Source organism: Trichococcus alkaliphilus (genome assembly GCF_003008695.1).
GTDB lineage: Bacteria > Bacillota > Bacilli > Lactobacillales > Aerococcaceae > Trichococcus > Trichococcus alkaliphilus.
Genome location: NZ_PXZT01000006.1, coordinates 1 through 57,671 on the forward strand (window position 1 = coordinate 1; position 57,671 = coordinate 57,671).

Below are 57,671 nucleotides of genomic sequence, written 5' to 3' on the forward strand. Positions count from 1 at the left end.
AGGAGGAGAAAAGATGAGGAAAGTATTGCACAAGGTCAAATCGCAATGGGTCGTGCTTGGAGTAATGGGTGCGACGGTTGTTTCATTAGGAACAGCGAATATTCAAAAAGTCTCGGCTGCAGAAACAGAAAATACAGGAACCATTGAAACTATTGAACAAACAGGAAGTCCCTTGGTACCGGATGAGCCAATCACGATTTCAACAGAAGAGCCTAATGTTGAAGAGCTCCCATACGCTACAGCAGAAGTTGCTGACAGCAATCTTGAACAAGGGGAAACAAGCCTTACCGTGCTCAACTCGGCAGTGACAACCACGCCTGCAAATGAAGAAATCATCGCAGTTGAAACAGAAGATGTTACTGCACCGGTGATTGACGTTTCTTCAATCAGCTTAGTGAAAACGACTGTAACGCAAGGTAATACCGTCAATATTTCCGTAAACATAACGGACGATGCGGGAATAGCTTCAGCCTCACTAACCTACGTTTCACCAATCACAGAAAAAACAAAAACAATCGCGCTTTATAAAAATGAAATCAGCGGCTTATTCGAAGGGGCGTTCACGGTTTCCGACTCCACAGAATTAGGCGTTTGGAAATGCAGCAACATAGAAGCCTACGATACCCAAGGAAATTCAGTCTTATTATCCGGCTCTGATGCTGATCTTTCTAGAGCAGTTTTCACTGTCAATGAAACACCGGCAACAACTGATACAAAATCAGTAACGGAAGCTACCTCTGTTGACATGCTCCAAGCATCGGCTGCCTCAGAAGAAGTAACTGCACTTTCTGCTGCAGTAATCTCTCCTTTGGAAGTGCAGGAACCACCGGTTGTCAATCTGGCAACTGAAGGAACCGTCAGCACATCTGTTCCTTTCGATAATATCGCGTACGCTACCAATGCGCAGACGGGAAATACAGCCGAGTATGCGCGTGGCGCGTCCGGCTTGCAGTGGGTCCAGGTGGATCTGGGAGCTTCCTATGACCTCCGCGAAATCAAATTATGGCATTATTTTGGGGAAGGCAGAATCTACAAAGATGTTGTAGCCCAGCTTTCGAATGACGCTACTTTTTCTAGCGGAGCCGTGACCGTCTTCAACAATGACAAGGACGGCAGCGCCGGTTTGGGCGTAGGCGCGGACAGCGAATACAGCGAAACGAGCGCCGGCAAGACGATTGTTTTCGACACTTTGAATGCCCGTTACGCAAGGTTCTACTCCAACGGGAGCACCGTGAATGGCGCGAATCACTATGTCGAAATCGAAGTCTATGGTGTTGAACCACAAACAGTATCCACAACAAATCTGATACCGGAAGGCACACTCAGCAGTTCTGTCCCATTCGACAACCTCACCTACGCTGCCAATACGCAGGCAGATAATACAGCTGAATATGCGCGAGGAACCTCTGGACTGCAGTGGGTGCAGGCGGATTTGGGCGCATCTTATGACATCAATGAAATCAATTTATGGCATTATTTTGGGGATGGCAGAAGCTACCACGATGTGGTCGTGCAGCTTTCGAATGACGCAACCTTCTCCAATGGTGCCGTGACCATCTTCAACAACGACAAAGACGGCAGTGCCGGATTGGGCGTCGGAACGGACGGTGAATACAGCGAAACGAGCGCCGGTAAGAAGATCCTCTTCGATACCGTCACTGCCCGTTATGCAAGGTTCTACTCCAATGGGAGCACGGTGAATGGCGCGAACCACTATGTTGAAATCGAAGTCTTCGGTGCTGAGCCGCAAGCAGCACCAACCGTTAACCTTGCGCCGGCAGGAACAATCACCAGTTCTGTCCCATTTGACAATAGCCCGTTAGCCACCGATTTACAAGCAGACAGTACAACAGCTTATGCGCGAGGCACTTCCGGCCTACAGTGGATGCAAGTGGATCTGGGCGCTTCCTACGACCTCGACGCTATCAAATTGTGGCATTATTTTGGTGACGGCAGAAGCTACCACGATGTGGTCGTGCAACTTTCGGATGACGCAACCTTCGCGAGCGGAACTTTGACCGTCTTCAATAACGACAAGGACGGCAGCTCCAACTTGGGAGTGGGTACGGACCGCGAATACAGCGAAACGAGTGCCGGCAAGACAATCAGCTTCAACACCATAAGCGCCCGCTATGCTAGATTCTACTCCAACGGGAGCACGGTGAACGGTGCGAATCACTACGTCGAAATCGAAGTCTATGGCAACGCATCAACAAAAACGGAGTACAAAACAGAGGCTGTGATCCAAAATGTAGTCCACTACACAACAATCGAGCTATTGGATAATACGCTCCTGACTGGCGAAACGCAACTGATCCAAACCGGTTTGGACGGGTATGACACGTTAACGTATGAAGTAATTTACACAAACGGAGTAGAAACAAGCCGTGCGGAAATAAGCCGTGAAACGACGGATGTTGTGAATGAAATCATAAGAAAGGGAACAAAGGTTGTTGAGACAAAAACGGAAACAGCAACCGAAAATAATGTAGCTTATACGATAGTGGAACAACAAGATGACACGATTCCGGCAGGCGAAAGAAAAATCGTTCAAAAAGGCTCCAATGGTTATGACACGGTATCCTATGCGGTAACGTATACCAATGGGGTAGAAACAAACCGATTGGAAACAAGCCGTCAAACGATCCAGTTAGTGGATGAAATCGTGAAAGTCGGCACACAAGTCATAGAAACGAAATCAGAAATAGCTACGGAAAATGTAGTGAATGCTAAGACAATCGAAATATCAGACAGCACCTTACCGATTGGCGAAAGGAAAGTAATCCAGTCCGGCAGAAATGGTTATGACAAGGTAACCTATACAGTGACGTATACCAATGGAAGCGAAACAAGCCGTACGGAAGTGAATCGCAAAACCATAACAGTCCTGAATGAAGTCGTGAAAGTCGGCACGCAAGTTGTTGAAACGAAGAACCAAGTGGTAACTGAAAATGAAGTGGCCTATCAAACTGTGGAACAATTGGATAACACCCTTCAACGCGGGAAACGCGAAGTCATTCAAACAGGTTCCAACGGCTTTGATAAAGTGACATATGCAATCACTTATACAAACGGATTGGAAACCGGACGCATCAAATTGGCTAGTGTGACGACTGCCACGGTGAATGAAGTGGTCAAAGTCGGTACAAAAGTCGTCGAAAAGAAGGTTGAAACGGTTGAGGTGACAAATGGAACAGCGCCTGAAATCATCGAAATAACGGACAGCACTTTGTTGGCCGGAGAAAGAATCGTCATCCAAAAAGGCGAAAGTGGCTATGATCTGATTACGTTTGAAGTCATCTATACAAACGGAGCGGAAACGGGACGCACCGAAGTCAACAGAGAGACCATCGCCTCCGTGAACGAATTCGTCAAAGTCGGTACGAAAATCGTCGGAACGAAGATGGAAACGGTAACCGAAAATATTGTCGGCTACACAACTACAGTCCAAGATGATGATACGCTGCCAACCGGTGAAACGGAGTATGCTTTGGTAGGGGCCAATGGCTATGATACGGTAACGTATGAAGTCACCTATATCAATGGTCTGGCCGCAAGCCGCAAAGAAATTAGCCGCGTAACAACATCGCCGGTGAATGAAACGATTAGAGTCGGTACACAAGTCATCGAAAATAAGACTGAAACAGCCACCGAAAATGAATTGGCGTTCACAACAATTGAACTTGAGGATGACACCATTCCAGCGGGGACGAGAGAAATCCTCCAAGCAGGTTCGACCGGATATGATGTGGTGACGTATGACGTGACTTACACGAACGGTTTTCCGACCAATTATCGGGAATTGAGCCGCGAAACAGTGGCTTCAGTGAACGAAATAGTCAAAGTCGGCACACAAGTCATTGAAACGGTTAACGAAGTAACAAATGAAAATATCATCGGCTATACAACCTTAGTTGAAGAAGATGTCACTTTGTCAGCTGATGAGAGTGTCGTTTTCCAGACAGGTGCTAACGGATTTGACGCAGTGACGTATGAAGTCACCTACACAAACGGCGTGGAAACCAGCCGCGTAGAGGTAAGCCGTCAGACGACAGCACCACTGAATCAAATCGTCAAAGTCGGTACAAAAATTTCTGTAACCAATATTTCCGTGACATCAGAAGATGCAGATTCCATCATATTGAACGGCAGCACGTTGCAGATGGCAGCCAGTATCTCGCCAGATGATGCGACTGCGACAGAAGTGACTTGGTCTATCGAAGCGGGTACAGGTACAGCAACCATAGACAACACAGGATTGTTGACTGCGATGAGTGCGGGAACAGTAACGGTTAAGGCGATCGCCAATGATGGGTCGGGCATTGTGGGCAGCCAGATCATAGAAATAGCGGCGCCAATATCAATTATTAGGTACAATGGCTCTAATTCAGATGTAGTGATTCCAGAATTGCTTGATGGAAGTTTGGCACAATCTAGCTACGGTTATATAAATAACTACGGCTATACCTACTATAGTAGATATAACGAGTATGATGTATTAGGCGAACTAGCATATGGAAATAAAGGGATTGTAACAAGTGTAGATTACTATACATTTGGTTGGAAACAACTGACAAGTGTTGTGATTCCAGATAGTGTGACAAGTATAGGTCAAGGGGCATTTACTGGTAACCAACTAACAAGTGTAACCATTCCTATTAGCTTGATCAGCATAGGGGATAATGCATTTAGCCAAAATCAATTAACAAGCATAGATATCCCCAATAGTGTAGTCAGTATTGGAAGTAGTGCATTTTATGGTAATCAGCTGAATAGTGTAAATTTACCCGATAGATTAGTAAGTATAGGTGGAAATGCATTTGGCAACAATCAATTAACAAGCATAGATATCCCCAATAGTGTAATAAGTATCGGGGAGAGTGCATTTTCCATTAACCAACTAACCAGCGTAACCATTCCGGACAGCATAACTTCTATTCAAGATGGTGTATTTTCTAATAATCAGTTGGTAAGTGTGGATATACCAGACGGGGTTACCAGCATTGGAGCTTATGCATTTCGTTATAATCAATTGGTAAGTGTGGGTATACCAGATGGAGTTACCAGCATAGGCGCTTATGCATTTTATAACAATCAGTTGGTAAGTATGGATATGCCAGATGGAGTTACCAACATTGGAGATTATGCATTTTATGAAAATCAGTTGGTCAGTATAGATATACCGAATGGGGTTGCAAGCATTGGAGCAGGTGCGTTTTATAATAATCATTTGATAAGTGTGAACATGCCGGAAGGCTTGACGAACATAGGTGAATCTGCGTTCGGTAGCAAATATGGCACGAATCAATTAACAAGTGTGACTATTCCTAGTACTGTGACAAAGATTGGGGCATACGCATTTAATAACAACAGGCTGACAAGTATAGTGATCCCTAATGGCGTAATTAATATAGCTCCATATGCATTTAACGGAAATCAACTGACCAGTGTGATAATACCGGAGAGCGTAACAAGCATTGGGTCATACGCATTTAATGGCAATAGATTGACTGATGTGACCATTCCATCTGGTGTCACAAGCATAGGAGATTTTGCATTTTATGGTAATCAAATAACAAAAGTGGCTATTCCAAACAGTGTGAAAACTATTGGAAAAAATGCATTCTATGCTAATGGATTGAAGAATGTGGATATTCCGGATGGTGTGACCAGTATTGGCGAGTACGCATTTAGCTCGAATCAACTAACTAATGTGGTCATTCCAACAACTATAAAAATTATAGGTGATTTTGCATTTTATGCTAATCAACTGAAAGAAGTTTTCGTTCCAGTTGGAGTAACCAGAATTGAAGATTATGCATTTGGAGCTAACCGATTAACAAGAGTAGTTATTCCAGGTAGTGTGACTAGTATTGGAAACGGCGCATTTAGTGGTAACCAACTTACAAGCATTTCGATACCGAAAAGTGTGACAGTAATTGGTAATGATGCGTTCAGTTACAATCAATTTACAAGTATCGTTATTCCAGATAGTGTAAAAGTTATCGGATCAACTGCATTTATGGGCAACCAAGTTTCCTGCATAACGCTAGGGGCAGGAGTACAAATTGGAGAGAATGCATTAACATACGATAACAAGTTCCGCGAGGCTTACAAAATTGGAGGAGCCGGAACCTATATTCTTACTTCAAATGGGGAGTGGAAGAAAGTAGAGGTTACAAAAGAAACTGAAACAGCAACCGAAAACTTGGTTGATTATGTAACGAATATTGAAGAGGATTTAACCTTGGCAACCGATGAAAGCACAATCTATCAAGTAGGTGTAGCCGGTTATGATACAGTCACATATGAAGTGATGTACAGCGAAGGTACTGAAATCAGTCGAGTTGAAGTAAATCGTCAAACCACCTCAGCTGTGACACAAATCATCAAAGTAGGGAAAAAAGTTGAAGTAAGCAACATAACTGTAACTGCAGCAGGAGAAAAATCAGTAATCTTGAACGGTGACACTCTGCAAATGAGTGCTGCTGTTTTACCGGAAGATGCGAATATGCAGTCAGTCATCTGGTCGGTAGAAAATGGAACAGGTGCGGCAGCTATAGACCGTAATGGGCTATTGACTGCTGCTAGCGCAGGAACAGTGACTGTTAAAGCGACAGCTAACGATGGCTCCAATGTGGTAGGAAGCAAGGTCATAGAAATTGCAGTACCATTAACCGTGATCAAGTACAATGGATCTGACTCAGCTGTAGTTATTCCAGAAATTTTTGATGGGAGTCAGGCAGAATATAAATATGGCTATATTGAAGGCTATGGCTACACAAACTATTACACTTACATCTCTTTCGATCTATTGGGTGCCTTAGAAAATGGACATAAGGGTATAGTAACGGGTATTGATAACTCTGCGTTTGGATGGAAACAACTGACAAGCGTAGTGATACCAGATAGTGTAACAAATATAGGTAAATATGCATTTAACGGCAATCAACTGACCAGTGTGGTAATACCGGAGAATGTAACGAGTATTGGGGAGTATGCATTTAATTCAAATCAATTTATAAAAGTGGTGATTCCGGACAGTGTGACGAGCATAGGAGTCAGCGCATTCAGCAATAACCAACTCACTAATATTGTGATTCCAAAAAATGTTACTGCTATCGGCGATAATGCGTTCAGTTACAATCAACTAAAAAGTATCATTATTCCAGACAGTGTAAAAACCATCGGATCAATTGCATTTTATGGCAATCAGATTTCCTGCATAACGCTTGGTGGAGGAGTGCAAATAGGGGAAACGGTTCTGAACTATGATAACAAGTTCCGTGAAGTCTATAATGTTGGAGGAGCTGGCACCTATATCCTTACTCAAAATGGAGAGTGGATTAAAGTTGAGGCAACAATAGAAGCTGAAACGGTTGCCGAAAACATAGTCGATTATGTAACTATCATTGAAGAGGATTTATCTTTAGCAGCCGATGAAAGCACAATCTACCAAGCGGGTATAGCCGGTTATGACACGGTAATGTATGAAGTAATATACAACGAGGGTGCAGAAATCGGTCGAGTGGAAGTAAGTCGTCAAACGACTGCGCCGGTAAAACAAATCATCAAAGTAGGGAATAGAGTTGAAGTAACCAGCATAACTGTAACCGCAGCAGGAGAAAAGTCAGTAATCTTGAACGGTGATACACTTCAAATGAGTGCTGCCGTTTTGCCTGAAGATGCGAATATGCTGTCGGTAATCTGGTCGATAGAAAACGGAACAGGTGCGGCAACTATAGACCGTGACGGGTTGTTGACTGCTACTAACGCAGGAACAGTGACTGTTAATGCGACAGCTAACGATGGCTCCAATTTCGTGGGAAGCAAGGTTATAGAAATTGCAGTACCATTAACAGTGATCAATTATAATGGATCTGATTTAGATGTAGTAATCCCGGAAATCTTCGATGGAAGTCAGGTAGAATCTACCTACGGATATATAGATGGTCGCGGCTATACAAACTATTACACTTACAATGGTTTCGGTCTATGGGGTGGTTTAGAATATGAGCATAAGGGGATTGTGACAAGTGTAGACAACTCTGCATTTGCTTGGAAGCAACTGACAAGTATAGTGATTCCAGATAGCGTAACAAGCATTGGAAATGCTGCATTTTATTATAACCAACTCACAAGCGTAAATTTACCTGTTAACTTAATAAGCATAGGTGAAAATGCCTTCGGCTCCAATCAGTTAACAAGCTTAGACATCCCGGATAGTGTAACAAGTATCGGAAATAGTGCCTTTTACGGTAATCAACTGACAGATGTAGTTATTCCTTCTAATGTAGCAAGTATTGGGAGTGGCGTTTTTTCTGGCAACCAATTAACGAGTGTAACCATTGCAGATGGCATAACAAGTATCGGGGATGCGGCATTTTCCAATAACCAATTAACAAATTTAACCATTCCCGATAGTGTAACGAGCATAGGCGGTTCTTCGTTTAGCAACAACCAATTAACAAGCATAATTATTCCAGAAGGAGTAACAAACATTGGTGATTCTGCATTTAGTAATAACCAATTAATGAGTGTAACTATTCCGACAAGCGTAACAAGTATCGGAAACAATGCATTCCAAAGTAATCACCTTCTAAGCGTAGTTATCCCAGTAGGTGTGACAAGCATCGGCTCATATGCATTTTATGATAATCAATTGACAATCGTTGAAATCCCAGAAGGGGTAACAAATATTGGTTCGTATGCATTCGGCGCTAATCCATACTGGGACGCTACGAATGGTTACGGCAATCAACTGACGAATGTGATCATACCCTCTAGCGTAACGAATATTGGAGACAATGCATTTATCAGAAACAAACTAACCGGTATAGTGATTCCGGAAGGCGTATTGACTATTGGCTCATATGCATTCTACAACAACCAGTTAACGAGTGTGGTCATTCCAACAAGCGCAACAAGTATCGGTGATTCCGCATTTGAATATAACCAACTAACCAGCGTGGTTATCCCGGAAGGTGTGACCACTATTGGTAATCGCGCATTCTCTAGTAACCAGTTAACGAGTGTGGATATTCCAACCAGCGTAACAAGCATTGGTTCGTATGCGTTTTATAATAACCAATTGACAAATGTTACAATCCCGGAAGGTGTGACAAGTATTGGGGAATATGCATTCTATGCTAACCGGTTAACGAGTGTGGATATTCCGGACACTGTTACGACGATAGAAAATAATGCATTTGAATATAATCAGTTGACGAGTGTAGAAATTTCTAATAGTGTGACCAGTATTGGCACCCAAGCATTTAACAGCAACCAACTGACAAGTGTTGTCATTCCGGAAGGGGTAACCAGTATCGGTAACAATGCATTCAGCAACAATCTGTTGAGTAGTGTAGAAATTCCGAGTACTGTTTCGATCATCGGAACGAGCGCATTCTACAATAATCAATTGACTGAAATTGTTATTCCGGATAGTGTAACGACTATTGGAAGTTATGCCTTCCAAGGCAACCAATTGACAAACGTAGTCATACCAGAAGGTGTGACATTCATAGGTAACGGTGCATTCAGTCAAAATCAGTTTTCTAGCATCACGATCGGTGAAGGTGTACAAGTTGGGGACAGCTTATTAGGAACGAATAATAATTTCCGCTCTGCTTACACAACCGGCGGCGCTGGAACTTATACCGGCACCCAAGATGGAGAATGGATAAGAATACTCGTATAATAAGTACGTTGAATAGCAACATTCAACTCTCATTCGATGTAAAAGCAATCACGTAGCATATGATAAAAAATAACGGTCGGCATTTCATTTCTCATCAGAGAAGGAATGGCGACCGTTATTTATTTTTATCCACGGTAGATAAGGTTTTGTGTTGCCATGATTGATATATGCAAAATTAATTAAAATTGTTTTGATCAATAATTCCATTAAATTTTTTTAAAATATAAAAAATGACAAAAGTTTATATCTCTTTATATTAGGTAGTGATAAAATTATAGTTGTAAGTTGATTAAAAATACATCAATGTTCTAGTTGCATTCAGGAGGAGAAAAGATGAGGAAAGTATTGCGCAAGGTCAAATCGCAATGGGTAGTGTTAGGGGTAATGGGTGCGACAGTTGTTTCATTAGGAACAGCGAATATTCAAAAAGTTTCGGCAGCAGAAACAGAAGGCGCAGGAACCATTGAAACTATTGAACAAACGGGAAATACAGTGGTTCCAGATGAGCCAATCACAATTTTAGAGGAAGAAACTATCACAGAAGAAGTTGTTGAAAGCAATCTGGACGAAGAGGAAACAACCACGCCTACAGGTGAAATCATCGCAGTTGGGACGAAAGATCTTACCGCACCGGTGATTGAAGGTTCTTCTATCTTCACTGTCAATGAAACAACGGCAACAGCTGATACAAAATCAGTAATGCAAGCAGCTTCTGTTGAGGTGCTTCAAGCGTCGGCTGCCTCACCAGAAGTAACCGGACTTTCTGCTGCAGTAGTAGCTGCGATTGAAGTGCAGGAATCACCGGTTGTCAATCTGGCAGCTGAAGGAACTATCAGCACATCTGTCCCATTCGACAATATCGCGTATGCTACTAATACGCAGACCGGAAATACAGCCGAATATGCGCGAGGCACATCAGGAGTGCAGTGGGTACAGGTGGATCTGGGAGCTTCCTATGATCTGAACGAAATCCAGTTGTGGCATTATTATGGTGACGGCAGAAGCTACCGCGATGTGATTGTGCAGCTTTCAAATGACGCAACCTTCGCAAACGGAGCTGTGACCGTCTTCAATAACGATACAAACGGCAGCGCAGGTTTGGGTGTGGGCACGGACAGTGAATACAGCGAAACGAGCGCCGGCAAGACGATTGCTTTCGATACCCTCAATGCCCGCTATGCCAGATTCTACTCCAACGGTAGCACGGTGAATGGCGCAAACCACTATGTGGAAATCGAAGTCTACGGCATGGAGCCACAAACCTTACCAACTACTAACCTAGTGCCGGGAGGCACGATTAGCAGTTCCGTATCATTTGACAACCTCCCCTACGCTGCTAATACGAAGGCGGATAATACAGCTGAATATGCGCGAGGGACTTCTGGACTGCAGTGGGTGCAGGCGGATTTGGGCGCTTACTATGAACTGAATGAAATCCAGTTATGGCACTACTTTGGTGATGGCAGAAGCTACCACGATGTGGTTGTGCAGCTTTCGGATGACGCAACTTTCTCAAACGGTATCGTGACCGTCTTCAATAATGACAAGGATGGCAGCACCGGCTTAGGCTTGGGTACGGACAGCGAATACAGCGAAACGAGTACCGGGAAGAATATCCTCTTCGATACCGTCACTGCCCGTTACGCAAGATTTTACTCCAACGGTAGTACGGTAAACGGTGCAAACCACTATGTGGAAATCGAAGTCTACGGTGTCGAACCGCAAACAGTTCCAACCGTAAACTTGGCGCCAGAAGGCACACTCAGCAGTTCCGTCCCATTCGACAACAGCGCATTCGCAACTGATACGCAGGCAGATGATACAGCCGAATACGCGCGAAGCACCTCCGGTCTTCAGTGGATGCAAGTTGATCTGGGCGCTGCCTATGACCTGAATGAAATCCAGTTGTGGCATTACTTTGGTGACGGCAGAAGCTACCGCGATGTGGTTGTACAGCTTTCGGATGACGCAACCTTCTCCAATGGAGCCGTGACCGTCTTCAACAATGACAAGGACGGCAGCGCCGGCTTGGGCGTGGGCACGGATAGCGAATACAGCGAAACCAGTGCCGGCAAGACGATTGTCTTTGATACCGTCACTGCCCGTTATGCAAGATTTTATTCCAACGGTAGCACGGTGAATGGCGCGAATCACTATGTGGAAATAGAAGTCTACGGCGTCGAACCGCAAAGAGTTCCCACCGTAAACTTGGCGCCGGAAGGCACACTCAGCAGCTCCGTCCCATTCGACAACAGCGCATTCGTAACCGATAAGCTGGCGGACGATACAGCCGACTATGCGCGAGGGACGTCCGGACTACAGTGGATGCAAGTTGATTTGGGATCTTCCTATGACCTGAATGAAATCCAGTTGTGGCATTACTTTGGTGACGGCAGAAGCTACCGCGATGTGGTCGTGCAGCTTTCAAATGACGCAACCTTCGCAAACGGAGCTGTGACCGTCTTCAACAACGATACAAACGGCAGCGCCGGCTTGGGTGTGGGCACGGATAGCGAATACAAAGAAACGAGTGCTGGCAAGGCAATCGCTTTCGATACCGTCACTGCCCGCTACGCAAGATTTTACTCCAACGGTAGCACGGTGAATGGCGCAAACCACTATGTCGAAATCGAAGTCTATGGTACCCAAGGAACAATGAAGAGCTTGACGGTAACAGCAACAGGAGATACTTCGATTGTGTTAAACGGTAAAACACTACAAATGAGTGCAACCGCAGCATTGGAAGATACAACTGAAGCATCCGTAATTTGGGCAGTGGAAGATGGCACTGGTACAGCAACTATTGATGATTATGGCTTATTGACAGCTACTGCTTCTGGTAGAGTGACCGTTAAGGCAACAGCTAAAGACGGATCGGGTATTTTTGGGATTAAAGAAATAACTGTGGCCGTGCCAGTAATGGTAACTGGTTACACAGGTACTGGCACGGATTTAGTAATTCCTGAAATGATAATGGGAACTCAAAAAAGTGAATCTGGAAATTACGATGGATTTAATATTGCAGAGAGTTTAGATTCCGATGAGGTAGGGATAGTTACGGGCATAGATTCTAGAGCGTTTTTTGATAAGCAACTAACTAGCATAGTAATCCCGAACAGTGTGATAACCATTGGTTCTTATGCACTTGGAGTTAATCAATTAACTAGCGTAGTGATTCCAGACAAAGTGATAAACATTGGAGATGGTGCATTTGCTGGTAACCAACTAATCAGTGTAGTAATCCCGAACAGCGTTATAAGTATTGGGAGGGTTGCATTTGCAAGTAACCAATTAGCTAGCGTACTAATCCCGGATAGCGTGACAAGCATTGGCGAAGCCGCATTCATCAGCAACCAACTGACCAGCATAGTGATTTCAGAAGGTATGATAGGATTTGGAAAGTATGCATTTGCAAATAATCAACTTACAAGTGTTGTGATTTCAGAAGGCGTTAAATGGATTTCTGAGTCGATGTTTGCAAATAACCAACTAACTAGTATTGTGATTCCGGGAAGCGTGGAATGGATTGGAAATGCAGCATTTGAAGGTAACAAACTAACCAGCGTAGTGATTTCAGAAGGTATGATAGGAATCATGGATGATGCATTTAGAAATAACCAACTAACTAGCATAGTGATCCCGGACAGCGTGACAATCATCGGACAGAGTGCATTTGCAGTAAACCAACTAACTAGTGTAGTAATCCCGAATGGCGTGACAAGCATGGGCATGGCTGCATTCAGTGACAACCAACTAACGAGCGTAACGATCTCAGACGGTGTGACAAGTATCATTTCATATTTGTTTTATAATAACCAATTAACAAGTGTCACGATCCCGGACGGTGTGATAAGTATTGGAGAAAGTGCATTTGAAGGTAACCAACTGACTAGTGTAGTAATCCCTGACAGTGTGACAAGCATTGAGTCTTGTGCGTTTAGTAATAATCAAATATCTAGCATTACAATCGGTGAGGGTGTAGATGTAGATGTTAATGTACTTGGTATGTTTTTAATGAGTAGTAATAATTTCCACTCTGCTTATGCAAACGGGGGGGCAGGTACGTATACTGAAACCCAAGATGGAAAATGGATAAAAATATCCTAATAACAACTTTTAACAGAGATGTTTCGTCCTCGTTTAAAGTCATTACTTCCATGTAGCATTTGACAATAAATGACGGTCTCTATTCCTTCTCATTTGAGAAAAGAAATGGAGACCGTTATTCGTGCTGTTATCCGAAAAAAACCCGTATCAACACCATGGCCATCACAACCTGCACCGCACCAACAGTCAACCCATACAGCATGGCTTTGGGGCCTTCTTTGATGATGTCGGCGAATTTGACGCGCATGCCGATTGCCGCGAGGGCGGCGACTTCGAATTGGGTGCTGATCGCTTTTGATCCGATCAGCACGCTGTCTGGAACACCGATGAAGCTGCGAATTAGGAAGAAGACGACAAATCCGGTCAGGAACCAAGGGACGCCGTAGGATACGGAGGCCGATTCGTCATCCGCCACCGCGCGCTTTTTGCGCGAGAACAAAGGCTCGCCTTCATTCATATTCATCCGCCCGTACAATACGGCGACGCCGATGATCAAGAGCACGCGCATCAGCTTGAAGACGGTTGCCAGGGTGACGACATCGTCATTGACGAGCTTGGCGGCGGCGACGACTTGGCCGACGGATTGGACGGTGCCGCCGATCAGGGCGGAAGTGCGCAGGGTGTCGCTCCCGTATAGGACGGCGCCCAGAACGGGCAGTAGGATCATCAGCGCGGTCCCGGTCAGGTTGACGATCGTGATCGAGATGCCTTTGTCCTTGTTATCGGCTTGGACGATCGGCGAGACGGTGCCAATGGCAGAAGAACCGCAGACTGCGTTGCCGGCACCCATCAGCAGAGAGAAGCGTTTGCCGAAACCGAAGAATTTGCCCAACCGGTAGGTGACGAAAATAGTCAGCGACATCTGCAGCATGATGAAGACGAAGCCCTTGATTCCGGCCGACTTCAGCACTTGGAAATCAAGGATCAGCCCGTTCAGGACGATGGCGTACTCCAACAGCCGCTTCTCGGAAAATTTCGTTCCTTGACTCAATCCAGGTCGATTCAACAGCGTGTTGCCCAGCAGCATCCCCAGCAGGATGGCGATGAGCGCGGCGCCGAGCGTCGGCAGGAAGCGAGCCAAAAACTGGCTGACCAGCGAGATGAGAATGCTGACGGCAAGGCCGGGTAGCACCCCGTTCAGCTCTTTTTTGAGTGCATTTATTTTCATGAAACTTGAAACCTCCTAAACGTTACTTTACAGTAACTCATTTTACCCGACTTTTTGCATAAATAAAAATAATGATTTATTATGCAGGTATAAGCAAAACTAATAGGAGGCGCCGAATATGCTGGATAACCGCTATAAAACATTTCTCACGCTGATCGAGGAGGGCAGCTACACGAAAGCCGCGAAAAAATTGAACATCACCCAACCGGCCGTCACCCAGCACATCCAGCATCTGCAGGAGGAACTGGGCGTCCAGCTGTTCCGCTATGAAGGCAAGCAGTTGCTTGTCACGGAAAAGGGGCACTATCTAGAGGAACAGTTGTCGTTGCTGAATCGCGATGTGGCGCGGATCCGCACACAATTGCTGCAGCAGGATGATGCGCCGACGCTGTCGTTCGGGGCGACGCTGACGATCGGCGAGTACGTCATGCCGGGGCTGATCGGGCGCTATCTGGAGCAGCATCCAAACCATCATTTGTCGATGATTGTTGACAATACGGCCACGCTGACCGTTTTGATCCAGAAAGGGAAAATCGATTTCGCGCTGATCGAAGGCGACTTCAACCAGAGTCGGTTCAGCTTCGCAAAGCTGTCCGATGAGCCGTTCATCGGTGTCTGTGCGGCTGTCAGCCCGTTGTGGCGCAGCGAACAGAACTTGTCGGCGCTCTTCAGCGAGCACCTGTTTGTCCGCGAGGAAGGTTCCGGTTCGCGGCGGATACTGGAAAATGCCCTCCTGAAAGAAGGGGCGAACCTCAGCAGCTTCGGGCGGGCGACTGTAGTGGGCGGCATTGGCCCAATCAAGCAGTTGGTGGCGGAGAACCGCGGCATCACCTTCCTCTACCGCATCTCGGTCGAAAAGGAGCTGGAGGAGGGGACGCTGAAGGAGATTCCAATCCGGGGTTTCGCTGTGGCGCATCCGTTCCATGTTGTCAATCTGAAGGATTTCCGTGATCGCGGACCGCTCCAGGAACAGTTGTCTTTTTATCATTGATGGGGATGCAGGGAACTTTGCTGGGATGCGCCATTTCTCGGCCTTTCGTGACGCTGATAAGAAATCCGAACTTTTCATCACAAATAAATCTTTGACAAACCTGTGGCAGTAGTGTAACTTACTATAGGGACTTTACGATAGAAGACATTTTTTGCCTTCACGTCCGTGTCTGTGTAAAGCGATTCCCGCAAGGAAAAGTGCACTAACAGAAAGAGGGAAATAGAAATGAAAATTTTTGACTATGAAGACGTACAATTAATTCCGAACAAGAGCGTTGTTCAAAGCCGTTCTGAATGCGACACGACTGTCGTACTTGGTGGCCGCACGTTCAAATTGCCGGTGGTGCCTGCGAATATGCAGACGATCCTGGACGAGGAACTTGCAGAAAAGTTAGCCAGAGAAGGTTATTTCTACATCATGCACCGTTTTGATGAAGCGAGCCGTTTGCCGTTCATCCAACACATGCATGAAAAAGGTTTGTTTGCTTCCATCAGTTTGGGGATCAAAGAAGCAGAATTCGATTTCGTAAATGAATTGGCGGCTAAAAAGGCCGTTCCTGAATATACAACAATCGACGTGGCGCATGGTCATTCCGACGAAGTCATCCGCATGATCAAACACGTCAAAGAAGTTATGCCGGAAACATTCCTGATTGCCGGTAACGTGGGCACTCCTGAAGGCGTCCGTGAATTGGAAAATGCCGGAGCCGATGCTACAAAAGTGGGAATCGGACCTGGTAAAGTTTGCACGACCAAAATCAAGACCGGTTTCGGTACAGGCGGCTGGCAATTGGCGGCGGTTAGCTGGTGCTCAAAAGCAGCAAGCAAACCGATCATCGCTGACGGCGGCGTCCGCACAAACGGAGACATCGCCAAATCGATCCGTTTCGGCGCGACAATGGTTATGGTAGGTTCATTATTGGCAGGCCACGACGAGTCACCGGGCGAAACGAAGGAAATCAACGGCCGCTTGTACAAAGAGTACTTCGGCAGTGCTTCCGAATATCAAAAAGGCCAACGTAAAAACGTTGAAGGCAAAAAGATCTTGACGCCTTACCGCGGCACGATTGCAGATACCTTGAACGAAATGCGCGAAGACCTGCAGTCATCCATCTCTTACGCAGGTGGAAAAGACATCACAGCAATCCGCAAATGCGACTACGTGTTGGTTAAGAACTCGATTTACAACGGCGACAGCAACCAAGGCATCATCGAAGCCGGCCGCAGCTCATACGGCGAAGGCGATACGATTCTTTAAGCTATCACGTTTGTTAATATAATATTTTTAAGTAAATAAAACAACAAAAAAGGTTCCTGTGTACATGCTCAGGAACCTTTTTTTAAACTGAAGATTATTTTTAAACAAATATACATTTTGCGTTTGCTAGCTGCAAATAGGAAAAGGGCAGAAGGTTTATAAAGGCATCTGATTAGGTCGAAATAAAAAGAGATATTGTGAATAAATGCGCTTATGAAGCCAAGGAGACAAAGAAAGGCGAAGTACAATTTTGTACTTTATTTGCAATTCCCATGCTAAATTAACCGCTTTTAAGGTTGGATGTCAATATAGAATGTTGTTATTAATATGAAAAAAGCATTAGAATTCATTATGGGCAACAAGAAAAAACGTGATTTAAAAGACTTTTTATCGTTTTATAGTTTTAAACGAGGTATACATACTACAAAAAAAAGCTGTTTCTTTCATTTTACTTATAGATGGAAATATAAAAAGAAGGATGGTATACTAACTTTAACAAAGGGGAATCTTTGTTGACAATACGACGAATGTTTGTTAAATGATGAAGATGGAGCGCTCGCAACGCTCGCCATTATCAAAACACATTTGTTGGGGGTTGATTGTATCGATCGATTAACTATGAGGCAGTCACATGCGTGTTCTCTGGTTCACCCATAGGTAATGTACCTTTACTCCGCTTTATCAACCTTCCTACTAAATGAAGTATTTTTCTTGAAAAATGATTCATCCTCAATCAATAATGAAATTCCTCGCTCCAAATGAATAAGGTAATCTATTTTATGGGTTTGTCGGGAAAACAAGTAGATGAAATTACTGCTTCAGGTAGTCTGCAGGTTAGGGCATCAGTCCTAGCCTGTTTTTCCTTTTTCCGGGAATTTCTAAGATATCTGTTTGGATTAACAAACATTGTATTTAATTTATAAACCAAATGATATTAGGGGAATATTTTTCAGGTGCTTTTGCCACTTGTTCATACTGAATTTCCTTTTTGGACAGGTTGGTATCAGTAGCTAATTTATTTAAAATAAAACCATTAGTGCCCAGTACTCCTATGGCTATAGACAAAACAATAAACTTTTTCATGACAGTTACCTCTTTTCTAAAAAATATTTTCCTGATAATTACATTATAAAGTAGAGAAATGCAATTTGATCCATTTAGTCGTATAATACTATTAAAAAAAGAAGGTGAAGCATATGAATAAAGAATTTGGAGATGTTCTTAAAGATATCAGGATAGACAGGGGTTATTCTCAACAATATGTAGCAGAAGGCATTATGGGTCAATCAGCGTATTCTAAAATAGAGAGAAGCGAAATGGAACCTTCTTTTCGAAAATGGTTGGCAATCCTGGAGAAACTGAATATTTCAGTAGATGAGTTCCGTTACATATTAAACAAAGAAAAGTTGACCACAAAAGAGAAGATAATCAATGAGTTTTTCTCGTTGAATTATAACCACCTCGATGATTTAAAATTGCTTAAAGATGAGATAGTTGCGTATTTAAAAGAAGAGGAAGATTACTTGCTAAGAGACATTTTCTACGCCTGCGAAAGTTTAATCGTTTTAAATGCAACTCAAAACGTAGAAAAAGCACAATTCTTTGCAAAAAAGATTTGGGGGCGTATGGAGAAATTTGATAAATGGTATTTGTTGGACATCCGATTAATAAACACCATTTTGTTCATTTTCCCCATTGATGTAGCCGTGCATATCGGGGAAAGGGTAACTGCACAATTGGTCCCGTATCATAATCTGAAGGAAGCTGAAATTCTACTATTCAATATAGAGGTTAATTTGGCTGTTTTGCTGATCGATGATAAAAAATATCCTAAAGCCCTTGCCTACTTGGAAAGAGTGATTCCCTTATGCAAGAAATATCAGAAATATAATCAATTATCCATTGCCTATGCCAGAAAAGGGATCATATTGCAAAAAACAGGAAAAATTGATGAAGGCTCGGAGTATATTGAGAAGGCTTATGCAATCTTAAATGCTATAGAAGACAGGAAACTAATAGAGGGTTTAGAACAAGAGGTTTCGCATTACTTGAGTATGTGATGGGAATGTTCTTTGAGCGTATGCCCGGTGGGGGATAAGTTGCTGGCGAAAGTCCACTATCTAAGATAATCAAAAAGTGTTCTAACATCTGCTCAAAAAATACAAAAAATCGGCTATCCAGATCAAATGGATAGGCGTATTTTTTTACGCTCGATTCGCCTGCACCGGCCAAGAGCAAAAGTTTTCTTTCCGTCCGGCAAGTAGCTATAATAAGGATGTAAGTGTTTACGAAAAGTCAGTACGCAACGTTTCGACATCCAGAAGGAGGAATGGAATATGGCTGAAATCAGTATTTTTGGTAAAGGCAACATGGGAAGTGCAATCGGGGGAAATTTTGAGGCCGCCGGGAATCAGGTAACGTACATCACTAAGGATACAGCCATTGAGAAATTTGGGGATATCGTGGTTTTGTCGGTTCCGTATCCGGCTATTGCCGGTATATTGGCGGCCCATCGCGACTTGTTTGCCGGAAAGATCGTCATCGATATCACCAATCCATTGAATTTTGAGACATTCGACAGCCTCGTTGTGCCAGCCGACAGCTCAGCAGCAGCGGAAATCGCCAAGGAACTGCCGGATTCGTATGTCATAAAAGCCTTCAACACGAATTTCGCCACTACCTTAGCAAGCAAGAAAGTGGCGGGTGCCCACCCAACGACAGTGCTGCTGGCGTCCGACGACAAGGAAGCCAAAGACAAATTGGTTGCCGCTTTGGAAGGCAGCGGCCTGGCCTTCATGGATGCCGGCTTGCTGAAACGGGCCCGTGAGCTCGAAGCAATGGGCTTCCTGCAGATTTCGCTCGCTGCCGCCGATAAGATCAGCTGGACGGGCGGCTTCGGCATCTTCAAATAAATATTTATACAACACTGATAATGTTTTTTTTACTGATTGGTGTTGGTCGAACGCAAAGACAAACAAAACTTCCGACAAATTAATAAAATTGTCGGAAGTTTGTTTTTTTTGTTTATATGACGGCCCTAAGAAGAATTGAACTTCCGACACCTCGTTTAGGAAACGAGTGCTCTATCCGCTGAGCTATAGGACCAACAGAACACTAATCATTGTATCACTTATTGCGTGCAATTTCCACATTCATTTGAAAAAAATTCCTGGGAGTCTGCGAAAAGTATAATAGGGCAACCAAATGGCTGCCCGAAAATCATTCATTTTCCAAGTCGTCAATGCGCGCTTCCAGATCGGAAATGGCACCTTTCAACTCATTGACTTCCGCCTGAAGGCTCTCGATGTCGGCGGGCCGGACTTCGCCATTCGATGTGCCGCTCATCTGTTGGAAGATAAAGGTGAGGCCAAAAATCAATATGACTGCCCCGAATATATACAACCAACTCTTGCTGGACGGTTTTTCCGGTTCCACCGCCTGCGAAACCTCCTCGAACTGTTCCATCCTTTTCTTTCGATCGATCACGGTAAACACCCTGCTTTCGTAAAGACTTGTCTGACTATCTACCCACATTATAGCCCATCCAAAATCAGAACTAAAGTAATGTACCGCTGCGCTAGGAAAACTTAAGAAACCGCTTGCGGTTACGGCGTCGCGACCTCCGACGAAAGTATCGCTCGCCGGAGTAGGGGTTTCCGGTAATAGTTCTTCTCCTGTGAGCGAATGTTGGCCGGAGGTGAGGGCTAGGCAGCTCGCTCTTCTCCGGGGAGCGGGTCCTCGTCGGAGTTGACGAACCCTCATGAAAGCCACCTCCGGCGCACGTACCCTCGGTCGGAGATACGGAAAACCCCTAGGAAAAACCCCCGGCGGCCTCCAGCCACCCCCACAACACAAAAAGCCTCCCGTCCCCAGGAGGCCAACCAAACTAACAAACTATATTAAAACGCCCAATCCCCATTGCGGAAGATCGGCATAACGGATCCGTCCTTACGGATCCCATCGATATTCATATCAGCAGAACCAATCATGAAGTCCACGTGCGTAGTCGAACGGTTCAAGCCGGCTGCAGCCAGCTCTTCTTGGCTCATTTCAGTGCCACCCACAACACTTGATGCGTAAGCGGAGCCCAGCGCCAGGTGGTTGGAGGCATTTTCGTCGAACAGGGTGTTGAAGAAGACGATACCGGATTGAGAGATCGGAGACGGATCCGGAACCAGGGCGACTTCGCCCAGGCTTCTGCCGCCATCGTTTTCTTCGACCAAGCGGCGGATCGTTTCTTCGCCTTTTTCAGCAGAGACTTCGGTCACTTGGCCGTTCTCGAAGCGGAACGTCATGCCATCGATGATGTTGCCGGCGTAGCTCAACGGTTTGGTCGATTTCACGACACCGTCGATGCGGCGGAAATCAGGCGCGCTGAACACTTCCTCGGTCGGCATGTTGGCGATGAACTTCTCGTTCTGCGCGTTCACGCTGCCGGCGCTTTCCCAGACGTGGTTTTCCGGCATGCCGACCGTCAAATCGGTTCCGTTCGGCGCTGTGTAATGCAGCGTGTCGAATTGCTCCGCGTTCAGCACATCGGCTTTCGACAGAAGGCGGGCTTCATGCGCATCCCAGGCAGCAACCGGGTCGGCTTCGTAGACGCGGCACGTCTTGAAGATTTCGTTCCACAACGCGTCGATTTGTTCCTCTTCGGTCGCCAGATCAGGGAAGACTTTCGCCGCCCATTTCGCGCCGGCAGCGGCAGCGACGGTCCAGCTGACTTTGTTGGCTTGGGTCGCGATGCGTTGCGCCTCGAAAGCCACGTTATTAGCTTTTTGGACAGCGGCCAATTTCTTGCCTTCGATGCCGTTCAAGGCATCCGGATCAGCAGAGCGGACAGAAAGGCGGCTCGCTTTCTTTTCGATCATGTCGAGACTTTCGTCCACTTTGTATTGCGGGATATTCGTCATTCTCTCCTCGGACGTATGCAGATACGTTTCGCGGGTGACGAAATCGTCGGTCCATTTGACGATGACTTCCTCGGCGCCCAATGTGTAGGCTTCCTTCGTCAACAGGCGCGCGAAAGGGGCCTGCTCGACGTCGATGTTGATGACGATCGTGTGGCCTTTTTGAACGTTGATCCCTTTCGAAACCAACAATTTGGCGTATTTTTGCAGATTTTCTTCAAAATTCGGTAATACCATTGTGTATTCACTCCCATGCTTATATACGTAATAGCACTATCATAGCACAACTTATCTCTAGAGAATAGATAAGTCTCCCATGGAATTGTACGAAATTGACCCAAAAACGCAAAAAAACTCAGCCTAAGCTGAGCTTTGTCTATTTAACCTTGGGGGGATTAAACAGAAGCTGGAACCACAAGGGCTCCTGTAATTGATATAAAATCGATTACATGTACTATATTCTCATATGCTATACAAGAATGCAATAGATTTTTTGTGATAATGAACAAATTGGTTAAGGAAATAGAGGGCGCCGGCGAGGAGATTATAGACCCTCGCTCCTCCGATGAGAGTTGGCTTCGCCGGATCTGACACGGCCCCACATACGCTTCTCCGACGAGACCTCGCTCGACGGAGGTCAGCCTGCGTTCCCACTATCAGCTCCGGCCAACACTCTCCCGCAGGAGGAGAGCAGATTACCGGAACCGCAACTCCGTTGAGAAGGGCGCTCACCGGAGGGAAGCACCAGCTCCTATGAGGGTTGTCCTTGCCGGACCAGGCGAATGTACGATATTGCCACCTCCGACGAGCCCTCGTTCGTCGGAGGACAGCCGCCGCACCTACACCCAGCTCCGGCCAACACTCTCCCGCAGGAGGAGAGCAGATTACCGGAACCGCAACTCCGTTGAGAAGGGCGCTCACCGGAGGAGAGCGTGAAAAAAAGGAACCGAGGGTCCTCAGACCACTCGGTTCTTCGCATTCATATACCCATCAAACTACTTTATCATCCTCAACCGCCAACACTTCCAGAGTCGTTTCCAATTCGCGTTTTTTCTCGGACAAACTCTCCATAACATCCTCAGTGCTGTCCTGCAGCTTCTTCAGGTTCTCGATGTTCTTCTCAATGATAGCTTTCGTTCCCCAATCGGAAAAAAGGTTGTCGAAGAAGATGTCCAAGGCGCGTTGGGTGGAGGAGATGGTCTCGAGGTCGCTCTCGAAGACAAAATCCAAGTCGCGCAGTTCGCGCGCAAAAGTATAGACGGTCTGTTCCAGATGCAAAAGCGAGGCTTCGGCGGCATCCAGTTTGTCGTGCTTGAGGAAATCCAGGATGAGGCTGCTGTCGGTGATCAGGTCCCAAGTCGAAATGGCATCGGCGGCATCGAGACCGCTGATGATATCCGATAGGGATTCCAACACCGCGATTCCGGCTTGTTCGGCTTCGTTCGTTTCGCGCCATTCGTGCTGCAGTGCTAGGATTTGTTGCTGGCGTTCGCTGACGACTTGGTTCATGTCCGGATTCTTGCGCAGCACATCTTCTTTGATGTTGCGAAGGCGCAGTTTCTTTTCTTCGATGTCCGCTTCGACTTCCTTGACTCTGCGGGCCGCGGCGATCTTCATCGCATAGGCCTTGTCGAACTCGACTTTGGCGCCGATGATCTCGCGGTACTCTTTGTCATAGCGGCGGTCAAAGTTGCCAAATAGCTTCAGGAGAGTGTTCGAGAAACTGTCATTGCGCAGCCGTTCGAGGTCGCGGTTTTCCTTTTCCAGAGTCGCAGTAGCCTTTTCCAGCGCTTCCTGATATTTCGTAAGATTTTCTTCGGCATTGAACAGCTTGCGGGCCAACGACCCCAGCTGGAGCATCAAAATTTCATATTCCATTCCGACATCCATCATAAGCCTCCTTCCAAGAAAAATGATTTTGCAAAAAAGAAGAGCTAGACGCAGGTATTCCCGAATGCTAACTCTTCCTTTTGTGTATTGCTTATTTGTTCAGCGCCGCTACCATCGCTTCAGAGAATTTCTGCAGGTTCGCGATATCCTCTTCTTCGGCGTTCAAGTCGATCTTGACATTTTCTGCGCCGATTGTTGCGCCGAATTTTTTGAATTGAACTTCGAAATCATCGACTGCTTTGCAGTAATATTCATAGAACGTATCCCCAGATCCGACAACACCAGCGATTTTGCCTGTGAAGTCGACGTCTTCCATCTCTTCATAGAAGTCCATGAATTCGTCCGGCAGGTCGCCGTCCGTACCGTATGTGTAGGTCGCAATGATGTTCATGTCATAGGCCAAGAAGTCCTCCGGTGCAACTTGCGTACATTCTTTTACTTCCACGTCCACGCCCAATGCTTCCAGTTGGTCTGCGACGATATCGGCGATTTCTTCGGTATTCCCTGTTAAACTTGCGTATACGATCAATGCTGATGCCATTGTATTTCCCTCTTTCTTCTTACGATTGCTATCTAATCAAAGTATACCAAAGTTCCATCCGGTTGGCATCAAATAATCGCAGAATTGCGACAGGGTGTTCCACGGTCGCGCAGCCCCGACGAGCGCGGCCTTCGCCGGAGCTGGTGTGAGGTGGATGGCTTGTCCTCCGATTAGGATCGGTTCGTCGGAGGACAGGGTGCGAATCCGTGCCAGCTCCGGCCAACATTCGCTCGCAGGAGAAGGGCCGGTTACCGGCACCGCACCTCCGGCGAAAGGATACCTCAACGGAAGTCGTGGTAGTAAAAAAAGCGCAAATAATGATGGGATGCAGATATTACAGGTGATGATTCAATTTAGAAGGAGGAAAAATAATGGCATATAAGGAACGCCAAAAGCCGCGGATACTCTGCATTTATGAAGCATTGGCCAAACGGATAAAATTGGGGCCGGGGGATCAGTATTATTTGTTGCATATGGATGGGGGATTTGGGGGCGAATGCGGGCTGGATGGGCATACGGAAGCACTGGATTCGCGCTGTTTGGTGCTGAATGATCTGCAGTTACGGCACAATCGCATTTCGATTCAGATCGATACCCTGGTGATTTGTCCGGATAAGCTGCGGGTATATGAAACGAAAAACTACAAGGGGGACCATCAGTGGGGACCGTTGACACTCCGGAAACCAAGCGGCGCCACGATGGAGAATCCTTCTGTCCAGCTGAATCGGACGATGGCAAGATTGGGTGTGCTGCTTGCGGATCTGAATATCGAGATGCCGATTGAAGGTTTTGTCGTCTTCATCAACCCGGAGTTCAACTTGCTGAGTACTCGTAAAATTGAGGAATACCTGCTTCCCGGGCAGATTCCGCGTCATTTTCAGAATTTCCGGGTGAAGGGAGCAATTGGGCCGGAGCAACAGCGGCTGGCGGATTCGTTGATCCGGATGCACAATCCGCGGCATTTTGCCGAGGAACTGCCGGAAATCGACTACGCGAAGTTGCGAAAAGAACTGTTCTGCTTGGATTGCAGTTCGGCGGTGCGCCTTGATGGGATCAAGTCGGTCTATTGTCCGGTCTGCAAAAAAAGGAGGCGGACGACGAAAACGATTCTGCACAATATCGAGGAGTTTAGGCTGCTTTTTCCGGATGCGAAAGTGACGATGCCGCGGATGGCCGAGTGGTGTGGGATGGACAATAAGGATTGTATTTATCGGGTTCTCCGCAAGAACTATAAAGCTGTGGGAAAATGCCACGGGCGCCATTACGTATAAGGGCAAGAACTCCGACGAAGCTGCGGCTCGTCGGAGTTCTTGCCTGTTTGCTTTTCTGAGGGATTGTATAGCGGCAGGACACTGATCTCCGATTAGGGTCTGCTTCGCCTGAGCTGGATCGAGGTGGGGATTCGTACCTCCTGCGAGCCCTCGTTCGTCGGAGGACAGAGTGCGATTACGCGCCCAGCTCCGGCTAGGTTCCGGTAACAGGAGGACAGCAGATTGTTGGAACCGCACCTCCGTTGAAAAAGGCGCTCACCGGAGGAAGGCACCAGCTCCTGTTAGGGTTTGATTCGCCGGAGCAGGCCCGAGTGCGATTACGCGCCCAGCTCCGGCTAGGTTCCAGTAACAGGAGGACAGTAGATTGTTGGAACCGCACCTCCGTTGAGAAAGGCGCTCACCGGAGGAAGGCACCAGCTCCTGTTAGGGTTTGTTTCGCCGGAGGTGGGCGAGTGCGAAATTCGTACCTCCGACGAGCCCTTGTTCGTCGGAGGACAGCATCCGAATCCTCGCTCAGCTCCGGCTGGGTTCCGGTAACAGGAGGAAGATGAATACCGAAGAGCCTTCCTCCGTTGAGAAGGGCGTTCATCGGAGGAAAGCACCAGTTCCGATGAGGGGTGTCTTCGCCGGAGGTGGGGCGAGCGCAAATCTCTCACCTCCGGGGAGCCCTCGCTCGACGGAGGACAGCATCCGCCCGCTCGCTCAGCTCCGGCCAGAGTCCGGTAACAGGAGAACAGCATATCGCCGGAACCCCACCTCCTACGAGGGGGCTTTTCGTCGGAGGTGGGCGGTCGCCCTTGGGGCTTGTGCAAAAGTTTTTTAACATATCGGACACATTTCCCTTTACAAATTATACCTACCGGGGTATTATTATCTGCATACAACCGAAACCTAAAAACTTTGTGAAATGAGGATTAATATAAATGAAACGTAAAATTGTGATCATCGGCGGCGTAGCCGGCGGAGCGACTGCAGCGGCACGCTTGAGAAGATTGAATGAAGAGGACGAAATCGTCATCTTCGAAAAGGGTGAATACATCTCTTTCGCGAACTGCGGCTTGCCTTACCACATCGGTGGCGTAATCCAGGAGCGCGATAACTTGTTGTTGGAGACAGTCGGTGGCATGGCGAAGAAATTCAACATCGGCATCAAGAACTTCAGCGAAGTAGTGAAGATCAACCGCGGCAAAAAGACAATCACAGTGAAACACGTAATAACAGGCGCTATGACTGAAGAAAGCTATGACAAGCTGATCATCTCTACAGGCGCTAAACCGATCAAACCGGCAATCGAAGGCATCGAGGACGCACAAAATGTCTTCACTTTGCGCAACATTCCGGATATGGACAAGATCAAAGCTTACATCACTGAGCACCAAGTCAAACGCGCTACAGTCATCGGCGGCGGCTTCATCGGATTGGAAATGATGGAAAACCTATGGGAATTGGGCATTCACGTATCCTTGGTGGAAATGAGCGACCAGGTCATGGCGCCGATCGACTTCGAAATGGCACAATCCGTGCATGCGCATATCGATATGCATAACGTACAATTGATCCTTTCCGACGGTGTCAAAGCCTTCGAAGAGAACGGCATGAAAGTCCGCTTGAACAGCGGCAAAATCTTGGATACAGATATGACAATCCTATCCATCGGCGTGACACCTGAAAACGATTTGGCTATCGAATCTAACTTGGAAACAGGCTTCAGAGGCGCAATCGTCGTGAACGACCAACTGCAGACATCCGATCCGGATATCTTTGCGGTAGGGGACGTCATCGAAGTGACTGACTTCGTCAACGGCAGCCCAACAGTTGTGCCATTGGCTTGGCCAGCGAACCGTCAAGGCCGCTTGGTGGCTGACCACCTGAACGGCATGGATGTCCGCTACAAAGGCACGATGGGAACATCCGTCGCGAAAGTCTTCGAATTGACAGTGGCGGCAGCCGGAAACAACGAGAAAACCTTGGAACGTCTCAGCACCGACTATAAAGTTGTCCACATTCATCCTAACTCCCATGCTGGTTATTACCCAGGGGCTTCCCCGTTGGACATCAAATTGTTGTTTGGCTTGGACGGCAAAATCTTGGGTGTGCAGGCAGTCGGTATGGAAGGCGTCGAAAAACGCGTCGATGTCATCGCGACAGCCATGAAATTGGGCGCGACCGTCTACGATTTGCCGGATTTGGAATTGGCATACGCACCACCGTATTCATCCGCAAAAGATCCAGCCAACATCGCCGGCTATGTGGCTTCCAACATCTTGGAAGGTACGATTGATACTTTCCAATGGTATGAAGTCGACGGCCTGATCGCAGGCGGCGCATTCCTGTTGGACGTCCGTGAAGACTTCGAATTGGCGACCGGCGTATTGGGCAATGCCTATACAATCCCATTGGGCGATGTCCGTGCCCGCATGAGCGAATTGCCGAAAGACCAAACGATTTATGTGTTCTGCCAAGTCGGACACCGCGGCTATAACGCAGCCCGCATCCTGATGCAGAACGGCTTCACCGTCAAGAACTTGGACGGCGGCTACAAAACTTACAAACAAGCGAACACAACGTTGAATTATAAAGAGGAAGCGCCGGAAGAGGCAGTGCATGTGGAACCGACACACGCGAAGCCAGCCCAACCGGCAGCCAACACGATCCAAGTCGATGCCTGCGGATTGCAGTGCCCGGGTCCGATCCTGAAAGTGAAAGAGAACATCGACAAGATGGTTGACGGTCAGGAACTGATCATCGAAGCATCCGACTTCGGCTTCCTGGCGGATATCGCTGCCTGGACGAAGAACACCGGCAACACTCTGATCTCCAAAGAAATCGACGGCAAGATCGTCCGCGCCCACGTGGCGAAAGGCAAAGCGGGCGCAGCGGCACCAACCGGCTTCAACCAAGCAGCATTGGCAGCCCAAGCGGCGCAAGCACCTGTCCTGCAGGAAACGAAAGATGGCGCAACGATGGTTGTCTTCAGTGGGGACTTGGACAAAGCCTTGGCTTCCTTCATCATCGCCAACGGAGCAGCGGCTTACGGCAAGCCAGTGACAATGTTCTTTACCTTCTGGGGCTTGAACGTCATCAAGCGTCCGGAAAAAGTCAGCGTAGCGAAACGCGGCATGGAAAAAATGTTCGACATCATGTTGCCGAACCACGCAGGAAAATTGCCGATCTCCAAAATGAACATGGGCGGCATGGGCTCGAAGATGATCCAAGCCGTCATGAAACAGAAGAATGTCGATCCATTGCCGGTCATGATCGCCCAAGCGCAAAAAATGGGCGTCAAGATGGTAGCCTGCACAATGTCAATGGACATCATGGGCATCAAAGAAGAAGAAATCATCGCAGGCGTGGACTTCGGCGGTGTAGCAGCTTACATCGGCGACACGATGGATGCCAACTTGAACCTGTTCATCTAATACAACAACACAAATACGGCTCCCGCTACGGCGGGAGCTTTTTCTGTTGACATTCAGTTGTTTTGGAAGGTTGGTTCAGCCGACGAAACGCGAGGTCGTCGGCTGAATGACTTGCGAAGAATACCGAACAGTCAACACAAGCTAAATCCGTCGACTGAACGAAGAACGAAGGATATCGAACAGTCAACGTAAGGCGGTTATGTCGGGCGAATGCCCAGGACGGTACCACGAACAGCCGAGACTCCCATCCGAAAAATAGAATCCAAAACTGCGGCCATCGGGCCTTCGAGTAACCATCCCCCTAAGACAACAAAAAAAGAAGCTGAAGCAGGCTTGGATGATGATCCAGCACCTGTTTCAGCTTCTTATTTTGAATCGGCTATAAGGCTACTTTGATGACAACTTTCTTGATATGTTTCGGTTCAGCGATGGCGATTCCCGGCATATGCGCGTCTTGCGGTGTGAAAATCGCGAAAAAGCCCGTTTTTACCTGGAATTGATCTCCATCAGCGTCCAAGAAGTAGACATCATCCGCGGGTCTTTCTTCCGTTTTCGACGTTCCTGCGATATTCGTGTAGCCCATCTTTTCTCCGCCCATAACGACATACTGGATATCGGTGTACTTGTAGTGGGCTTCCCAACGGCATTGATCTAACGGTTTTGTCTCATATTCTTGGACCAAAGCATAAATATTATCCCCATCGATGTCATATCTTCCGACAGGGAGGGCCGCAACATCGGTTTCCTTCAGGAAGGTAAGTCCCTTGTAGATTTTTTCGTTGAAATCCTGGTACAGGTCCATATTTGCAAGTGTATCCATAATCATAATAAGCATTCCTCCATATTAGTCAGATCAAACGAATCCTTAAATTATAGTTGACTTTTCCTGCTTTGGATAGGGCTTACAGCGTCTCAAAAGTGAACGTTTTGTGCCGTTTGATCATTTTAACTTTTGAGCAACTGAGCGCGTTAAAAGTGTTGGCAGTGCCTAAATGATATAATCGAATCAAGAATTCGCTAAGAAAAGGGAGAGTCATTTATGAAAGAGACAGTATGGGGAATGATCGGCTGCGGCGACGTAACCGAGAAGAAAAGTGGGCCAGGGCTCTATAAAGCGAATGGTTCCCGATTGAAAGGGGTATACAACCGCACGGAAGCCAAAGCGCATGATTGGGTGAAACGCCATGGGCACGGTCGAGTTTATGCTACGGTCGAGGAGCTATTGGCAGACGAAGAAATCACTGCCGTCTACATCGCCACACCGCCGGCCACCCATTTCGACTACGCCATGCAAGTTATCGCGGCGAAGAAGGTGCCGTTGATCGAGAAACCGATGGCGCGCACATTCGAGGAGTGCCAGGCGATATTGGATGCAGCCGAGGAAAAAGACTTGCCGGTATTCGTCAGCTTCTATAGGCGGGCGCTCGGAAAATTCCAGAAAATAAAGGAACTGCTGGATGAAGGAGCCATCGGGCAACCGCAATTGGTGGAAATACGCCAATACCAACGACCAGCACCCGAAGACTTGGACAAGGACAACCTGCCTTGGCGTCTGCTGCCGGCTGCAGGAGGCGGGAAGGACTTGGATATCCAAGTACACGTGCTCGATTACTTGGCCTATTACTTCGGTGACATCACCGCGATGACCGGCATCGTCGAGAACCGGGCCGGTCTCTATGAAGTGGAGGACACCGTCTCCGCATCCTTCCGCTTCGCGAACGGTGTCGTCGGATCGGCCGCCTGGTGCTATGTCGCGGATTTCGACTTGGATGAGGTGACGATCATCGGTTCGGAAGGGAGCTTGGTCTTTGAGGGAACGAGCTTCGAATGGATCCACCTGATCAAGCACGGAGAAACAACGACCTACACCGTCGAAACACCGGAGCATGTAGCCATACCGTTCATCCAGACCGTCGTCGACGAATTGAACGGAAAAACGAAAAGTCCCGCCGATGCCGCCAGCGCAGCCAACGGCATCCGCATGTTCGATGTGCTGTTAAAGGAGTACCGCGAAAGATACGAGCGCTGATTCCAAGAAACCAAAACCATCAAATAGAAATCCTAAAGGAGGCCCGCTATGAGCATCGGTTATGCCTGTCTGAACATCGGCACACCCAACACAAACATCCGCAGCGTCATGCAACGGAACGCGACCCCGGAGAAACTGACGGAGGTGACCGCGCACAATCTGGAGGCGCTATCGAAGATGGTCGACTACAACATCGCCAACGACATCCGCCTCTACCGCATCAGTTCGGACCTGATCCCATTCGGTTCGAGTCCAGTCAACACACTCGACTGGCCGGAAATCCACAAGGAAGCCTTCGAACGCATAGGTGCCAAAATCCGCAAAAGCAACATGCGCGTCTCCCTGCACCCGGGCCAATACACCGTCCTGAACTCTCCGACGGAAGACGTGGTGGAGCGAGCTATCGAGGACCTGATCTACCACGACAAAATCCTGACCGCGCTCGGAACCGATACGATCAACAAAATCATCCTGCATGTCGGCGGTATCTACGGGGACAAAGAAGCTGCACTAAATCGCTTCGCCGAGAACTTCCAACGCCTGCTGGAAAGCGTCCAAAAACGCCTTATCATTGAAAATGACGACCGGCTCTACAACATCGAAGAGGTGCTCGGACTGGCGAACAGACTCCAGATCCCGGCCGTCTACGATAACATGCACCATGCCATCAACCCGCCACCTTCAGGGGGGAATGACCAATATTGGATCGCCGAAGCCAACAAGACCTGGAAGGAAGCGGATGGTAATCAAAAGATTCATTACTCCCAAGAGACAACAGGAAAACTTCCAGGAGCCCACACCGACACCACCAATCTGGAAACATTCCTGCAGTTCTACGGACAACTGGACGACCCAACAATCGATATAATGCTGGAAGTGAAGGATAAAAATCTATCCGCCATCAAATGCCAAAACGCAATAACCGAAAACAAACGGATGACACTTCTGGAAAAGGAGTGGGGCCGCTACAAATACACTATCCTCGAAAAATCGGCAGCCGATTACCAAGCCATCCGTACGCTGCTGAAGGACAAATCTGCCTATCCGGTCCAAGAGTTTTACCGCATTGTCGAAGATGCTCTCGCCAAAGAAACAAAACCTGGCGCCGCCGAGAATGCCGCCCAACATGTCTGGGGATATTTCAAGAATAAAGCTACTCCGCAGGAGCGCAAGGATTTCGAGAAAAATATGGAGAATTACCGCAACGGTACAGGTAGCTTGGCTACGGTAAAACGTCAGCTATACAAGTTGGCGACGAAGTATGAAGAAAAATATTTGATTCAATCGTTGTATTTTTATATTTAGAAAAACCGAAAGAGGCCTGGGAAGGTGAATTTTTGCCAGGCCTCTTTGTTCAGTTTTGATTTTCAGAGAAGATAGGTTGTGCCAATTAGAGACTGCTTGAAAGTATGATGATATGAATAAAAATATAAAACCTGCCAGAAACGGGCTATATTAGAGTGTGGTTTGTATATATAATACAATTAACTTACTTTTCAGAATTATTCATTTCAGTCACAGTTTGGCTTAGCTATGACAAGTTGTTTTTCTTTTTTAACTTTAAAAATAAAGCTGTGAAAATCATAACGGGTATCAGATTGGAAAAGCTTGACAATAAATCTCCTCTTAACAAAAAGAATTGATAGAACGAATAAAAAGGAACAAACAATTGGTAGAAATTCATTTTACCTTTTGTAGCTATGTACTCATTTTGCATTACAGCAGTAATATATCCATAGAGAAAGAACATGATTATTATCCCAACTATGCTGAAGTTAACATAAAATTCAGACCAAAGAGGAGCGGATATATTTTTATTTACATAATTTAAATCCAAACCTATATTAAAACCTGTTCCTAGAGGTTTGTTTAGCCAAATAGATCTAGGTACAAAAAATAAAATCGCCCCCAGCAACTGTCCACCAAAGCTATAACCGTTTATTTTAACATAACTCAACGTATTCATTATTTGCTGAAATGCATCAAAATCGCCAACCTTCAAGTTGTTTAAAATCGCATCTAGACTTAATAGAAATTCACCATCACTCCTTGAAACATCAGCGTATGGGAATAGAACTAAAAAGCCAAACATTGTTGACAAAATGATAGTACTAGTTGTTGATTTTTTCCATTTTAGAAAAATTAAACAACAACTAATAAATATGGCCCCAAACCAATATCTGGATGTGTAATACGGATTGCTAGCTATAATATTTAAAATAAATAGTATCCCCAAAGTGATTTTTCCTAGTCCAGTCATTCTTTCGTTGTTGTCTCTCTTGTCCCTATATTGAATCAGATTTAACACAAGAGCAATATAAATCGGGGCGCGCAACAGACTGTTCATTATTAACGATACTGTTGAGTCCATTGCTGATCTGTCGCCTCCTAAGTTAGTTATTCCACCAAACTTCTGAGCCGCTAGTAGCATAAAGAATAAAGCTAACGCATTAATAACATGAAGGTTTAACTTGGCATTACTTGGTTCCGACACTATTACTCTTTGGTCCCCTTTTTTTATCCCTAATTCATAGAACGCAATCCCGATTGTAATGACTAAAATTGTTAAAACTACCTCGGTTTCCGTGTATAAAAACCCTCCTCCCAAAGGAAATCGTCCACTGGCAATTTGTACAATCGGAGCAATAACTAAAAAAAGATAAACAAAACTGTGATAAGTTAACTCTAATAACCTTATTTTTGTAGATATCATTATTCTCATTAATTTATAAACCTCATACAACGCTAAAAACGTTAAGAGCACTAATGAGATACTAATTTTTCTATAAAATAAAGTTATAAATATTGGCATGAAAATCCCGAAAGACACGAAAAACAGAGATGATACCATACTGATTTTAAATTTCGAAAAATTATTCATTTAAACCTCCTCTTTATATGCAATTAATAATTAGTATAGTTTATTCATTTCTATTTTTCTATGTTTTATTATTATCATTTGTAAAATACAATGATATTGCCAACACCATTACCAGTAGCACCCATTCCAATCCAACGTAATCAAGCCATTTGTCATAGATGTGGTGGTTGCTTTTTTTAGATTTGACAGACCATCTTGCGATATTTCTATCACTTTTCCATTATTTGAATATTTTTTAGATGTAGTTGTCTCTTTATAATCGACATTTGCGAGACCTTTACGATAATATCCATCCGAAAATACATATTTCACCCATCTATATTGATTTTTATTAATAGCATGTCCATTTCGCTCGTCTCATCATATGCTATGGTTTGGTTAACAATAAAGGTTAGATCACCATTTAAAAGAAATCAATCCATTATTGCTTAAAAATCATGTGACTGATGCGTTTAATTTTGCGCGGTTAGTCTAATTTACGGTCTTGGGAAATGAACATTTTCCGTGCGCCCTACGAATGCTGAGTTTTTTTGCCAAGATGCACCAGTATTTTTTGTGAGGTCGCAACTCGTTTTTTTAGCTCTTCCGATGGAGTCTTTACTGTCTGGAATTTCCAATTCAACTTTTGCTTTTTCTTAAAGAAGGCGAAGTGTCCATCTTTAATGGCCTTCGAGAGTTAGCCCACAGGGCAATTCAATTAGCTTCAGCGCGTCCATCGAGTTTTCGTCGGGCATTGTCCGAGTGTACGCTTCTGTCAACGGGTCGATACCACCATTGAGTAGTATTCGATCACATTGTAAATAGTCGCGTAACAAACACTGATAGATTTGACGCATTGTTGTTGAGTAAATGCTTTTCCATGTGCTTCGTCTAGATCTAATAAAATTTGGCATACATATTTTATGATCCGATTAGTCGTTTTCTTATGCAGAACACTCTTTAATATGAGTACTTCATCATCTGATAATGAGATGACGTACATCTTATTTCTACCAATTTTAAGCCACCGATGTTTATTTTTATTATATTCCACAGTGACAGTATCTTTCACAGATTCAAACTCAACAGCTTACTCAATTGTCAATGATACACTACACTAGCAATAATCATATCTTCAAAAATCAGTTCTGTACCTCCGGGGCCTTCTTAACATTGTGCGTAGGGATATTAGTGCTGGATTCGCTGACTCAAAACGTGATCCATTTTCCATGACCCCGAAAAGTGATATAATTTCCAGCGCTCCCACGATAAATTCCCTATAGGTTCCCGGAAATATATAGATGATAGCCAGTTCTGATTTTAAATCTAATACCCACTGGTCATAAGCAGTTTTGATAGTTTTATATTTTTGATTTCTTCCAACATGATAAATAGCCGGTTCGTTAATTTGAGCATCAGCTTGCGGCAACAAGATACTGCCTGGAAATATGATTATAAGAATAAAAAAAAGAATCTGTCATAAAAGGGCTATAATAGAATGTGGTATGTATATGTAATTCAATAAGATTACTTTTCAGAATTGTTCATTTTCAATCATAGTTAGATTTGAACAAGTAATTATGTAGTAATAAGTGAATTCCTTGAATTACGTAATTGTATGGAGATCTAACGTAGATTATTCTCAAATCGTAATCAATTCTTTTTCCTATCTTTTTGTGATCAAAATAAGAAGTTTAAAAGCGTAAGTTCACAATTCCTTCGCAATGTATCCGTTCTCGTTCTTATCATTCGGTTTTGAAAGTAAATTTTAAGTAAAACTTCAAAAAAACTTCGATTTTTGTGCAAAAATGGTTGTAAAAATGTTATCATGAAAAATACTGAAAGATATTTTCTTTATATGATAATATCTTAGACGCAATTATAAGAAGAAAAAAATAGTTATAGGGGTGCTTCATGTTGTATTTAAAAGTAAAAAGAGTGATTGATCTTGTTCTTTCGGTATTGGCCGCAGTCATTTTATCGCCAGTTTTCTTAATTTTATTTATTGCAATAAAATTGGACACACCAGGACCTATCTTCTTCAAACAAAAGAGAGTCGGCATCAATAAAACACATTTTAATATTTTGAAGTTCCGTACAATGCGCATCGATACGCCCAAGGACACACCAACGCATTTATTAGGAAATCCTGATCAGTACATCACAAAAATCGGCAAATTTCTAAGAAAAACAAGCCTGGATGAATTGCCTCAAATCTTCAATATCATTAAAGGCGAAATGGCCATCATCGGACCGCGCCCTGCATTGTGGAATCAATATGATTTGATTGCTGAAAGAGATAAATATAATGCAAATGATGTGCGTCCTGGCTTGACCGGTTGGGCTCAAATCAATGGCCGCGATGAGCTGCCAATAACTGTCAAATCCGAGTTAGATGGCGAATACATTCAAAAAATGAACTTCACTTTTGACGCGAAGTGCTTTGTCGGAACGATTACCAGCGTTTTGAAGAGCGAAGGCGTCTTGGAGGGTGGAACTGGTACATTAGGACAAGAATAGTATCCAAAGTAGTAAGGAGAAAATATTAGTATGAAAATATTAGTTGTTTGTCAGTATTATTACCCAGAGCCTTTCCGAATTTCAGATATATGTGAGAATCTTGTGCGTAACGGGCATGAAGTAACTGTGCTTACGGGACTTCCTAATTATCCGGAGGGGCGTATCCTCGACAATTACCGACATGGTAAAAATAAACAAGAAACAATTAATGGCGTTAAAGTAATCCGCTGCTATGAAATAGGCAGAGGTAATAGTAAAGTAACGCTATTTTTAAATTATTTCAGTTTTGCTTTTTCGGGATCTTTTCAAGCAATGACTAGTAAGGAAAAGTTCGATGTGATATTTGTGAATCAATTGTCGCCTGTAATGATGGGGATTCCAGCTATAATATATAAGAAAAAACATCATAAAAAATTACTGCTGTACTGTCTTGATTTATGGCCGGATAGTTTAGCTGCGGGTGGAATTAAAGAAGGATCACTTATTTATAAGGTGTTTTTGAGGATTTCCAAGTGGATATATGAGAATTCCGATTTGACGTTGGTTACTTCAAGCATGTTCAAAGATTATTTTGAGAATATACTTGGAATAAAAACAGAACACGTAAGGCATTTACCACAATATGCCGAGGATATATTTTCTCAAGGAATCAGTATAAAATCTCCAGGTGAAAGATTCAATTTTGTATTTGCAGGCAATATAGGTGATATGCAGAGTGTAGAAACTATAATAAGAGCTGCTGGAGAATTACGTGGTCACTCCAACATATTCTTCCATATTGTTGGAGATGGTTCAAAACTTGATGAATGCAAACAGCTGGCTGAAGAGTCAAATCTTGACAATGTGGTTTTTTATGGCAGGAAACCAATTGAGGAGATGCCCAACTTTTATGGGATAGCAGACGCCATGTTGATTACTTTGAAGGATAACAAGACCCTATCATATACATTACCCGGTAAGACCCAATCATATATGGCTGCGGGGAAACCGATAATTGGAGCAATTAACGGTGAAACACAGCGTATTATTGAGCAAGCAAATTGTGGCTTCTGTTGTAATGCCGAAGACTACAAAGGGCTTGCTAATTTGCTTATACAGTTTTGTAAAAGCGAGAAAAAAGACGAGATGGCTAGTAATGCTCAACAATATTACTTGGAAAATTATAGTAAAGAGCGATTTATAACAAGTTTGGAAGATGCATTGAATAGTTTAACGGAAGAAGAGTCAGAAAAGGAACTTAGAGGAGGAACAATATGTTTAAAGAAAAAACTTTATTAATAACAGGTGGTACAGGTTCGTTCGGAAATGCGGTATTAAAGAAATTCTTGGATACAGATTTAAAAGAAATCCGTATCTTTTCACGTGATGAGAAAAAACAGGATGATATGCGTAAAAAATATAATAATCAAAAAATAAAATTCTACATCGGAGACGTTCGCGACGTGAACAGTGTTCGAAATGCAATGTATGGCGTAGATTATATATTCCATGCAGCTGCACTAAAACAAGTACCTTCTTGTGAGTTCTTTCCGATGGAAGCTGTAAAGACAAATGTCTTAGGAACAGATAATGTTTTAACTGCTGCTATTGAAGCAGGAGTCAAAAAAGTGATCTGCTTATCAACAGATAAAGCAGCTTATCCAATCAATGCCATGGGCACTTCTAAAGCAATGATGGAAAAAGTATTTGTGGCAAAATCACGCAATGTGGATCCGGAAAAAACATTGATTTGTGGCACACGTTATGGCAACGTTATGGCTTCACGTGGAAGTGTTATCCCTTTATTCGTAGAACAGTTGAAAAAAGAAAAACCATTGACCGTAACGGAAGGATCAATGACTCGTTTTATGATGAGTTTAGAAGAAGCTGTTGACTTAGTTATGTTCGCATTTGAGAATGCAGAACAAGGCGATATCATGGTGCAAAAGGCACCAGCTGCCACTATCAATACATTAGTTGAAGCTGTCCAAAAAGTATTCGGCACGAATCTACCAGTTGAGAGCATGGGCATTCGTCATGGTGAAAAAATGTATGAATCTTTGCTAACAAAAGAAGAAGCAGCTCATGCAATCGATATGGGTGGATTTTACCGTGTACCGTCAGACAAACGTGACTTGAACTATGGTAAATTCTTTGAAGAGGGAAGCCAGGAAGCTGTTCATTTAGATGAATATAACTCAGATAATACAGAACAATTGACCGTTGAAAGTATGTTAAAAAAATTGTTGAAACTTGATTATATACAAAAAGAATTAAAAGGATGGAATGCTTAATGAAGGTTTTAGTTACTGGATCTAACGGCTTTATCGGTAAAAATCTAATTGCTGAATTAGAAGCAACGACAAATCATGAAATTTTATCCTATGATAGAGATACAGGTGAATCCTTATTGGATTCTTATTGTGAGAAAGCGGACTTTGTTTTCCATTTGGCAGGGGTGAACCGCCCAGAAACCGAATTAGAGTTTATGATGGGAAACTTTGGCTTCACATCAACCTTGTTGGATACGTTAAAAAAACATAACAATACCTGCCCGATAATGATTTCATCATCAATTCAAGCTGCGTTAAGCAATCCGTATGGTGAAAGTAAAAAAGCAGGCGAAGATTTATTGAAAGCTTATAGCAATGAAACTGGTACTGACGTTTTGATTTATCGTTTTCCAAATGTATTCGGTAAATGGTGCCGACCTAACTACAACAGTGCCGTAGCAACCTTTTGTCATAACATCGCACATGATCTTCCGGTTACTGTAAATGATCCTGAAGTTATTTTGAATTTAGTCTATATTGATGATGTCGTAAAAGAATTGGTACGTGTATTGGATGGAAAAGAAAATCGCCAAGGTGATATCTGCGAAGTACCCACGGTACACACCGTAAAATTGGGGGACATTGTTAGCCTATTAGAATCTTTTAAAGCAAGCCGTGAAGAACGTTCGATTCCGAATATGGCGGATGCTTTTACGAAGAAATTATACAGCACTTACTTAAGTTATTTACCAGAAGACCAGTTCTCTTATCCATTAAAAATGAATGTGGACCAAAGGGGTTCATTTACAGAAATTATTCGAACTCCCGATCGTGGTCAAGTGTCCGTTAATATTTCTAAACCGAATATTACCAAAGGCAATCACTGGCATCACACAAAAAATGAAAAGTTTTTGGTTGTCAGCGGAACAGGTGTAATCCGCTTCCGCAACTTAAATTCAGATGAAGTGATTGAGTACTTCGTGAGCGGCGATAAAATGGAAGTTGTGGATATTCCTGTAGGATATACGCATAATATTGAGAATATCGGAGAGACCGATATGGTCACCGTCATGTGGGTTAATGAAGCATTTAATCCAGAGATGCCCGATACATATTACTTGGAGGTTTAAGTATAGATGAAAAAATTAAAAGTGATGACCGTCGTAGGGACGCGTCCTGAAATTATCCGTTTGTCTGCAGTTATGAACCGTTTGGAAGAATCTGAGGCGATCGAACATATTGTCGTGCATACTGGGCAAAATTACGATTATGAATTGAATGAAGTCTTTTTCCAAGACTTCCATTTGAAAAAACCAGATTATTTCTTAAATGCGGCAACTGGAACAGCGGTTGAAACCATAGGAAATATCTTGGTGAAAATCGATCCGATTTTAGCAGAAGTTGAACCAGATGCTTTATTAGTTCTAGGGGATACAAACAGCTGCTTATGCGCGATTGCAGCAAAACGCAGACATATCCCTATCTTCCATATGGAAGCAGGTAATCGTTGTTTCGATCAACGCGTTCCAGAAGAAACAAATCGTAAAATCGTCGACCATACGGCAGACATTAATTTAACATACAGTGATATTGCAAGAGAGTATCTTCTACGAGAAGGTTTGCCTGCAGATAGAGTCATAAAAACAGGTAGCCCAATGTTTGAAGTATTAGCTTCACGTAAAGAAGATATTGAGCAGTCTGACGTATTAGCTCGTTTAGGATTGAAAGAGAGCAATTACTTCTTAATTTCAGCTCACCGAGAGGAAAATATCAATTCCGATAAAAATTTTATGGGATTGGTGAATAATCTGAATATTATTGCGGAAAAATATGACATACCGGTCATTGTCAGCACTCACCCGCGTACGCGTAAAAAGGTAGAAGAAAAAGGTATCATTTTCCATCCACAAGTACAATTGATGAAGCCACTTGGATTCAATGATTACAATCACTTACAAATACATTCCAAAGCAGTATTAAGTGACAGCGGTACAATCAGCGAAGAATCATCCATACTAGGTTTCAAAGCTTTAAATATACGTGAAGCACATGAACGCCCAGAAGCTATGGAAGAAGCAAGTGTAATGATGGTAGGGTTGAATGAAGAACGTATTATGCAAGGCATAGCAATTTTAGAAACACAGGAAAAAGAAACATTACGTCAAGTAGGAGACTATACCATGCCAAATGTTTCTGATAAGGTATTACGGATTATTCTATCGTATACGGACTATATCAATAGAGTAGTTTGGAGGAAGTAAGATGAGGGTCCTACAAATTAACAGTGTTTGTGGATATGGAAGTACTGGAAGAATTGCAACGGATCTGTATGACGTTCTTGAAGAAGAAGGGCATGAATGTTGCATTGCTTATGGAAGAGGAATTGCTCCTGAAGGATATAATACTAAAAAAATAGGCAATAAATTTGATTTTTATTCGCATGTACTCAAAACTAGGATATTCGATTTGCATGGATTTGGATCGAATAGAGAAACAAAAAAATTAATAAAAACAATCGAAGAATATAATCCAGATGTTATTCACTTACACAATATTCATGGCTATTATCTGAATATTGAAGCATTGTTTGGGTATTTATCCGCTATTAAGACACCAGTAGTGTGGTTACTCCATGACCAATGGTCATTTTCTGGTCATAGTGCATATTTTGATGTTGATAGAGATGGCAATGTTCCAACTAAAAACCTTTCTAAGATTCAAAAGAATGATTACCCTCGGTCATGGTTAAAAGATAATTCAGAAAAAAATTATCAGGTAAAGAAAAAACTCTTCACAAAGATTGAGAATATGACGATTGTAACGCCGTCAAACTGGTTATTAGAATTGACAGAAAAATCTTTTTTATCAATATATTCGGGTAGACTAATATATAATGGAATAGATTTGGATGTTTTTAAACCAACCAAGAGTTGCTTTAAAGAAAAAAATAATTTATTGAATAAAAAGATTATTTTAGGTATTGCAAATGTTTGGGAAGAAAGAAAAGGGATACACTATTTTGAAATGCTGGCAGAAAAATTAAATGATGAATATCAAGTAGTTCTTATTGGAGTAGATAACAAGACAAAAAAAACTTTAAATAAAAAAATAATGTCCATACAACGGACATCCAATACTCAGGAACTAGCTGAAATATATAGCAGTGCAGACATTTTCGTTAATCCAACTTTAGAAGACAATTTTCCTACTACAAATATTGAGGCTTTGGCTTGTGGAACGCCAGTTATTACTTTTAATACTGGAGGAAGTCCTGAAGCGGTGGATGAAAGAACAGGGATTGTTATTGAAAAAGGTGATGGTGAAGAGTTGTATAGGGCTATACTAAAAATTAGCGATAATAACTTTTCTGGAACTGATTGTGTTAATCGTGCAAAAAAATTTGATAAAAAAAGTGTATATAGACAATATATAAACTTATATAGTGAATTATTTGTTCAAGATTTGAATGATTAACTTCACTTAATAATTTTTTTGTGCACTTCTGTTCGAAAATATTCAAATAACTATGAGTTAGTAAAATGAACCAATTTTAACAAGTCAGAAAAATTTGAACTGAAATATTGGGCTAGTGATTATTTCGTGATCAACGAAATAATAGAAATATTTTCCAAAAATTAAAAAAATTGATATAAAATCGCTATGCTTTAATATTAGGAGAAAGAAGGTGAAGTATGGCATCAAAAAAAATAAATAAGTTTATGTTTACTGTACAAAAAAAAATAATAACAAAAGTAATATATTTTAATAATGAAATGTATATGAGGTTATTTACTAATTATTTAAGAAGAATAGGTATATCAATAAATGGAAAACCAAAATTTATCAATAATGATGTTTATTTTGACGGAAATGACTATAGCAAAATAATATTAGGTGATAATATTACAATTTCGAGAGAAGTTATGTTTCTTACTCATGACTATTCTATAACAACAGCAGTAGAAGGAACTCAGATGAGTGGGAGTCACCTTAAAGAAGAACTATATTTTTCTAAGGCCATAACGATTGGGAATAATAGTTTCATTGGAGCACGAGCATCAATACTACCCGGAACGAATATTGGTAATAATGTCATTATTGGTGCAGGAAGCGTTGTCAAAGGTATTATTCCGGACAATTCAATCGTAGTAGGAAATCCTCATCAAGTCATAGGTAAGACTGACGAGTGGGCGTTAAGTAAGATGGAAGAGAACGATTTTTTTTCAGAAAAATAATAGTATCCAGAATAATTCATACAATTTCAAGTTGTAGCTATTCCTATTTTCAAATTGATTGACTTTTAAATCTAATTATGTGGTGGAGGTATAAATGAAAATATATATTATATATGAGTTAAGAAGTAGAGAGTATGATACTGCATTACTCCTAAAAAGTGAATTAGAGGCAAGAGGATATTTTGTAAAGATAATAAATAAACAGATGATGTTTAAATGGTTTTATAATGATTCCATTATAATAATACCGAATTGTTATAACACTCTTAATTATGACTATTATAATTATAGTTTGAATGCGAAGAACAATTTTTTTGTAAACCTTCAGATTGAACAGGTATTATCTGAAAAAAATGAGGAGAACGGATTTTGTAATCCGAAAGGGAAAGCAACGTTGCCAGTTCATTGTTGCTGGGGAGAAAATACATATAATAGATTACTGAATAATGGAGTTGAAGATAGTAATTTAAGGATTACAGGTGCAATCCATCTAGATTTTTTAAGGGAAGAATTTCGAGATTTTTGGTATTCTAGAAATGATATTGCAAAAATGTATAATATTCCACCTGATAAGAAATGGGTACTATATATTTCTAGCTTCTCTTATGTGAATAACGAAGAGGTAGTCAAATTAGTACAAAAAGATTTTGGTGGTGAAAAGGCTAGTTATATCAAGGAATTTGAAAAAGTATCTACAGAGTCTCACAAAATCACATTGGATTGGCTAGAAAAATTAGTAAGTGAAAATGAAGATATTATAGTGATCTATAGACCGCATCCCGCCGAAAAACAACACAGTAGGCTTGAAAATATTCAAAATGAATATCAAGGAAAGTTTTACAGTATTTCAGAGTTAAATATAAAGCAATGGTTATTGGTATCTAATCAAGTAATTACATGGTTCAGCACATCAATTGTAGAGAGTTATGCTGCAAAAAAAATGTGTCATATATTACGACCAATATCGATTCCAAAAGAAATAGATGCAAAAATATATCACGAGGCAAAAAATATAATAAATTCTTATGAAGAATTAAACGAACTAGTTAGTGAGCAAATAACCAAGACTGAATTTGATGAGAAAAATTTTCCCATTAACAAAGATGATATGATTAATTATTATTTGATGGATAACAGAGCGGCATTGAAAAAAACACTAGATCTTATAGATGAGTTATCAAATAAAAATAAGAACAAAATAGAAGATAATTATAATTTTAACCGTATGAAATATATCTTAAAGAACAATATCGCTTTGAAGTATTACATGAAGAGGATTTACTCACTATGTTATAAGCGTTTCGGTTTTACAATTAAGAGTGAGACTTTACGAAAACGTTGGGCTTTTGAAAACTTAGAATATGAAGTTGATAATGATATTTTCAATAGACAGGATGAGAATAGAAAACTGAGTTTATTAAGTAGTATTATAGTGAATTTAAAATGAAAGAATCGTACACACAAAAAAATCTAATATTTAGCATCATAAGCTTAATGGTATCTATATTGCAGACTTTATGGTTTATTCCATTTATCTCACAAAAAATTGGTACTGAAGCATATGGTTATATAGCAGTTATTATGACTATTGTTAACCTTTCAACTGTCATATCAATAGCAATTACGTCTATGAGTTCTAGATATATTGCCATTGAGATGCAGAAAAATGATTTTGATGAAGCAAATCGGTATTTTAACTCAATTCTAACAGCTGTATGTTTTGTGGCGTTGTTATTGCTTAGTATATTTATTTTGCTCACTGTTAACTTAAATAAAATAATGATCATCTCAAGTGAATATTTAATTGATGTAAAATTATTAATGCTCATTTCTGGAATTTCACTGATATTTTCAGTGCTAAACACTCCATTTTTAGCGGGACTTTTTTATACAAACAAACTGTACGTCATGTATAGTTTTTCTACAATAAATTATTTAAGTAAGATAATTGTTCCAATAATTTTATTTAAACTTGGTTTTATACCTCTATGGGGTATGAGTATTGGAGGATTGGTAGTTGATTTAGTATCTTTTATATTTTATACAACTCACTATAAGGTGTACTTACCTAATATTCAAATAAAATTTTCACTTTCAGAAAAAAGTTACATTTTCCGAGTTTTGAATTCAGGAATATGGATTTCAATTACAAAAACGGGTAATATATTAAATTCTAACATTGGAACATATTTATCGAATATTCTTTTAGGAGCATATTTAAGTGGTATTTATGCAACAATTCTACAATTACAAACACTTATAACTGTAATGGTGACTGCAATAGTTTCAATATTTGTACCCAAAATGATAAAGTTACATGCTAATGAAAATAAGGATAATTTAATTCAATATATAAAAGATTCAATTAGATTTTTAAGCTTTCCTCTAGGTATAGTCTCCGGTGGGATTTTGGTTTTTGGCCCCATGTTTATGACGTTTTGGATCGGACAGACATATAATCAATATTGGGTGTTAATCATTTTGATGATTGTAGGTTTACCGTTATCATTACCAGCTGAAATTTTAAATCAAGTTAATATAACTACTAATAAAGTTAAAATTCCAGCTATAGCTACTCTTATATTTGGGTTCATAAATATTATATTAATATATATTTTCTGTTTTCTGTTGGAATTTGGAGTTATCGGTATTGCATTGAGTCAATTAATTACATCAGTAGTTAGAGGTTTTTTCTTTTTTACAATATATACATCTTACCAGATTGGAAATTCCACACACTTGTTCATTCTAGATGTTCTATTTTGTCCTTTTATTACATTAATTACGACAGTTATCTCTCTAATAATCTCTCAATTATTCTATCCAAGTACTATGCTTGATTTAATCATCGAGGCCGTACTTACAACTATTATTGTTATATATATAAGTTATTTGTTTATATTTAATAGGAAAGAAAAAGAATACGTGAAAAATATTTTGAAGTAAGTGAGGGGGAAAAGCTATACAAAGGTAAAATTTTAGTATAAAAGATATAAGAGTAATATATCTTTATTTAGAACGACAGTATTTATTGTTTTTATAAAATATATTAAGTTAACTTAATATAACAGCAACAAAAATTTCTTTTTGCAATGTTTATATAAATTTTTATTATGAAGAATGGAGTAGAGACAATGACAGTATTAGTAACAGGAGCAGATGGCTTCATCGGTAGTCACTTAACTGAAGAATTAGTAAAAAGAGGTGAAAAAGTTAGAGCATTTGCTTATTACAATTCTTTCAATACATGGGGATGGCTAGATACTTTGCCGAAAGAAATTCTTTCTGAAATTGAAGTATTCACCGGTGATATCCGTGATCCGAATGGTGTACGAGAAGCAATGAAAGGTATAGATACGGTTTACCATCTAGCAGCCTTAATCGCGATTCCATTCAGCTACCATTCACCAGATTCATACGTAGATACAAATATCAAAGGAACTCTAAATGTACTTCAAGCAGCGCGGGATTTGGATACACGCCGTGTATTGTGCACATCAACTTCTGAAGTTTACGGTACTGCGCAATATGTACCTATCGATGAAAATCACCCATTCCAAGGTCAAAGTCCATATTCAGCTACAAAAATCGGAAGCGACAGAATGGCTGAAAGCTTCTATCGTAGTTTTGAAACACCTGTTACGATTGTTCGTCCATTCAATACCTATGGACCAAGACAATCTGCACGTGCGGTTATCCCGACAATCATTACACAATTGCTAGCTGGAAAAGAAGAAATTAAATTGGGTTCAATATCTCCAACACGTGATTTTAATTACGTAAAAGATACTGCTAATGGGTTTATTACTTTGGCAAAGGCAGACAACGTGATTGGGGAAGAAATCAACATAGCTACACAAGATGAAATTTCCATTGGTCAATTGGCGGAAGAACTGATTCGTCAAATTAATCCAGATGCAAAAATCATAACAGAAGAAGAAAGATTACGTCCTGAGAAAAGTGAAGTGAACCGTTTGTTGGGTTCAAATGAAAAAATCATGCGTTTAACAGATTGGAAGCCACAATACACCTTTGAACAAGGACTTGCTGAAACGATCGAATTCTTTAAACACAATTTGGATAAATATAAAACAGACATTTACAACATCTAGGAGGTGAGATTATGACAAGAGAGTTCATACCATTATCAGTCCCAAATTTGAAAGGCAGAGAGTTAGAGTATGTAATTGATGCTGTTGAAACTGAATGGGTTTCTACTGGAGGAAGTTATATCAACGATTTCGAAAGTGAACTAGCGAAATTCGTCAAGGTAGATAAGGCAGTAGCTGTACAGAGTGGTACAGCTGCGCTACATTTATCTTTGATGGAAATTGGAGTATCAGCCGGAGAAGAAGTGATCGCACCTACTTTAACTTTTATTGCTGCAGTTAATCCAATTCGTTATTGTGGAGCAGAACCTGTATTTATGGACTGCGACGACTCTCTGTGCATGGATCCAGTTAAGCTAGAAGCATTTCTTACAAACGAATGTAACTTTGAAAATGACATTGTTACAAATAAGATAACTAAAAAGAGGATTAGAGCAATTATAGTTGTTCATGTCTTTGGCAACTTGGCAGACATGGAAGCTATTTTGGATATCGCTAAAAAATTCAAATTACAAGTTGTAGAAGATGCAACTGAAGCCTTAGGATCTTACTATACCTCCGGTAAGTTTGCCGGGAAACACGCTGGAACGTTGGGAGATTTCGGTGCATACTCTTTTAATGGCAACAAAATCATCACAACGGGCGGAGGAGGAATGATTGTTGGTAAGGATGATGATAAATTAGAACATATCCGATATATTTCTACTCAAGCGAAGGATGATCCGATAAATTTTGTGCATGGCGAGGTTGGTTACAACTATCGTATGACAAATTTACAAGGAGCTTTAGGATTAGGGCAAATTGAGCAATTGCTTAAATTTATAGAAACCAAAGAAAGCAATTATAAAATCTATAATGAGTTGTTTAGGGACAACAAGGGAGTTAATTTACTGCCTTTTCGTGAAAATACTAAATCCAATCATTGGTTCTATGCGTTATTTATTGAAAATCCATCAGCTTTACAATCTTTAATGGATGAATTACAACAGAAACAAATTCAAACTCGACCTATTTGGGGATTAATTCATGAACAGAAACCATATACGGGATCCCAGAGTTATAATATTGAAAAAGCTACTTTCTATGCGAAACATATTATTAACATTCCTTGCAGTACAAATTTAAGTGGAAATGATGTTCGTTATGTGGCAGAATGCATTAATAGTTTAGTGTATTAGAATTGGGGGATCACTTTTGGAAATCAATGATTTTATTGTAAATAGTAACGTCAGCGTCAAATTTGCCATGGAACAGATGGATAGGAATGCTCGAAAAATTATCTATGTATCAAAAGACTCAAAATTAATTGGCGTACTGTCTGACGGAGATATCCGAAGGTATATATTGAGAGATAATTCCATTCAAGATATTGTTGAAAGAGCTATGAATCCTAATCCAATTCATATTTTGAATAATCAAATAGAAATAGCGCATGATTTGATGAATGAAAAACAGGTTGAATCTATTCCTGTGTTAAACGAGGACTTTTCGATTCGTAACATCATGTTTAAATCTTTCGATTTAATCAGTAGAGATAAACTAAATAATGCAGTAGTAATTATGGCAGGTGGAAAAGGCACACGTCTTTATCCGTACACAAAAATACTTCCCAAGCCTTTGATTCCAATTGGGGACACACCTATTATGGAACGAATTATTAATAAATTTCATGATTTTGGCTGTACTAATTATTTAGTAAGTGTAAATTATAAAAAAAATATGATACGTAGCTATTTTGATGATATTGAACGTCCGTATGATATGACCTATATAGAAGAAGATAAGCCATTGGGTACTGGTGGTAGTTTATCCTTAATGAAGTCATTGCTGCAAGAGACATTTTTTGTTTCAAATTGTGATATTCTCGTGGATGCTGACTATACGAATATTGTAGATTTTCATAAAGTGAATAAACACGATGTGACGATTGTAGCTTCCATTAAGAATAATCAAATACCATACGGAGTATTGAAATTAGATGAAGATGGTTTGCTAGAAGATACAGAAGAGAAACCGGAATTCAGCTATTTGATTAACACCGGCATGTATTTAATTGAACCTGCAATTTTAGATTTAGTACCTGAAAATGAGTTTTCTGACCTCCCTACAATAATAATGTTGGCGAAACAAAAAGGCCTTAAAATTGGTGTATATCCAGTCAGTGAAAACTCGTGGCTCGACATGGGACAAATTAAAGAGATGGAACAAATGATCGATAGCCTAGGAGTTAATTAAATGGAGAAAATCATTTTAATAGGCGGCGGCGGTCATTGTGCCAGTGTAATCGATAGCATGAGAAAGCAGGCTCTTTATGAGCCTGTTGGCATTTTTGACGTACCTGAAAAACTAGGACAGTCGACTTTAGGGGTACCATTTGTTGGAACTGATGAGGAAATAAAAAATTGGAAGCAAAAAGGAATAACACATGCCTTTATTACTATGGGCAGTGTCGGGAATACTAAGCTAAGAGAAAAACTCGTTAGAAATGCAGTGGAACTCGGGTTTTTGTTTCCTATAGTAATAGATCCATCTGCTATCATTGGTGAAAATGTAGAAATAACAAGTGGAACATACGTCGGAAAAGGAGCCATAATTAATACCAATTCAATTATTGCTGAGCATGCAATAATCAACTCAGGTGTAATAGTTGAGCATGACTGTCGAATTGGTAAATTCGTGCATTTGGCTCCCGGAACGACATTAAGTGGCGGTGTTTCAATCGGAAATTATTCCCATATTGGAACTAATAGCACCATAATTCAAGGGGCTAAAATAGGCAGTCGAACATTAATAGGTGCCGGTTCGGTTGTTCTACGTCCAATTGGAGATGGACAGACAGCATATGGCAATCCTTGCAAGGAGGTTAAAGGATGAAAGATGTTTTAGTTATTGCAGAGGCTGGAGTAAATCATAACGGCAGCATTGAATTAGCAAAAAAATTAATTAAAGAGGCTTCGATAGCTGGAGCAGATGTAGTTAAGTTTCAAACTTTTAAAGCAGAAACCTTAGTATCTAAATCAGCAAAAAAAGCCAATTATCAAAAAGCCTCTACAGATGTGGAAGAGAGTCAATTTGATATGCTGAAGAAGCTAGAATTAGATTATGCAATACATGAAGAATTGATGCAGTATTCTAACGAACAGGGCATTAAGTTCTTATCTTCAGCATTCGATCTTGAAAGCATAGATCTATTAAATGAGTTAGGCATTGATATCTTTAAGATACCTTCTGGTGAAATCACCAATTTGCCTTACTTACGTAAAATAGCTCAAACTGGAAAACAAATAATTTTATCAACTGGTATGAGTACAATATCTGATATTGAAGCTGCTTTGGACGTATTACGCCAAAATGGTGCCACAGATATTATTGTATTGCACTGTAATACTGAATATCCTACTCCTATGGAGGATGTAAATCTTCTGGCGATGAATACCATCCAAAATACTTTTAAAGTCAGAGTCGGTTATTCAGATCACACCGTAGGAATTGAAGTACCAATAGCAGCTGTTGCATTGGGTGCAGAAGTGATTGAAAAACATTTTACCTTGGATAAAACGATGGAAGGCCCCGATCATAAGGCAAGTTTAGAGCCTAAAGAATTGAAAGCGATGGTAGATGCTATTCGAAATATCCAAGCAGCTTTGGGAGACGGTTTGAAAAGTCCTTCTGAATCTGAAATAAAAAATATGCCGATTGCGCGTAAAAGTTTGGTCGCCAAAGCAAACATACAAACAGGAGAAATGTTTTCAGAGGATAATTTGACAATTAAGCGCCCTGGAACCGGATTGTCTCCTATGCTCTGGGATGACATAATTGGATCTATCGCCAGAAAAGATTATGAAGTAGATGAAGTGATAACATTATGAAAAAAATATGCGTAGTTACAGGTACACGAGCTGAATATGGACTGCTTACTCCATTAATCAATAAGATTCAGGATGACAGTGATTTAGTTTTACAATTGGTAGTAACTGGTATGCACATGTCACCTGAATTTGGAATGACAGTTAATTCGATTGAAAATGATGGATATGAAATAGCAGAACGCATAGAAATACTGCTCAGTTCAGACTCTCCTGTTGGAATCAGTAAGTCAATGGGATTAGCATTAATCAGTTTTTCGGAAGCATTTGAACGATTGCAACCAGATATGGTCGTTGTTTTAGGGGACAGATCTGAAATTTTTGCTGTTGCTGCAGCAGCTTCTGTTGCAAGAATTCCAATTGCTCATCTGCACGGCGGAGAAACTACTGAAGGTGCTGTGGATGAAGCATTTCGACATAGTATCACGAAACTAAGTTGGCTCCATTTCACAAGTACGGAAGATTATCGTAAAAGAGTCATTCAACTTGGTGAGAATCCAGAGCGCGTATTTAATGTAGGAGCAATAGGTATTGAAAATATAGTCCAGAGCCCATTAATGACTAAAAATGAATTAGAACAGAGTCTGAATGTTGAATTGAAACATCCTTTACTACTTGTTACCTTCCATCCAGTAACTTTGGAGAATAAAACGTCATCAACACAATTTCAGGAATTACTAGGTGCTTTAGATCAATACACTGAGGGAACGATTATTTTTACAAAAGCTAACTCTGATACCGACGGACGTGTTATCAATCACATGATTGACGAATATGTCAAAACACATGAAAATAATTGTTTAGCATACACTTCTATGGGCCAGAAGCGTTATTTGAGTGCTATGAAAATTGCTGATGCTGTTGTCGGAAATTCATCCAGTGGAATTATTGAGGCGCCGTCTTTCAATATTCCAACGGTAAATATTGGGGATCGACAAAAAGGAAGAATACAAGCTGTTTCAGTGATTAATTGTGAACCAAATAGAATTGATATTGAAAAAAGTTTGTCAGAAGCATTGTCACTGAGCTTCCAAAGTAAAATACAAGGCTTCAAAAACCCATATGGTGAAGGAAATGTAAGCTCAAAAATATTAAAAGAGATTAAAAGTGAACTGATGAAAGATATTTCATTGAAGAAAAAATTTTATGACATAGGATGATGGTGAAATAAAATGTATAAGGATAATACCTTTATTGCAATTATACCTGCTAGAAGCGGATCCAAAGGCCTAGTTGATAAAAATATAAAAATAATGGCAGACAAGCACCTTATTGGATACACTATTGAAGCTGCTGTAAAATCAGGGGTTTTCGATAAAATTATTGTTTCTACGGATTCTGAAGAATATGCTGCTATTTCAAGAGAATATGGTGCGGAATGCCCCTATTTAAGGCCAAAACAGATTTCAAAAGATGAAAGTTCTACTGCCGATGTTATTGAGTATATACTTCAAAAAGAACTTGAATCGGGAAATAATTATGATTATTTCTGTTTGCTACAACCAACATCTCCACTTAGGGATGAAGTTAACATTATCGAGGCTGCAGATTTATTAATTGATAAGGATGCCAAAAGTGTTATATCCGTGTGTGAAGTAGAGCACTCACCAGCACTAATGAATTGTCTACCGGAATCTCTAAATATGAATAATTTCATAAGTGTTCAAAATAATAAACGACGTCAGGAATTAGGAAAGTACTATAGGTTGAATGGTGCTATTTATATTTGTAATTCGAAGTTTTTTTTAGAGGAAAAGAATTTTTATGGCACAGACAGTTATGCATATATCATGGACAAAAAGAACTCAGTCGATATAGATGATATATATGATTTTAAGTATGCCGAGATGCTGATTAAAGAAATCTGAGATAAATCATCTAAGTTAGAAATTAAAAACCAGAATAAGTTATTGTCTATTACTTGTTCTGGTTTCTAACTAGAAGTAAGCGCTCAATTAATTTGGTTATCAACTGAAAAATTTACTATATTTCGAAGGAGTAATCGTTCATATGCAGAAAGTCAGAAAAGCAGTCATTCCAGCTGCCGGTTTCGGCACGCGTTTTTTACCGGCTACGAAGGCCATGGCGAAAGAAATGTTGCCGATCGTCGATAAGCCGACGATTCAATTCATCGTCGAAGAAGCCATCGCATCTGGCATCGAAGAAATCCTGATTGTCACAGGCAAAAGCAAGCGCGCCATCGAGGACCATTTCGACTCCAATGTTGAGTTGGAGATGAACTTGCGTGAAAAAGGCAAACAGGAGCTATTGGCTTTGGTTCAGGAGTCGACTGGTGTCCGCATCCACTTTGTGCGCCAAGCATATCCGTTGGGACTGGGCCATGCTGTCCTGCAGGCGAAAGCCTTTGTAGGTGATGAGCCATTTGTAGTCATGCTTGGTGATGACCTGATGGAGGATGAAGTGCCATTGGCGAAACAACTGATCAACGCCTATGAACGCACACATGCATCGAATATCGCAGTTATGGAGGTACCTCAGGAAGAAACATCCAAGTACGGCATCATCGACATCGCTTCCGAATTGGAACCAGGCTTGTACAATGTCAGCCGTTTCGTTGAGAAACCGAAAGCGGAAGAAGCGCCAAGCAACTTGGCAATCATCGGCCGTTATCTGTTGACGCCGGAAATCTTCGAAATCTTGGAGAACCAGACTCCTGGAGCAGGCGGAGAGATCCAACTAACCGATGCCATCGATACCCTGAACCAAACGCAACGCGTCTTCGCGAAACGTTTCGAGGGAACCCGCTACGACGTCGGCGACAAGTTCGGCTTCATGACCACCAGCATCAACTACGGTCTAACCCATCCGGAAGTTAAAGACAAACTGAAGGACTTTATTATTGCGCTTGGGAAAGAGTTGTCTGGGGAGAGCGAAAATGATAGCACAGTGGCTGGGACAACCGTTTCAGTAATGTAGAAGTGCCCGAAAAAAAGAAAAACGCCGTTTTTCGAGTGTGTGCCATTTTTAGGCGGTCGGCAAGTATTTGCAGGAAGTCCAGATTTTCAGGGGTGGTACTGCAATCATATATTCCAGCATGATCTCGAGACAACGACCGGATTTTAATCCCGGTCGTTGCCTTATTATGTTCAACAGCTAGGCACACCCGAGGGTGTGCCAGGGACCGTAAGCTCCGACGAGCGCTCCTCTTAAAGGGTAAAACCAGCACGTGGATGACCTAGCTCCGATAAGAATGATCTCACCTGTGTGTGCTGCAAGGTGAGCCGCTGAATGCGAGAGATACATCCGATGGTTGCTAGTGTGTGAGCCATTTAGCTACCGAGCACATAGTCGGAGAAGTGTAGCTTGAGAACATTACACATCCGATGAATTGCAGTGTAGCAGGGGTTGAAGCGCGATAGAAATTCCTTGCTACTGCTGCATATGGTTGCCTGTATGGATTGGAAAACGCTTGAATTAGCGATGAAAAACTAGTTTATTACGTCCGTAAAACATTTGTTTAAAATATTTTAAAAAGGGCTTTTCTTTTGAATAAGCCTGTGGTATTCTAATTAAGGGTTAGTTCATAAAAAGAATAAACTTGATTTAAAAGTTAAAAATTGAGGCGTTAGTCATCGTTAAGCAAAAATATTGGATCTTGTCCTTAGGGATATTGCATGCTTATAAACTAACGTTTGATTTTTCGCGAATAATGAAAGCGCATACTTTTGTTGTCTTATCCTAAAAATTTGAGTTGGGAGATACAGAATGGAGTTTAAAGTCATTTCACCTTATTGTGGTTTGCACATGGAAGGTGATACGGTAAAGGTTTTTTATCTGGAGTCGGAAGACTTGGCGAGGGAGTATGTTTTTGGTAATGCGCAAGATGCGCAGGAATTCTGCAATGCAGCTAAAAATTTGGACGCGTTTATGATCAACGTACCGAAAGGGAAAGAGGAGCTGTATCATCTGGAATTTCTGGAACAAATTATCAAGGATAAAGAGTACGAATTGATCGTTCACGAGGCGACTCCTGAGGACGAGCAAGAAGCAAGCTGATAACTACAAATTACTTGGGGGTAGATGATTAAACACTGTTTTGCCGATACAATTGACTGTGCGCAGTCATTGATTCGATGGGAACGGGTTGCGGCGAAATGCTCACTCCTGAACAACAGCAAGGGTGAATAATCGACAGCAACTATTTGTTTGAATTTAAATAAAAGCGTTTTAATTAAATCGGAATTATTGGAGGAAAACTATTACATGTCAAACTTTAAGATGGTGGAACCATACTGTGGTGTCAGCAGATATGACAAGAATTTTTTCGTATATTACCTGAATACTGATGAGAACCTACGCCGTGAGTATGTATTCAATACGGATGCAGATGCAAATAATTTCAACAAGGCCCTCGAGAACCTGACTGTCTTCATGGAAGGCATTCCCGTACGCAAAAAAGAAGTCTATCATCAAGCCTTCTTGGATTTGCTGCTTAAAGAAGTGGACCATAAATTGTCCGTCCGCACAAACCCAGGTGGGTCCGCAGCAGCAATCCCATCAGCGCTGTTATCAGCGATGGGAAAAAGGCTGTCATAAAGGAACAGAAGCAATAGGCACGGCCGGCGGTCCGGTCTCTGCCTCTTCCTGTGCGGGGAAATGGACTATCAACACTGGGTCAAAAATATTTTTTTTCATCGGTCAATCAACAATAGAGGGATGAGTACCAGATAACTAATTCGAATAAGAATGAAAGCGCTTTGAGTGGGATCGGGAAATATAAATTATTGGGGGAAACTTATAGCATGGCAAATTTTAAACTAGTTGCACCTTACTGTGGTGTCAGGAAATATGACAAAAGATTTTTCGTACACTACTTGGAGACAGAAGAGAACATACGCCGCGAGTATATATTCAATTCGGATGAAGACGTAAGTAATTTCAGCCATGCCCTCGAGAACCTGACCGCCTTCATGAAAAACGTTCCTGTATGCAAGAAAGAGGCTTACCATCAAGAATTTCTGGATCTGCTGCTCAGAGAAGTCGACCACAAATTGAACGTCCGCATAAATCCTGTCGAACCTGCTGCAGCTGCACTAGCAATCGAAGCGTAAGGCAATCATAGCTTCACATAAGTAATGGGCTCAGTCCGGTTGTCTCGGTCTGTGCCTCTTTCTGTTGTGACCCATCGAAGAGCTGTCCGCCGGATAGCGGCATTCCGAACAAGCGCGGCCAGTCCGGAGCGCTGTGGCACATCATTCTTGTTCTCTGGTAAGATTTCCTTAGCTGTGGATCCGATCGATTCGGAACATGTGCCTCCGATCCCGGCGCTTTCGCGGTGATGTGCGACAGTCATCCCATTCAAACATCGCACAAAACCGATCATTTCAAAAAATAATGCATGATAAAAGGAGCAAAAATGTGGAATTAACCGTAACAGAGTTACTGTCCTATGGAACCGTCAGAATCGAATGTACGGATATAAACAATCAAGAAACGGCGGGGACAGGATATGTAGTTGAATTCGAAAAGGATGGAGATACAAATATCTCCATCACGGCGCTCATCACCAATAAGAGTGTGATCAAAGGTGCCGAAAAAGGCAGGCTTGTTTTTACGCAAGAAACTGAAGATGGTGCGCCTGATGATAGAAATCACCATAAGGTATCGTTAAGCCAATTCGAAAAAAAGTGGGTGATGCATCCGGATCCCGCTGTCGATTTGTGCGCGTTGCCGATAGACAAGCTTGTCCAGAAGGCAGAAGCCAAGGATATCCAGCTGTTTTATCCGGTGATTACGATGGACTTAATTCCAACGGAGGAACAACTCGATGAATTGGATGCAATGGAGGCAATTATCACGGCAGGTTATCCTGATGGACTATGGGACACGGTCAACAACAGACCCGTTTTAAGAAGGGGTGTGACAGCTACGCACCCTATAAAGGATTACAATGGCAAGAAAGAATTCTTGATAGATGCTCCCACCATGCTAGGCACGAGTGGTTCACCGGTTTTAATTATCGATGAGAATGGTTATATCGATCGCGACGGAAATTACTATCCGGATGAAGACCGCATCCTGTTCTTGGGCACGCTCTCTGCAGGTCCGCATGCAGCACCGGAAGACCTACCGAAGAAGAGTGATATTACCGCGACTGTTTCACCACACCTGCCGAGGAACCTCGGACTGGTGATCAAATCCAGCCGTATTTTGGAACTGGCAGCATTATTTTGAAAAAATGGTTGATGTAAAAGAGAAGGGTGATCGCCTGTCGATGGCGGTCGGTCTTCTCTTTTTTTGATCTCAACACACGGCGCTCGGTCTTCTCTTTTTTTGATCTCAACACACGGCGCTCGGGAGCCAGCAAGCTCCGATGGAGCGAGCTCTCATCGGAAGAAAGCTATGCGCCAGATAGTTCAACTCCGGAGAGTGAATGCTGACCGGAGGAGGGGGCGTTGTGGGTGGCCGAACTCCTGCGAAGCCGACTTGGTCGGAGGTGATCATCATTTGGGATGTTCTCCTCCGGCGGAAGTAAGGTTCACCGGAGGAAATCACAGCTCCGATGGAGCGAGCCCTCATCGGAAGACC

General features: G+C 42.3%; 39 protein-coding genes and 1 tRNA gene. 31 read left to right on the forward strand and 9 right to left on the reverse strand.

The genetic code is table 11. The features are described 5' to 3' along the window. Positions 1-13: 13 nt before the first annotated feature. Together C7R73_RS06595 and C7R73_RS06600 are read left to right on the forward strand one after the other, a co-directional pair. Positions 14-9,700, forward strand: a complete 9,687-nt coding sequence (locus C7R73_RS06595) for a leucine-rich repeat protein (protein WP_153060364.1) — start codon at positions 14-16, stop codon at positions 9,698-9,700. A 333-nt stretch (positions 9,701-10,033) separates the two neighbouring features. Continuing rightward, on the forward strand, positions 10,034-13,807 hold the full coding sequence (locus tag C7R73_RS06600; RefSeq protein WP_106449736.1) for a leucine-rich repeat protein: 3,774 nt from the start codon (positions 10,034-10,036) through the stop codon (positions 13,805-13,807). A gap of 127 nt (positions 13,808-13,934) precedes the next feature. On the opposite strand, the gene C7R73_RS06605 is transcribed toward C7R73_RS06600, so the two are convergent. Then, positions 13,935-14,975: a YeiH family protein gene (locus tag C7R73_RS06605; RefSeq protein ID WP_106449737.1), complete on the reverse strand. Its 1,041-nt coding sequence runs from the start codon at positions 14,973-14,975 to the stop codon at positions 13,935-13,937. A 118-nt stretch (positions 14,976-15,093) separates the two neighbouring features. On the opposite strand from C7R73_RS06605, the gene C7R73_RS06610 reads away from it, so the two are divergent. Both C7R73_RS06610 and C7R73_RS06615 read left to right on the forward strand, forming a co-directional pair. Next, a complete protein-coding gene (locus C7R73_RS06610; RefSeq protein WP_106449738.1) occupies positions 15,094-15,966 on the forward strand; it encodes a LysR family transcriptional regulator in 873 nt (290 codons plus the stop codon). A 225-nt stretch (positions 15,967-16,191) separates the two neighbouring features. After that, complete coding sequence (locus C7R73_RS06615) at positions 16,192-17,223, forward strand: GMP reductase (RefSeq protein ID WP_106449739.1); 1,032 nt, start codon at positions 16,192-16,194, stop codon at positions 17,221-17,223. 912 nt (positions 17,224-18,135) lie between these two features. Here the strand turns inward: C7R73_RS06615 and C7R73_RS13720 are convergent. After that, positions 18,136-18,306 carry a hypothetical protein gene (locus C7R73_RS13720; RefSeq protein ID WP_161525883.1) on the reverse strand — a complete coding sequence of 57 codons (171 nt, stop codon included), beginning with the start codon at positions 18,304-18,306 and terminating at the stop codon, positions 18,136-18,138. Positions 18,307-18,419: 113 nt separating this feature from the next. Between C7R73_RS13720 and C7R73_RS06620 the strand changes: the two genes are divergently transcribed. Next, positions 18,420-19,283 (forward strand): helix-turn-helix domain-containing protein, encoded by an 864-nt coding sequence (locus tag C7R73_RS06620; protein ID WP_106449740.1) that lies wholly within the window; start codon positions 18,420-18,422, stop codon positions 19,281-19,283. Positions 19,284-19,559: 276 nt separating this feature from the next. Continuing rightward, positions 19,560-20,135: an NADPH-dependent F420 reductase gene (locus C7R73_RS06625; protein ID WP_106449741.1), complete on the forward strand. Its 576-nt coding sequence runs from the start codon at positions 19,560-19,562 to the stop codon at positions 20,133-20,135. Positions 20,136-20,255: 120 nt separating this feature from the next. Here C7R73_RS06625 and C7R73_RS06630 read toward each other — a convergent pair. From C7R73_RS06630 to C7R73_RS06650, 5 genes are all read right to left on the reverse strand, one after another. Next, positions 20,256-20,328, reverse strand: a tRNA-Arg gene (locus C7R73_RS06630). A gap of 114 nt (positions 20,329-20,442) precedes the next feature. Continuing rightward, positions 20,443-20,757 carry a coiled-coil domain-containing protein gene (locus C7R73_RS06635; protein WP_153060365.1) on the reverse strand — a complete coding sequence of 105 codons (315 nt, stop codon included), beginning with the start codon at positions 20,755-20,757 and terminating at the stop codon, positions 20,443-20,445. Between the two features lie 365 nt (positions 20,758-21,122). Next, positions 21,123-22,367 carry an aminopeptidase gene (locus C7R73_RS06640; RefSeq protein WP_106449743.1) on the reverse strand — a complete coding sequence of 415 codons (1,245 nt, stop codon included), beginning with the start codon at positions 22,365-22,367 and terminating at the stop codon, positions 21,123-21,125. A gap of 753 nt (positions 22,368-23,120) precedes the next feature. Further along, the gene (locus C7R73_RS06645; protein WP_106449744.1) at positions 23,121-24,020 is read right to left on the reverse strand and encodes a coiled-coil domain-containing protein; all 900 of its coding nucleotides are present in this window, start codon (positions 24,018-24,020) and stop codon (positions 23,121-23,123) included. A gap of 91 nt (positions 24,021-24,111) precedes the next feature. After that, a complete protein-coding gene (locus C7R73_RS06650) occupies positions 24,112-24,561 on the reverse strand; it encodes a flavodoxin (protein WP_106449745.1) in 450 nt (149 codons plus the stop codon). Between the two features lie 371 nt (positions 24,562-24,932). Here C7R73_RS06650 and C7R73_RS06660 point away from each other — a divergent pair, with 371 nt between their 5' ends. Together C7R73_RS06660 and C7R73_RS06670 are read left to right on the forward strand one after the other, a co-directional pair. Beyond that, a complete protein-coding gene (locus C7R73_RS06660) occupies positions 24,933-25,832 on the forward strand; it encodes a nuclease-related domain-containing protein (RefSeq protein ID WP_106449747.1) in 900 nt (299 codons plus the stop codon). A 923-nt stretch (positions 25,833-26,755) separates the two neighbouring features. Further along, complete coding sequence (locus C7R73_RS06670) at positions 26,756-29,251, forward strand: CoA-disulfide reductase (protein ID WP_106449749.1); 2,496 nt, start codon at positions 26,756-26,758, stop codon at positions 29,249-29,251. A gap of 379 nt (positions 29,252-29,630) precedes the next feature. Here the strand turns inward: C7R73_RS06670 and C7R73_RS06675 are convergent, their stop codons facing one another. Beyond that, positions 29,631-30,077: a NanQ anomerase/TabA/YiaL family protein gene (locus C7R73_RS06675; protein WP_106449750.1), complete on the reverse strand. Its 447-nt coding sequence runs from the start codon at positions 30,075-30,077 to the stop codon at positions 29,631-29,633. 213 nt (positions 30,078-30,290) lie between these two features. Between C7R73_RS06675 and C7R73_RS06680 the strand changes: the two genes are divergently transcribed. Beyond that, the gene (locus tag C7R73_RS06680) at positions 30,291-31,280 is read left to right on the forward strand and encodes a Gfo/Idh/MocA family protein (protein WP_106449751.1); all 990 of its coding nucleotides are present in this window, start codon (positions 30,291-30,293) and stop codon (positions 31,278-31,280) included. A 48-nt stretch (positions 31,281-31,328) separates the two neighbouring features. Continuing rightward, a complete protein-coding gene (gene uvsE / locus C7R73_RS06685) occupies positions 31,329-32,585 on the forward strand; it encodes a UV DNA damage repair endonuclease UvsE (RefSeq protein WP_106449752.1) in 1,257 nt (418 codons plus the stop codon). 226 nt (positions 32,586-32,811) lie between these two features. On the opposite strand, the gene C7R73_RS06690 is transcribed toward uvsE, so the two are convergent. Beyond that, complete coding sequence (locus C7R73_RS06690) at positions 32,812-34,161, reverse strand: hypothetical protein (RefSeq protein WP_106449753.1); 1,350 nt, start codon at positions 34,159-34,161, stop codon at positions 32,812-32,814. 1,896 nt (positions 34,162-36,057) lie between these two features. Between C7R73_RS06690 and C7R73_RS06705 the strand changes: the two genes are divergently transcribed. The 21 genes from C7R73_RS06705 (at position 36,058) to C7R73_RS06805 (ending at position 57,317) form a co-directional block, all read left to right on the forward strand. Beyond that, the gene (locus tag C7R73_RS06705; protein WP_275658094.1) at positions 36,058-36,660 is read left to right on the forward strand and encodes a sugar transferase; all 603 of its coding nucleotides are present in this window, start codon (positions 36,058-36,060) and stop codon (positions 36,658-36,660) included. 30 nt (positions 36,661-36,690) lie between these two features. Then, positions 36,691-37,938 (forward strand): glycosyltransferase family 4 protein, encoded by a 1,248-nt coding sequence (locus tag C7R73_RS06710; protein ID WP_106449756.1) that lies wholly within the window; start codon positions 36,691-36,693, stop codon positions 37,936-37,938. Then, a complete protein-coding gene (locus C7R73_RS06715) occupies positions 37,914-38,933 on the forward strand; it encodes a polysaccharide biosynthesis protein (protein ID WP_106449757.1) in 1,020 nt (339 codons plus the stop codon). Before C7R73_RS06710 ends, C7R73_RS06715 begins: the two co-directional genes overlap by 25 nt. Beyond that, complete coding sequence (locus C7R73_RS06720; protein WP_106449758.1) at positions 38,933-40,042, forward strand: capsular polysaccharide biosynthesis protein CapF; 1,110 nt, start codon at positions 38,933-38,935, stop codon at positions 40,040-40,042. Before C7R73_RS06715 ends, C7R73_RS06720 begins: the two co-directional genes overlap by 1 nt. Before the next feature lie 6 nt (positions 40,043-40,048). Continuing rightward, entirely contained in the window at positions 40,049-41,173 is a 1,125-nt protein-coding gene (gene wecB / locus C7R73_RS06725; protein WP_106449759.1) for a non-hydrolyzing UDP-N-acetylglucosamine 2-epimerase, read from the forward strand. Between the two features lies 1 nt (position 41,174). Continuing rightward, a complete protein-coding gene (locus C7R73_RS06730; protein ID WP_106449760.1) occupies positions 41,175-42,386 on the forward strand; it encodes a glycosyltransferase in 1,212 nt (403 codons plus the stop codon). Between the two features lie 218 nt (positions 42,387-42,604). Then, complete coding sequence (locus C7R73_RS06735) at positions 42,605-43,147, forward strand: acyltransferase (RefSeq protein ID WP_106449761.1); 543 nt, start codon at positions 42,605-42,607, stop codon at positions 43,145-43,147. A gap of 94 nt (positions 43,148-43,241) precedes the next feature. Then, entirely contained in the window at positions 43,242-44,594 is a 1,353-nt protein-coding gene (locus C7R73_RS06740) for a surface carbohydrate biosynthesis protein (protein ID WP_106449762.1), read from the forward strand. Further along, the gene (locus C7R73_RS06745) at positions 44,591-46,093 is read left to right on the forward strand and encodes an oligosaccharide flippase family protein (protein ID WP_106449763.1); all 1,503 of its coding nucleotides are present in this window, start codon (positions 44,591-44,593) and stop codon (positions 46,091-46,093) included. The genes C7R73_RS06740 and C7R73_RS06745 overlap by 4 nt, the downstream gene beginning before the upstream one ends. A gap of 188 nt (positions 46,094-46,281) precedes the next feature. Then, complete coding sequence (locus tag C7R73_RS06750; RefSeq protein WP_106449764.1) at positions 46,282-47,259, forward strand: NAD-dependent 4,6-dehydratase LegB; 978 nt, start codon at positions 46,282-46,284, stop codon at positions 47,257-47,259. 11 nt (positions 47,260-47,270) lie between these two features. Beyond that, positions 47,271-48,434 (forward strand): LegC family aminotransferase, encoded by a 1,164-nt coding sequence (locus C7R73_RS06755; RefSeq protein WP_106449765.1) that lies wholly within the window; start codon positions 47,271-47,273, stop codon positions 48,432-48,434. 16 nt (positions 48,435-48,450) lie between these two features. After that, the gene (locus C7R73_RS06760; RefSeq protein ID WP_106449766.1) at positions 48,451-49,491 is read left to right on the forward strand and encodes a nucleotidyltransferase family protein; all 1,041 of its coding nucleotides are present in this window, start codon (positions 48,451-48,453) and stop codon (positions 49,489-49,491) included. Continuing rightward, a complete protein-coding gene (locus C7R73_RS06765; RefSeq protein ID WP_106449767.1) occupies positions 49,492-50,130 on the forward strand; it encodes an acetyltransferase in 639 nt (212 codons plus the stop codon). Next, positions 50,127-51,125 carry an N-acetylneuraminate synthase gene (gene neuB / locus C7R73_RS06770; RefSeq protein ID WP_106449768.1) on the forward strand — a complete coding sequence of 333 codons (999 nt, stop codon included), beginning with the start codon at positions 50,127-50,129 and terminating at the stop codon, positions 51,123-51,125. Before C7R73_RS06765 ends, neuB begins: the two co-directional genes overlap by 4 nt. After that, positions 51,122-52,282: a UDP-N-acetylglucosamine 2-epimerase gene (neuC, locus tag C7R73_RS06775; protein WP_106449769.1), complete on the forward strand. Its 1,161-nt coding sequence runs from the start codon at positions 51,122-51,124 to the stop codon at positions 52,280-52,282. Before neuB ends, neuC begins: the two co-directional genes overlap by 4 nt. A gap of 12 nt (positions 52,283-52,294) precedes the next feature. After that, positions 52,295-52,990: an acylneuraminate cytidylyltransferase family protein gene (locus C7R73_RS06780; RefSeq protein WP_106449770.1), complete on the forward strand. Its 696-nt coding sequence runs from the start codon at positions 52,295-52,297 to the stop codon at positions 52,988-52,990. Positions 52,991-53,132: 142 nt separating this feature from the next. After that, positions 53,133-54,059 carry a UTP--glucose-1-phosphate uridylyltransferase GalU gene (galU, locus tag C7R73_RS06785; RefSeq protein WP_106449771.1) on the forward strand — a complete coding sequence of 309 codons (927 nt, stop codon included), beginning with the start codon at positions 53,133-53,135 and terminating at the stop codon, positions 54,057-54,059. Between the two features lie 789 nt (positions 54,060-54,848). Beyond that, positions 54,849-55,139 (forward strand): hypothetical protein, encoded by a 291-nt coding sequence (locus tag C7R73_RS06790; RefSeq protein WP_106449772.1) that lies wholly within the window; start codon positions 54,849-54,851, stop codon positions 55,137-55,139. A 207-nt stretch (positions 55,140-55,346) separates the two neighbouring features. After that, entirely contained in the window at positions 55,347-55,679 is a 333-nt protein-coding gene (locus C7R73_RS06795) for a hypothetical protein (protein ID WP_106449773.1), read from the forward strand. A gap of 206 nt (positions 55,680-55,885) precedes the next feature. Next, complete coding sequence (locus C7R73_RS06800; protein WP_106449774.1) at positions 55,886-56,194, forward strand: hypothetical protein; 309 nt, start codon at positions 55,886-55,888, stop codon at positions 56,192-56,194. A gap of 307 nt (positions 56,195-56,501) precedes the next feature. Beyond that, positions 56,502-57,317, forward strand: coding sequence for a S1 family peptidase (locus C7R73_RS06805; protein ID WP_106449775.1), 816 nt, complete (start codon positions 56,502-56,504; stop codon positions 57,315-57,317). Positions 57,318-57,671 lie beyond the last annotated feature (354 nt).

Excerpts from the sequence above, each read along its gene's own strand:
- C7R73_RS06595 (WP_153060364.1), top strand. The coding sequence starts at position 14 with ATGAGGAAAGTATTGCACAAGGTCAAATCGCAATGGGTCGTGCTTGGA.
- C7R73_RS06600 (WP_106449736.1), top strand. The coding sequence starts at position 10,034 with ATGAGGAAAGTATTGCGCAAGGTCAAATCGCAATGGGTAGTGTTAGGG.
- C7R73_RS06605 (WP_106449737.1), bottom strand. The coding sequence starts at position 14,975 with ATGAAAATAAATGCACTCAAAAAAGAGCTGAACGGGGTGCTACCCGGC.
- C7R73_RS06610 (WP_106449738.1), top strand. The coding sequence starts at position 15,094 with ATGCTGGATAACCGCTATAAAACATTTCTCACGCTGATCGAGGAGGGC.
- C7R73_RS06615 (WP_106449739.1), top strand. The coding sequence starts at position 16,192 with ATGAAAATTTTTGACTATGAAGACGTACAATTAATTCCGAACAAGAGC.
- C7R73_RS13720 (WP_161525883.1), bottom strand. The coding sequence starts at position 18,306 with ATGAAAAAGTTTATTGTTTTGTCTATAGCCATAGGAGTACTGGGCACT.
- C7R73_RS06620 (WP_106449740.1), top strand. The coding sequence starts at position 18,420 with ATGAATAAAGAATTTGGAGATGTTCTTAAAGATATCAGGATAGACAGG.
- C7R73_RS06625 (WP_106449741.1), top strand. The coding sequence starts at position 19,560 with ATGGCTGAAATCAGTATTTTTGGTAAAGGCAACATGGGAAGTGCAATC.
- C7R73_RS06635 (WP_153060365.1), bottom strand. The coding sequence starts at position 20,757 with ATGTGGGTAGATAGTCAGACAAGTCTTTACGAAAGCAGGGTGTTTACC.
- C7R73_RS06640 (WP_106449743.1), bottom strand. The coding sequence starts at position 22,367 with ATGGTATTACCGAATTTTGAAGAAAATCTGCAAAAATACGCCAAATTG.
- C7R73_RS06645 (WP_106449744.1), bottom strand. The coding sequence starts at position 24,020 with ATGGATGTCGGAATGGAATATGAAATTTTGATGCTCCAGCTGGGGTCG.
- C7R73_RS06650 (WP_106449745.1), bottom strand. The coding sequence starts at position 24,561 with ATGGCATCAGCATTGATCGTATACGCAAGTTTAACAGGGAATACCGAA.
- C7R73_RS06660 (WP_106449747.1), top strand. The coding sequence starts at position 24,933 with ATGGCATATAAGGAACGCCAAAAGCCGCGGATACTCTGCATTTATGAA.
- C7R73_RS06670 (WP_106449749.1), top strand. The coding sequence starts at position 26,756 with ATGAAACGTAAAATTGTGATCATCGGCGGCGTAGCCGGCGGAGCGACT.
- C7R73_RS06675 (WP_106449750.1), bottom strand. The coding sequence starts at position 30,077 with ATGATTATGGATACACTTGCAAATATGGACCTGTACCAGGATTTCAAC.
- C7R73_RS06680 (WP_106449751.1), top strand. The coding sequence starts at position 30,291 with ATGAAAGAGACAGTATGGGGAATGATCGGCTGCGGCGACGTAACCGAG.
- uvsE (WP_106449752.1), top strand. The coding sequence starts at position 31,329 with ATGAGCATCGGTTATGCCTGTCTGAACATCGGCACACCCAACACAAAC.
- C7R73_RS06690 (WP_106449753.1), bottom strand. The coding sequence starts at position 34,161 with ATGAATAATTTTTCGAAATTTAAAATCAGTATGGTATCATCTCTGTTT.
- C7R73_RS06710 (WP_106449756.1), top strand. The coding sequence starts at position 36,691 with ATGAAAATATTAGTTGTTTGTCAGTATTATTACCCAGAGCCTTTCCGA.
- C7R73_RS06715 (WP_106449757.1), top strand. The coding sequence starts at position 37,914 with ATGTTTAAAGAAAAAACTTTATTAATAACAGGTGGTACAGGTTCGTTC.
- C7R73_RS06720 (WP_106449758.1), top strand. The coding sequence starts at position 38,933 with ATGAAGGTTTTAGTTACTGGATCTAACGGCTTTATCGGTAAAAATCTA.
- wecB (WP_106449759.1), top strand. The coding sequence starts at position 40,049 with ATGAAAAAATTAAAAGTGATGACCGTCGTAGGGACGCGTCCTGAAATT.
- C7R73_RS06730 (WP_106449760.1), top strand. The coding sequence starts at position 41,175 with ATGAGGGTCCTACAAATTAACAGTGTTTGTGGATATGGAAGTACTGGA.
- C7R73_RS06735 (WP_106449761.1), top strand. The coding sequence starts at position 42,605 with ATGGCATCAAAAAAAATAAATAAGTTTATGTTTACTGTACAAAAAAAA.
- C7R73_RS06740 (WP_106449762.1), top strand. The coding sequence starts at position 43,242 with ATGAAAATATATATTATATATGAGTTAAGAAGTAGAGAGTATGATACT.
- C7R73_RS06745 (WP_106449763.1), top strand. The coding sequence starts at position 44,591 with ATGAAAGAATCGTACACACAAAAAAATCTAATATTTAGCATCATAAGC.
- C7R73_RS06750 (WP_106449764.1), top strand. The coding sequence starts at position 46,282 with ATGACAGTATTAGTAACAGGAGCAGATGGCTTCATCGGTAGTCACTTA.
- C7R73_RS06755 (WP_106449765.1), top strand. The coding sequence starts at position 47,271 with ATGACAAGAGAGTTCATACCATTATCAGTCCCAAATTTGAAAGGCAGA.
- C7R73_RS06765 (WP_106449767.1), top strand. The coding sequence starts at position 49,492 with ATGGAGAAAATCATTTTAATAGGCGGCGGCGGTCATTGTGCCAGTGTA.
- neuB (WP_106449768.1), top strand. The coding sequence starts at position 50,127 with ATGAAAGATGTTTTAGTTATTGCAGAGGCTGGAGTAAATCATAACGGC.
- neuC (WP_106449769.1), top strand. The coding sequence starts at position 51,122 with ATGAAAAAAATATGCGTAGTTACAGGTACACGAGCTGAATATGGACTG.
- C7R73_RS06780 (WP_106449770.1), top strand. The coding sequence starts at position 52,295 with ATGTATAAGGATAATACCTTTATTGCAATTATACCTGCTAGAAGCGGA.
- galU (WP_106449771.1), top strand. The coding sequence starts at position 53,133 with ATGCAGAAAGTCAGAAAAGCAGTCATTCCAGCTGCCGGTTTCGGCACG.
- C7R73_RS06790 (WP_106449772.1), top strand. The coding sequence starts at position 54,849 with ATGGAGTTTAAAGTCATTTCACCTTATTGTGGTTTGCACATGGAAGGT.
- C7R73_RS06795 (WP_106449773.1), top strand. The coding sequence starts at position 55,347 with ATGTCAAACTTTAAGATGGTGGAACCATACTGTGGTGTCAGCAGATAT.
- C7R73_RS06800 (WP_106449774.1), top strand. The coding sequence starts at position 55,886 with ATGGCAAATTTTAAACTAGTTGCACCTTACTGTGGTGTCAGGAAATAT.